Origin of the sequence: Variovorax sp. LjRoot290, from assembly GCF_964253985.1 — a bacterium.
Lineage (GTDB): Bacteria > Pseudomonadota > Gammaproteobacteria > Burkholderiales > Burkholderiaceae_C > Variovorax.
In genome coordinates this window covers 270,723-325,779 of the sequence record NZ_CAXURW020000001.1, presented here as the reverse complement: position 1 = coordinate 325,779, position 55,057 = coordinate 270,723, and the positions used below count along the sequence as shown (strand labels likewise).

Below are 55,057 nucleotides of genomic sequence, written 5' to 3'. Positions count from 1 at the left end.
TGCGCTATCCGCCGCACGGCATCCGCGGCATGGGCGGTGCGCGCGCTTCGCGCTGGGGCCGCTACCCGGCCTATGCCAAGGAAGCCAACGAGCAGGTCTGCCTGCTGGTGCAGGCCGAGACGCGCGAGGCGCTGGCCAACCTGGATGCCATCGCGGCCGTGGACGGCATCGACGGCGTCTTCATCGGCCCAGCGGACCTCTCGGCATCGCTGGGTCACGTCGGCAATCCGAACCACCCCGAGGTGCAGGCGGCGATCGAGGATGCGATCGCGCGCATCAACCGCGCCGGCAAGGCCGCCGGCATCCTGACGCCCGACGAGGCGCAGGCGCGCAAGTACCTCGAACTCGGCGCCCTCTTCGTCGCCGTCGGCCTCGACACCAATCTGCTGGCGCGCAGCACCAGTGCGCTCGCCTCGCGCTTCAAGGACAACGCGCAGGCGCTGCCGGCGAGCAAGACCTACTGATTGGAGGTAAACGCGGAGCTGCGGCGCGGCGGCTTGCTGGAAGAATACGCGCTCACCGTGCGCCCCAACCCCGAGGCGCCACTCACCCTGGAGACATCGCCACCATGAATTTCACCCGCCGCCACCTGCTGCAAACCACCGGCGCCTCGGCACTGCTCGCGGGCATCGGCCAGCAAGCCTTCGCGCAGCAGCAGATCGAGACCACCAAGCTCATCACCGGCTTTGCCGCCGGCGGCACTTCCGACACGCTGTGCCGCCGCGTCGCCACCAAGCTGGCGCCGGGCTACGCCAACGCGGCCGTGGTCGAGAACCGCACCGGCGCCGGCGGCCAGATCGCCGTGACCTACGTCAAGAGCCAGCCGGCCGACGGCGCGACCATCCTGCAGACGCCGACCTCGATCCTCACCATCTACCCGCACATCTACAAGAAGCTGCCATACGAGCCGCTCGTCGACCTGACGCCGGTGACGGTCGCCTGCATCTTCGACTTCGGCTTCGCGGTCGGCCCGGCCGTGCCGGCCAGCGTGAAGACGGTGCCGGAGTTCCTCGCCTGGGCCAAGGCCAATCCGACCGGCGCCAACTACGGCTCGCCGGCCGCCGGTTCGACACCGCACTTCATCGGCGCGCTGCTGGGCAAGAGCGCCGGCGTGGAACTCAAGCATGCGGCCTACCGCGGCACCCAGCCGGCGATGCTCGACCTGCTGGGCGGCAACATCTCCGCCGTGTCGGGACCGATCGGCGACATCTCGCAGCACCTGCCGACGGGCAAGGTGCGCATCCTCGGCGTCTCGGGCAGCAAGCGCAGCCGCTTCGCGCCCGAGGTGCCGACCTTCGGCGAGCAGGGCATCAAGGACATGGCGCACAGCGAGTGGTTCGCGTTCTTTCTGCCCGCCAAGGCATCGCCCGAAGTGGTGGCACGCCTGAACGGCGCGATGAAGACGGCGCTGGCCACCAAGGAAGTGATCGACGGCCTGTCGACCTTCGGCCTCGAAGCCATGTCCTCGACGCCCGCAGAGCTGACCGAGCTGATCAAGAAAGACACCGCCAAGTGGGCGCCGATCGTCAAGCAGGTCGGCTTCACCGCTGAAGGCTAGACATGAAAAGGAACTGCTTATGAACTCCCATCTCGCTGCGCCGGCCACGCCGGCCCGCTCCGCCATCCATCCCGACGAACAGGAGGCGCGCCTGCAGCTCGCCGCCTGCTACCGCGTGTTCGCGATGCTGGGCTGGACCGAGATGATCTACAACCACATCACGGTGCGGCTGCCCGACAGCGTGACGGGTGGCCACAAGCAGTTCCTGATCAATCCCTTCGGCCTGCACTACAGCGAGGTCACGGCCGGCAACCTGGTCAAGATCGATCTGCAGGGCAAGGTGCTCGACGGCTCGCCGCATCCGGTCAACCCGGCCGGCTTCACGGTGCATGCCGCGATCCACGACGGCCTGCCCGATGCCCACTGCGTGATGCACACGCACACCACAGCCGGCGTGGCCGTGGCCTGCCTGCAGGGCGGCCTCGCGCAGACCAACTTCTACACCGCGCAGTTGCACGGCATGGTGGCGTACCACAACTTCGAGGGCATCACGATCCATGCCGACGAAGGGCCGCGGCTCCTGAAGAGCATCGGCAACAAGCCGGCCGTGATCCTGCGCAACCACGGTCTGCTGGCCTGGGGCCAGACGCTGCCGCAGACGTTTGCGATTCTCTGGACCCTGCAGCGCGCCTGCGAGATCCAGATGGCGACCTTCTCCATGGGCGCGGCGATTCCGGTGCCGGAAGACATCGCGCGCAAGTGCACGCGCGACGCGCTGCAGTTCAATCCCAAGCACGGCGGCGGGCAGGACGTGTTCGACGCGCTGGTGCGCCAGGTCGACCGCATCGACGATTCCTACAAGCACTGAACCATGAAAGTCTGCATCTACGGCGCCGGCGCGATCGGCGGATGGATCGGCGCCGGCCTCGCGCAGGCGGGCAACCGGCTCAACGTGGTCGCGCGCGGCGCGACGCTCGAAGCGCTGCAGCGCGACGGGCTCTTCGTGATGCGCGGCGAGCAGCGCACGCGCGTGCCGGTGAATGCGGTGGCCGACCCCGCGACGCTGGGCGAGCAGGACCTGGTGGTGATTGCCGTCAAGGCGCCGGCGCTGCAGGCCGTGGCAGCGCAGATCGCGCCGCTGCTCGGCCCCGACACCATCGTGTTGACCGCGATGAACGGCGTGCCCTGGTGGTTCCTGCAGGGCGGCTTCGGCGGCAGCCTGGCCGGTACGCGATTGCAGGCCGTGGACCCGGGCGGAAAGATCGGCGAGGCGATTCCCGCGCAGCACGTGATCGGCTGCGTGGTACATGCGAGCTGTTCGCTCGATGCGCCCGGCGTGGTGCGGCATCACTTCGGCAACGGGCTGATCATCGGCGAGCCCTCGGGCGAGGCGACGCCGCGCGCGACGCGGCTCGAGGCGCTGCTGAAGCAGGCGGGCTTCGAGGCCCGTCTCTCCGCGCAGATCCAGAAGGACGTCTGGTACAAGCTCTGGGGCAACATGACGGTCAACCCGATCAGCGCGATCACGGGCGCCACCACCGACCTGATCCTCGGCGACGATCTGGTGCGCGGCTTCATCTCGACCATCATGCTCGAGGCCAAGGAGATCGGCGCGCGCATCGGCATCCCGATCGCCGAGAGCCCCGAAGACCGGCACGCGGTCACGCGCAAGCTGGGCGCCTTCAAGACCTCGATGCTGCAGGACGTCGAGGCCGGCCGTGCGGTCGAGCTCGATGCGCTGGTGTCGGTGGTGCGCGAGCTGGGGCAGCTCGCCAAGGTGGAAACGCCCTTCACCGACGCACTGCTGGGCCTGGCGCGCCTGCGCGCGCGGCAGCTCGGCCTCTATTGAGCTGAGGCGCTGCCTCAGCCTTTCTTGAGCAGCGCGCGCACCGCCTCGGGCAGCGAGTTCACCTGCGGCATGAAGCGGTCCAGCACCGCGCCCAGCACCACGGCGCAGAACAAGGCGCCGAGCAGCGGCTTCCAGGTCAGCCGCACCGCCGCCGTGAGCCAGCCCTCGCGGGCCACACGCACCGCGGCACGGGCCGACACATAGGAGAAGGCGACTTCGATCGCCACCGCGAGCAGCGCCTCCGAGCCGAAGTAGAGCAGCGCCAGCGCGCCGGCACCGAACACGATCGCCACCCCGATCAGGAAGATCGCGACCACCGGCACCACGATGACCGCGCCCTCGTCGGCCCCGGCCGCGGCCTCGAGCGCGCCGCCGGCCAAGTCGCCGACGCCGCCCGCATCGAGATCGGCCATCTCGCTCTGCCCCGAAGGCCAGTCGCCGATGCCGGGGTCCGGCACATCGAGGTTGAGCTGCTTGTTCTGCCGCACCAGCATCGCCGCCCACCAGCGCAGCACCAGCAGGTAGCCCAGGTAGCCGACGCCGAGCGTCACGAAATAGCGCAGCGCCAGCGACTCGACACCGGCGCGCATCTGAAGGTACGAGACCAGCCACATCAGGAGCAGCGTGAAGCTGCCGATCAGGAGGCCGTGGGTGCGAAGGTGGTAGTTGCGATGCAGGTCGCGCTCGACCTGCGTTTCCCAGAGGCGTACCGAGCGCCAGTTGGAAAGGATCTTCAATCGACAGCCACTGGCACCCGCGGCGCGACGGCGCACATGAGCTCGTAGCCGACCGTGCCGGCGGCCTGCGCGACCTCGTCGATGGGCAGCAGCGTGCCGTTCGAGGCGCGGCCCCAGAGCGTGACCTCGCTGCCGAGAGCGGCATCCGGCACCGGCGTGAGATCGACGGTGATCATGTCCATGCTGACGCGGCCCACCATGCGCGTGCGCACGCCGTTCACCAGCACCGGCGTGCCGGTGTCGCAGTGGCGCGGATAGCCGTCGGCATAGCCGACCGCGGCCACGCCGACGTTGAGCGGCCCGTCGGCCGTGAAGCGGGAGCCGTAGCCGATGGTGTCGCCGGCCTTCAGGGTCTGCACCGAGATCAGCCGCGTGGAAAGCGTCATCGCCGGCTGCAGCTGCCAGTGCGCCGCGTCGTGTTCGGGAAAATCGGGCGCGCTGCCGTAGAGCAGGATGCCGGGGCGCACCCAGTCGGCGCGCGTGGCGGCCGCGTGGCGCAGCGTGGCGGCGCTGTTGGCGATCGAGCGTTCGCCCGGCAGGTCCTGGGTGGTGCGCTCGAACACCTCGATCTGGTGCTCGATGCCGCGGCTGCCGTCGGCATCGCTGAAGTGCGTCATCAAGGAGATCTCGTCGACCTGCGGCAGCGCGTTCAGGCGCGTCCAGGCCGAGCGGAAGCGCTCCGGCGTGAAGCCCAGCCGGTTCATGCCCGAATTCATCTTCAGGAACACGCGCTGCGGCACCTGCGTCTTGTGGGCGGCCAGCATGTCGATCTGCGCGTCGCAGTGCACCGTGTGCCAGAGATCGAGCCGCGAGCAGAGTTCGAGGTCGCGCGGCTCGAACACGCCTTCGAGCAGCAGCACCGGCCCGCGCCAACCGAGCGCGCGCACGCGTTCGGCCTCGGCCAGGTCGAGCAGCGCGAAGCCGTCGGCGCCGCGAAAGGCGTCGAACACGCGCTCGATGCCGTGCCCGTAGGCATTGGCCTTGACGACGGCCCAGACGCGGGCTTCGAGCGCCGAGCGGCGGGCGCGATCGAGGTTGTGGCGCAAGGCCGCGGTATGGATGGTGGCGAGGATGGGACGAGGCACGATGAACCCGATGGCTGAGCTGAAAACATTCGCACGACCACGCCGCAAAACCCGGCGTGTGGCGTCATTTTGACACTGCACCCCCATGCTATAACCGCGCATTCCGCCAGTACCGCGGCCTTTTTCCACTATCGCCAGCAGCCCCATTCTCTGGCCAGCCAGCCCATCGATGAAGCGCGGTTTCTACACCATCATGTCGGCCCAGTTCTTTTCGTCGCTGGCCGACAACGCGCTTTTCGTTGCAGCGGTGGAACTCATGCGGAGCAACGGCGCGCCCGAGTGGCAGCGCGCGGCGCTGGTGCCGATCTTCACCATCTTCTATGTCGCGCTGGCGCCGCTGGTCGGTGCCTTCGCCGATGCCTTGCCCAAGGGCCGGGTCATGTTCATCAGCAACGCGATCAAGGTGGTGGGCTGCCTGATGATGCTGTTCGGCACGCATCCGCTGCTGGCCTATGCAGTCGTCGGCTTGGGCGCCGCAGCCTATTCGCCGGCCAAGTACGGCATCCTGACCGAGCTGCTGCCGGCCTCCCAACTGGTCAAGGCCAACGGCTGGATCGAGGGCCTGACCATCGCCTCGATCATCCTGGGCATCGTGCTCGGCGGGCAGCTGGTGGGCCATGCGCTGTCGACCCAGCTGCTCGCGATCGACCTGCCCGTGGTGGACACCGGCATCGACACGGCACCCGAGGCCGCGATCGCGGCACTGATCTTCGTCTACATGCTGGCCGCCTGGTTCAACACCCGCATCCCCCACACCGGCGTCGAGATGCGGCCGCTGCGCGCCAATCCGCAGCACGGCTTCGTGCGCAATCTGGCCGCGCTCTTGCCCGATTTCTGGCACTGCAACTCGCGGCTCTGGCGCGACAAGCTCGGCCAGATCTCGCTGTCGACGACAACCTTGTTCTGGGGTGCGGGCGGCAATCTCAAGTACATCGTGCTGGCCTGGGCCTCGCTGGCGCTTGGCTACAACACGGCGCAAGCCTCCGCGTTGACCGGCGTGGTCGCGATCGGCACCGCGATCGGCGCGATCGTCGCTTCTCTTCGCATGCGGCTCGACATGGCGACCCGCGTGATCCCGCTGGGCATCAGCATGGGCCTGTTGCTGATCGGGATGAACGCCATTGGCAACCTCTGGGTGGCAGTGCCGTTCCTGATTCTGCTGGGCGGACTCGGGGGCTTCCTGGTGGTGCCCATGAATGCGCTGCTGCAGCACCGCGGCCATAACCTGATGGGCGCCGGCCGTTCGATCGCGGTGCAGAACTTCAACGAGAACGCCAGCATTCTGATCCTCGGCGCGTTCTATAGCGCCTGCACCGGCTTCGGCCTCTCGGCCTACTGGGCCATCACCGCCTTCGGGCTCGTGGTGGCCGGCTTCATGTGGCTCATCAAGCGCTGGCACAAGAACAACCTGCGTCAATACCCCGAGGAGGTCGAGCACCTCCTCGCCATCGCACGCAGCGACAAACACCATTGACCTGACCGGGCCTGACTGTTTTGCCGGCACTCGCGCTCGTCTTCAACGCCTTCGTGTGGGGCGTTTCCTGGTTCCCCTTCCGCCAGATCGAATCCCACGGCCTGCATCCGGTCTGGGCCACGGCACTGATCTATGCGCTGATCTTCGTGGCGATGGGGTGGCTGCGCCGGCATGCGTGGCAGGCTTTCTACGTGCATCCGGCCCTGGTGCTGCTCGGGCTGGCAGCCGGCCTCACCAACCTGTGCTTTAACTGGGCGGTGACAGCGGGCGATGTGGTGCGCGTGGTGCTGCTTTTCTATCTGATGCCGCTATGGAGCGTGCTGCTGGCCTGGATCTTTCTCGGCGAGCGCCCGACGCCCGCGGTGCTCGCGCGCGTGGCGCTGGCGCTGGTGGGCGTGGCGGTGGTGCTCAAGACGCCCGAGGTCGACTGGCCGGTGCCCGCAAGCCTCGCGGACTGGCTCGGCGTCGCGGCAGGCTTCAGCTTCTCGGTGACCAATATCCTGCTGCGCCGGCTGCGCGCAGCAGGCGCCGAATCGCGCGCGCTTGCCGTGTTCGGCGGCTGTGCGCTGGTGGCCGGCGCGACCGCGCTGGCCGGCACCGCGCTCGGCGCCATCGCGGCGCCGCCGCCGCTCGCGGCCGCGCCCGGCTGGCTGGGCTGGGCCGCTTTGCTGGGTGCGGGCTTCGTCTTCGCCAACTTCTGCCTGCAGTACGGCGCCGCGCGCCTCACGGCCAGCGCCACTGCGGTCATCATGCTGTCGGAAGTGCTGTTCGCGAGCGTCTCGTCGGTGGCGCTCGGCGCGGGCACCATGGACACCCGCATCTGGATCGGCGGTGGGTTGATCGTGCTGGCGGCGCTGTGGTCGTCGTTTGCGCGAACGCCCAACGGCGAGGATGATCGACGCACTTCCCTCCTGAAGGACATGCCATGACCAGCGTTTACGACTTCGAGGCCCGGCAGATCGACGGCAAGGCCGTGCCGCTCTCCAAGTACAAGGGCAAGGTGCTGCTGATCGTCAACACGGCCAGCAAGTGCGGCTTCACCCCGCAGTTCGAGGGGCTCGAAGCGCTGCACGAAAAGTACGCCGACAAGGGCCTCGCGGTGCTCGGTTTCCCCTCCAACCAGTTCGGCAACCAGGACCCGGGCAGCAACGAGGAGATCGGCGCCTTCTGCGTCCAGAACTACGGCGTGAGCTTTCCGATGATGGAGAAGATCGAGGTCAACGGTTCCGGTGCCACGCCACTCTACAAATGGCTCACCAAGGAAGCGCCGGGCCTCTTGGGCAGCACCGCGATCAAATGGAACTTCACCAAGTTCCTGGTCGGCAAGGACGGGCGGGTGATCAAGCGCTACGCGCCGCTCGACACGCCGGCCTCGATGACGCGCGACATCGAGTCGGCACTGACGGCCTGAGCGCCGGGCACCGTCAGAATCGGAAGTCGGCGGTCTTCGAACCGCGGCCGAGCGTTACGGTCTGGCTCTTCGTCATGCCTTCGGTGGCTGCCTCGACGGTGTAGCGGCCGGCGGGAAGGTCGATCAGGCACACCGGCCCCGACGCGCGCATCGCGAGCGCCGTCGCGCCATTGGCATCCTTGATCGTCACCGCGATCTCGGCCAGGTAGGCACCGTCCGCGCGCGCGAACAGCAGCGACAGCGGATGGTCCTTCATCGCCGCGCGCATCGCCGTGGATTCGTCCGAGCCGATGCCGCCGCACGCGAAGCGCGCGCTGCCCTGCACCTTCATGGCCGGCATGGCCGTGGCGTCCACGGACTGGGCTTGCGCCATCCATGGCGCAGCGGCACACGCGCAGACGACGGCGCCGCGCAGAAGAAGGGATTGGAAGGAGGTATGCATCGACAAGCTCCCGAAATGAACGATGGGAGATGGTCGCGCCCAGCGGTGCGCCGGCGGGTCGGACCACAGCCCCTCGGCGTGTGCGATCAAGCCGCCGAAAGCGCCTCGTCGAGCAGTTCCACCCAGTGCCGCACCGGGATCTCGCTGCCGCTTTGCAGATGCGTGATGCAGCCGATGTTGGCCGAGACGATGGTCTCGGGTTTCAACTGGTTCAGGTGGCCAAGCTTGCGGTCGCGCAGCGGGTAGGCCAGTTCGGGCTGCAGTACCGAGTAGGTGCCGGCCGAGCCGCAGCACAGGTGCGATTCGTTCATCGCGATCTGCACGTCGAAGCCCAGTGCGCGCAGGTTCGCTTCGACGCCGCCGCGCAGCTTCTGTCCATGCTGGAGCGTGCATGGCGGGTGGTAGGCGACGACGCCGGACGGCGCGTTGACGCGCTCTTTCAACAGCGGCACGAGTTCGGGCAAGAGCTCGCTCAGGTCGCGCGTGAGCGCGCTGACGCGTTCGGCCTTCGCTGCATAGGCCGGGTCCTCGCGCAGGATGTGGCCGTACTCGCGCACGGTGACGCCGCAGCCCGAGGCGTTCATCACGATCGCCTCCACCACGCCGCCTTCGACGTAGGGCCACCAGGCATCGATATTGGCGCGCATCTGGGCCTTGCCGCCGTCGTGGTCGTTGAGATGGAACTTCACCGCACCGCAGCAGCCCGCGGTGGGCGCGATCACGGCCTCGATGCCGGCCGCGTCGAGCACGCGCGCCGTGGCGCTGTTGATGTTGGGCGCCATCGAGGGCTGCACGCAGCCGGCCAGCATCAGCATCTTGCGCGCATGCGTGCGCATGGGCCAAACGCCCGCCGGTTGAGGCGCCGGCACCTTGGCCCGGAGCTTGGCCGGCAGCAGGCCGCGCACCGACTGGCCCAGCTTCATCGCGGGGCCGAAGAGCGGCGAAGGCAGCGCCTCCTTCAAGGTCCAGCGCAGCGCGCTTTCCATGGCCGGACGCGGCACCTTCTCGTCGACGATCTTGCGGCCGATGTCGACCAGGTGGCCGTATTGCACGCCGCTCGGGCAGGTGCTTTCGCAGTTGCGGCAGGTGAGGCAGCGGTCCAGATGCAGCTGCGTGCTGCGCGTCGGCGCTTTGCCTTCGAGCACCTGCTTGATCAGGTAGATGCGTCCGCGCGGGCCGTCGAGCTCGTCGCCGAGCAGCTGGTAGGTCGGGCAGGTGGCGGTGCAGAAACCGCAGTGCACGCACTTGCGCAGGATCGCCTCGGCTTCGCGGCCGTCGGCGGTGCCCTGGAATTCGGGAGCGAGTTCGGTTTGCATGAGGCTACGCGTCAGTCCGCGGGGTAGAGCCGTGCGCGATCGAAGACGGCGTGGGGGTCGAACTCTCGCATCAGCGCACGGTGAATGCGCGCGAGCGGCGGGCTCAGCGCGTCGAAGCGGCCGAGCACGCGATGGCCACGCTCGGCCGAGGGCATGAACAGCGTCGCATGCCCGCCGACCGCGTGGGCTGCCGCGCGCAGTTTCAGGCCCTCGTCGGGCGACGCCAGATACCAGCGCTGTGCGCCATGCCATTCGATCAGGGGCGAGCCCTCGAGCGCCAGAACCGGTGCGGCCTGCGGCACCGACAGGCGCCACAGATCGCGCGCGGCGCGCGCGCCGAACCATCGCAGGCGTTGATCGCGCGCAGCCTGCCATTCGGCCTGGGCCTGCGCGGGGTCTTGCCGCTCTCCGCCGAGGTGGGCACAGGCGGCCGCCACCGCCGCCACCGCGCCGCGCAATCGCAGCCAGAGCCGGCCTGTATCGCCCTCTTCCAGCCAGCGGCTCGCGTTGAGCGGCAAGGGCTGGCCGCCCCAGCCGTTGAGCAGGCGCAGCGCATCGGCCTGGTTACATTCGAATGCGAGGGTGGCTTCGGCGGGCGGAACGGGCAGCACCTTGAGGCTGACATCGGCGATGACGCCCAGCGTCCCCAGCGAGCCGGCCAGCACGCGCGAGACGTCGTAGCCGGCGACGTTCTTCATGACCTGGCCGCCGAAGCTGAGCAGTTCGGCGCGGCCGTTGATCAAGGTGGCGCCCAGCACATAGTCGCGCACCGCACCGACGCTGGCCCGCGCCGGGCCGCTCAAGCCCGCCGCGACCATGCCACCGACCGTTGCGCCTTCATCGAAATGCGGCGGCTCGAATGGCAGGCATTGGCCCTGCTGCGCAAGCAGGGCTTCGAGTTCGGCCAACGGCGTGCCGGCACGCACGGTGACGACCAGCTCGCTCGGCTCGTAGCTCGTAATGCCCGCCAGCGCGGCGGTGGAAAGCGGCTCGCCCTGCGGCGGCTCGCCATAGAAGTCCTTGGTGCCGCCGCCGCGGATGCGCAAAAGCGCGCCGTCGGCGGCTGCGGCGCGGATGCGCTCGACGATCTGGCGAAGGGCTGGATCCATGCGGCCGATCGTACAGCCCGCAATACCCTTCAATCAGTGAAGAAATGGACGGGCAGTCCTGACACTTCCACGCGCATTGCGAGCACGTGGCCGGACGCAGGACGCTGTTCGAGCTCGTCGGTCGGCCGGCCGCGCCGCGCGCTGGTGACGAAGAGCGTGCGCAGATCGTCGCCGCCGAAGCAAGGCATGGTGGGGCACTGCACGGGTGTGGGAAGCGCATCCACCTGCTCGCCCGAAGGCGCGAAGCGCAGCAGTTGGCCGCCCTCGAACATTGCAACCCAATAGTGGCCCTCGGCGTCGATGGTGGCGCCGTCGGGCCGGCCTTCGTAGCGCAGCGGCGACTCGGGCGTCCAGCCCTCGGGTTTGGCATCGAACTGCCGGAACACGCGCGGGCGCGAGAGTGCATTGGCCTCCGCCGCCCAGTCCCAGGCGCGCACGCGGTGTGCCGCGGTGTCGGCCCAGTAGAGCGTTGTGGCATCGAGCGAGAAGGCCAGGCCGTTGCCGGTGGTGACCTCGTTCGCCATCTGCGTGAGCTGCGGCGCATCGCCGCTCTGCGCGTCGAGACAGTAGAGCGCAGCGTTCGGCCGGTCCTTGGCCTCGTTCAGCGTACCGGCCCAGAAGCGGCCCCATGCGTCGCACTTGCCGTCGTTGAAGCGCATGGTGCGCACGTCATGGTCGACGTTCACGATGACCGAGAGCGGGCCGCCCCATTCGCCCGCCCGGTAGATGCCGTCGCGCAGCGCGATCACCAGGCCGCCGCTCACAGCCGGCGCCATGCAGCCGGGCTCGGCGGGCAGACGCCATCGCTCGACCGTGTGGCCACCGATCTCGCCGCGGGTTCGCAGCACGGCGCGGCCCGGAATGTCGAGCCAGTAGAGCGAGCGTTCGTGCGGATGCCAGAACGGGGATTCACCGAGCTGGCAGAGGCTGTCGTCGAGCGTGGTCCACATGGCGCCAGCTTAGGCGAAAAAAAGCCCGCTCGCGCCGAAGCGCTCGCGGGCCGAACATCCAAGGGAGACCTTGCTTGCTTGAAATGATCCGTTTCGTTTCAGCGGTTGTAGGCGGTTTCGCCGTGGGCCGAGATGTCGAGGCCTTCGCGCTCTTCTTCCTCGCTCACGCGCAGACCGATGGTGAGGTCGACGATCTTGTAGGCGATGAAGGACACCACGCCAGACCACACGATGGTCAGCAGCACGGCCTTGAGCTGGATCCAGACCTGGGCGCCGATGCCGTTAGACACCACGCTGGCCGTGACCCAGTCGCCCACCAGGCCGGGGCCGCCGAGCGCCTGGGTGTTGAACACGCCGGTGAGCAGCGCGCCGACGATGCCGCCCACGCCGTGGACGCCGAACACGTCGAGCGAGTCGTCCGCGCCGAGCATCTTCTTCAAGCCATTGACGCCCCAGAGGCAGGCGAAGCCGGCGACGAAGCCGATCACGATCGCGCCCATCAGGCCGACGTTGCCGGCGGCCGGCGTGATGGCCACCAGGCCGGCGACAGCACCCGAGGCGGCGCCCAGCATCGAGGCCTTGCCCCTCATCAACGCTTCACCGATGCACCATGCGAGCACGGCAGCGGAAGTGGCCGAGAAGGTGTTCATGAAGGCCAGCACGGCGCTGGTGCCCGCTTCGAGCGCGGAGCCGGCGTTGAAGCCGAACCAGCCGACCCACAGCAGCGAGGCGCCGACCATGGTGAGCGTGAGCGAATGCGGCGTGAAGGATTCCTTGCCGTAGCCAATGCGCTTGCCGATCAGGAAGGCGCCGACCAGGCCGGCGACGGCGGCGTTGATGTGCACCACGGTGCCGCCCGCGAAGTCGAGCGCGCCCCACTGCCAGAGGAGGCCGGCCTTGGCGTTCATGGCATCGACCACATCCTTGCTGGCATAGGCGTCCGGGCCCATCCAGAACCAGACCATGTGCGCGATCGGCGCGTAGCTGAAGGTGAACCACAGCGCCATGAAGAGCAGCACGGCCGAGAACTTGATGCGCTCGGCGAAGGCGCCCACGATCAGGCAGCAGGTGATGCCGGCGAAGGTGGCCTGGAAGGCGGCGAACAGCAGCTCGGGGATATAGACGCCCTTGCTGAAGGTCGCGCCCGGCGCGAAGGTGCCGGCGGCCGAATCGAAGACGCCCTTCATGAAGAGCCGGTCGAATCCACCGATGAAGGAGTTGCCCTCGGTGAAGGCGAGGCTGTAGCCGTAGATGAGCCACAGCACCACGATCATCGAGAAGGTGACCATCACCTGCATCAGCACCGACAGCATATTCTTGCTGCGCACCAGGCCGCCGTAGAACAGCGCCAAGCCGGGGATGGTCATCATGATGACGAGCAGCGTGGACAGCAGCATCCAGCTGGTGTCGCCCTTGTTGAACGAGGGTGCCGGCGCGGCGGCCGGCGCAGCTGCGGCTTCGGCGGCGGGTGCGGCCGCGGCCGGTGCGGCGGCGGGGGCTGCAGCAGGCGCGGCGGCCGGCGCCGAGGCTGCGGGCGCTTCAGCCGCGGGCGCCGCCGGCGGCGTCTGGGCAAAGCCGGCGGTGCCGGCAGCGAGCACGCTCAGGCCGAGCGCGAGAGAGACGAGCAATTTTTTCATGTCGATTTTCTTTCGTGCCTTGAAGTCAAAGAGCTTCGCGGCCTGTTTCTCCGGTACGAATGCGAACGACCTGCTCCAGGTTGTAGACAAAAATCTTGCCGTCGCCGATCTTGCCGGTGCGTGCGGCGCTTTCGACGGCTTCGATCACGCGCTCGACGAGCTCGTCGGCCACGGCGGCCTCGATCTTGACCTTCGGCAGGAAATCGACCACGTACTCCGCGCCGCGGTAGAGCTCGGTGTGGCCCTTCTGGCGGCCGAAGCCCTTGACCTCCGTCACGGTGATCCCTTGCACACCGATCGCCGAGAGCGCTTCGCGCACCTCGTCGAGCTTGAACGGTTTGATGATGGCTGTGACCAGCTTCATGATGTTTCTCCTTTGGATGGAACAGGTCTGCGCGGCTGTATGGATCAGAGCGTCTTGGTCAGCGTGACGATGAAGCGCGCCTTGTTGGGCGACCAGGTGGGTGCGCCGAAGCCCAGGTCGGGGCCGGACACCAGCAGGTACGAGCTCTTCTTGTTGGCGCCCTGCACCGAGCCGGCCAGCGACAGGCCGTTGCCGAAGTCATAGGAAGCGCCCACGTTGTAGTCGACGTAGCTCTTGTAGCCCAGGCTGCGGATGTCGCTGCTCATGTGCGTGTAGCCCAGCGCGGCCTTCAGCGTGACCTTGGGCACGATCTCCTTGGTGTAGGCGAGATTGAAGTAGCCGGTGTTACGCCCCTTCAGGCCCGAGCCGTCGCGCTCGCCGGCGTAGTTGAAGTAGTCCTTCGAGACGGTGTGGGAGTACTTGAAGGTGAAGGCGCCGATGGCCTCGTTGGCATAGGTGGCCGCGCCGTAGAGCTCGGTGGTGTTGCCGCGGGCGTTGCCCGGGTAGACGTAGGCGAGCGCGCCGAAGTCGAGGTCGAACACGCCGGCCTTGAACTTGTAGCCGCCATAGATGTCGCTCTCGATGTCGTTGCCGGCGAGCCAGTTGACGCTGGAGTTCCAGTTGCCGACGTAGAAGCCGCTCTCGCCGAAGGCGTAGTCGAAGCCGCCCTGGATGGCGGGCTTGAAGCCCTTGGTCTTGGCGAAGCCGTTGCTACCGAGCACGTCCTGATCCTGACCGCGGAACTTGTAGTTGCTGGTGAGCGCAACGTTGCCTGTGAGCTGGGCGCTCGCGATCAGGGGCATGGCAGCCAGCGAGACAACGGCCAGGGCAGAGGCGGTTTTACGGTGCATCATCGAGAGACTCCTCGGAGGTTTTGGAATGGAATGGAAGCCATCTCAAAGCAGGGAGCGTGCCAAACCGACCGTTCCGCACTGAGAAGGGCCTGGGACAGGTGCACATTGCAACAATGAGCAAAAGATGGGCGCACCATCTTGGGGAAATGGAGAAGAATGAGCTTGTCTTTGGTGCAAGGTCATGCCTTGCTGGGCCTGGAAGCCGCCAGTGTCACGGTCGAGGTGCATCTGGCCAACGGGCTGCCCAGCTTTACGCTGGTCGGCCTGGCCGATGTGGAAGTGAAGGAAGCGCGCCGATCGGAGGCAATAAAGTCTGTCGGGTGCTTCGTTTCGCCGCCCCCTAGAAGGTCCGGCGTGACGGGGCACCGAAAGCGTCTTGAATCAAAGGCGACGATGCAGGACTGACCGGAGCCGGCGGAGCCCCGGCTCAATCTTCAGCGCCAGTACGTGACGCCGTCGTTGCACTTCCACGTGCGCCTGCGACAGGTACATCGATGGCCACCGCAAGTAGCGAAGTAGTCCCGAGGACAGGAAGCGCTCTGCGAAAGCCGCCTGTTCTTTCGGTAGTGCTCCCGTGATTCACGTTGTGCAGCATCGGGCCATTTTCTACGCGATTGAGGCTTCCGGGTGCCGGCGATGCTCAACACAATTTGGGAAAAAACTGGCTGGGCGCGCTCACCAGGAGCGACGGGAGCCATCGGCCCGGAGGCAGGGCTTCTTGCGCGCGAGAAACGTGAGGAGTAAAATCGACTCACGAATCTCACGGAACTGTCATGAACCAAACCTCCGCCAAAGAACCGCATGATGCCGTCCAGGCGCTCGTGGCGCGCATCGACAGCATGCGTGAAGCAAGCCGCCTCATCATCAGCGAGCTTTCCCGGACCCTCACCGGGCCCGGGGACAAGAAGCTGACCCTCCATGTGCGCGAGGCGATCAACGAGCTGGAGCGTCAATCGATCCAGGATTTGGTGGATGAGGTTGAGCCCAGGCGCCCGGCGGCCACCCGCATCGATCTCGAGAAGCGCGCCATCGACGCCGTCCTGCAGGGCACCGAGTGGAGCTCGGCCGCCGAAATTGGACAGCGGCTTGACGCGAAGGCAGCAAACCCGCACGCGGCCGTGAGCCGCTGGCAGCAGAGCGGGCGCATTTTCGGCATCGAGCACCGCGGCAAGAAAATCTACCCAGCCTACATTTTCGATGCGACCTGGCAGCCCTTGCCGGCGGTCAAGAAGATCCTGGCGGTCCTGGACGACTATTCGCCCTTCCGGGTTGCGGCATGGTTCGAGTCCACCAATTCGTCCCTGGGCGGAAAGCGTCCGCGCGAGGTGATTGCGAGCGCCCCGGATGCCGTCGTGGCCGCCGCGGAAGACCACAAGGTGGGTGCGGTGCATGGCTAGCCCAGCACCTCTCCTGCCTCCTCCGCCAAATTCGTTCCGCACCCTGCCGCATAAGGCTGGAGTCTGGTATCGCGTGCATCCGTACGACGCAACCACGGGGAAGTACGCGCCGGCCGCCTTCAACGCATCGGGGCCCGGCAACGCTCGATTCAGCCCCCTTTTCAATCCGGTCTCGAAAAAGCCGATTCCGACGATCTATGCGGCCAAGAGTGAGCGCGGAGCCATTGCGGAGATCGTCCTGCACGACGTCCCCTCCCCGTCGGCTGGCTACCTGCATGACCTTGAGCGCGACTACCGCGCCAACCTTCACCTGAGCCGCATTCGTGCGCCGGCGGTCCGGCTGGTCAACATGACGACCATGGGTCTCCAGGCCGCCGGCCTGAAGCCGATCGACCTCTTCGAGGGCGAGAAGGACGACTACCCCAGGACCCAGGAATGGGCGCTATGGATTTGGCAGAACATGCCGGACGCCCAAGGATTGCGGTGGATGTCCAAGCGGGACAACCAGTGCGAGGTGATCATGCTCTTCGGCGATCGGATGAACCCGTCGGACGTCGTCGACGATGGCAGTTCACAGCCGCTGCAGGCGCACGAGGACCTTGTCATCGAACTGCTGGATGAGATGGGTGCCGGGGCCTACCCCTCCATCTGACGAGGCCTGCCAGGCGCGCCAGGCACGTCGGAACACCCATCACCGCGTTCGAACCCATCGACGGAAACAATCCACGCCGCGGCCGGCCGCCCTGCCCGATTGGCCAGCCACACGCCTGAGGCGCGCCTTCAGCCAAATGCCCCAGGGGCTCGCGTACGCGAGCCCACTCGATTCAATGCAGCTTCTTCATTTGGGCTGGCCCTACAACGCTTGCACCATTGAAATTCACCTTCTTTAGCTGGTACGTCACGGCGTACACCCTCGTTTCGGTGCCCGTTGCAGACTGGCAGGTGGCCCCGATCACTGCAGCACTGTTCAGAGCAGCCCGCGCCCCGCCAGGTTGCGCATCAGCGCACCGATGCCGAAGGACCAGCGCGCGGCCTGGTCCGAATGCACGACGCGGTTCTCCAGCGCGCCGAGTTCGGGCGCCGAGATGGTCACGCGATCGCCGACCACATGGGTGAAGCCCTGGCCCGGACCGTGGCGGTCCTGCGTGGGTGCGAACATGGTTCCGAGGAAGAGCACCAGACCGTCGGGGTAGGCATGGTGCGGGCCGATCGCCTGCGACACGATGTCCAGCGGATCGCGGCTGATCAGCGAGAGCGAGCTTTCGCCTTCGAGCACGAAGCCTTCAGGGCCCGCGACGCGCAGCGCCACCGTGATGCGGCGCACCTCGTCGATGCCGAAGTGGGCATCGAAGAGGCGGATGAAGGGGCCGATCGCGCACGAAGCGTTGTTGTCCTTGGCCTTGCCGAGCAGCAGCGCGCTGCGGCCTTCGAAGTCGCGCAGGTTGACGTCGTTGCCCAAGGCGGCGCCCAGCGTCTGGCCGCGGCTGTTGATCGCAAGCACCACCTCGGGCTCGGGGTTGTTCCAGACCGAACCCGAATGGATGCCGATGTCGGCGCCGGTGCCCACCGAGGCCAGCACCGGCGCCTTGGTGAAGATCTCGGCATCGGGGCCGATGCCGACCTCGAGGTACTGCGACCAAGCGCCCTGCGCGATCAGCACCTCCTTGACCTGCGCCGCCTGCGGCGAGCCGGGCACGATGCCCGCGAGGTTGTCGCCGAGCACGCCGCCGAGCGCGGCGCGGATGGCTTCGGCCTTGGACGCATCGCCGCGCGACTGCTCCTCGATCACGCGCTCCAGCAGGCTGGCGACGAAGGTCACGCCGCTGGCCTTGACGGCCTGCAGATCGCAGGGCGCGAGCAGCCAGGGCTGGCCGGGATCGCGCCCGGCCTCGTCGCTGTTGGCCAGCACCGCGTCGAGCGCGGCGATGCGGGGCGTGATGTTGTCGCGCAGGCCCTGCTGCACGGCACCCACGGCATCGTCGAGCTCGAGCAAGTGGCTCGCGGTGGGCGCGATGCGCGTGAGGTCGTGCAGGCCGCCTTCGTGCACGGCCACCAGCGTCGGCCCGAGCCCGGGCTGCCAGAGGCGTCCGATCAGGGTGGCGCGCTCGGCATCGCGAGGCAGGCTGGTGGCGGGCGAGAGGATCGGGGGCATGCAAGGTCTCCAGAATGAACGGGCCGATGAGCCGGCCTCTGCATGGGCGATCGTACGGGACTGTCAGCGTGCCGTGTGGGCCTGCCCCGCCGCGCGCACGCGCGCGACGCTCTGCGGCAGGTCTTTCCAGGCTGTAGCCTGCGGCGCGAAGCGCGCGCGCATGTAGCCGGCCAGCTCGGCGATCTGCGCATCGTCGAGCGCTTCGCCGAAGGCCGGCATGAAACCGATCTCACGCGAGGCCGGCTCGCGCACGCCGTCGAGGATGGTGCGCAGCAGGTTGTCCGGCCGCTCGCTCGTGAGATTGCTGTTGAGCGCGAGCGGCGTGTTCACGCCCAGCAGGGTCGGCCCGTTGCCGTCGTGGTGGCAGGCGGCGCAGGCGCCGTCGAACATGCGCTGGGCGGAGCCTAGCAACTGGCCCTGGCCGGCGGCCGCGGCGGCGACCGCGCGCTGCGCCTGCGCGCTCGCTTCGGCATCGCTGGCGGCCGGATTGAAAGAAGCGAGGTAAGTGGCCATCGCGCGGATGTCGTCATCAGGCACTGCCGCCAACTCGCGCACCACCTCGGCCATCGGGCCACCGGCCATGCCGTGCCGCGGGCTGTGGCCGTTGCGCAGGTAGCGATAGAGCGCCTCGGCGTTCCAGGGCACAGCCGCCTTCGAGAGGCTGGTGAGCGCCGGCGCTTCCCAGCCCTCGACCATCGCGCCCGAAAGAAAAGCGCTGCCGCCCTGCTCCGCGCCGAGCGCATTGCGCGGCGTGTGGCAGGCGCCGCAGTGGCCCAGGCCGTTGACGAGGTAGGCGCCGCGGTTCCATTCGGCGCTTTGCTGCGACGCCGGCTGCATTGGCGCCGGATCGTGGAAGAGCGCGTTCCAGCCTGCCATCAGCGGCCGCAGGCCGAAGGGGAACTTGAGCCCCGCCTCCGGCGTGGGCGCGCGCACCGCGGGCAGCGACATGAAGTAGGCATAGAGCGCCTGCAGGTCGTCGTCGCTGGTCTTCGCGAAGGCGGTGTAGGGGAAGGCCGGGTAGAGATGGTGGCCGTCGCGCGAGATGCCCTCGCGCATCGCGCGCTGGAAGGCGCTGAAGGACCAGCGGCCCAGGCCGGTCTCGGCATCAGGCGTGAGGTTGGTGGTGTAGATGGTGCCGAAGGGCGTCTCCATCGCACGGCCGCCGGCGTTGGGCGTTCCGCCCGGCGCGGTGTGGCAGACGGCGCAGTCGCCGATGGCGGCGAGCGTGCGGCCGCGTTCGATGGTGGATTGGCTGTAGACGGGGGCGCTGAGGGTGACGGGGGCGATCGTCGAGCGCCAGCCCATGAGGCCGGCGATGACGCCGAGGCCGCCGATGACGAGGGCGATCGCACTGGCTGCCTTGCTCCTTCCCCCTCTGGGGGAAGGCTGGGATGGGGGCACGACGACGCCACCATCGAACGCTGGGTTGCCCCCACCCCCACCCTCCCCAAAAGGGGGAGGGAGTGAAGACGGGTTCAGCGCAGCACGCACCACTTCCGGCGTGAACGGCGGCGCCCTGAACCGCACCCCCGTCGCATCGAAGATCGCATTTGCGATCGCCGCCGTGCCAGGCACCGAGGACGACTCGCCCGCTCCGAGCGGCGGCTCGCCGGGCCGCTGCATGTGCATGACCTCGATCACCGGCACGTCGCGGAAATTGACGATCGGGTAGCTGCCCCATTCGCGGCTCGCGACCACGCCCGGGTTGGGCGCGCTCTGCGGCACGAACTGCACGCGCTCCTTCAACGCGCGGCTCGTGGTCTGGATCACGTTGCCGTGGATCTGGTGTTCGACCCCGGCCGGATTGACCATCAGCCCCGCGTCGTGCCCCACCACCACGCGGCGCACGTGCACCTCGCCGGTCTTGCGGTTGACTTCGACATCGGCCACCCAGGCCGACCATGCCGCGCCGAAGCCCGGCCACTTGCTGTGCACGTAGCGCGCGTAGGCGAAGCCTTGCCCGAAGAGCACGTCGCCACCGGGTCCGAGGCCGCCGTCGGCATCCTCCTGCGGCCCGGTGCGCATGCGCCAGCCGGCCTTCTGCGCGGTCTCGCGCACCAGTTCGGCCGCGCGCGGATCGTTCAGGTGGCGCAGGCGGAACGCGACCGGGTCGACGCCGGCCGCGGTGGCCAGTTCGTCGACGTAGGACTCGTGCGCGAAGGAGCTCGGCAGCGCCGACACGCCGCGCAGCCACGAGGCGCGCACGATCGGCGCCATGTCGTTGACCTTGACGCGCAGGTTGCCGTACGCATAGGGCGGGCGCGCGGTGCGGTCGCCCATCTCGAAGGCCTGGGCCGCAGGCTCGATGGTGCGGGTGAGCAAGAGCGCCAGCGTGGGCGCGCCGTTCGACGGGTACGAGGTCTCGAAGTCGTAAGCCGCAACGCCGCCTTCGGCATCGATCCCGCCCTTCACCTGCATCAGCTGCGCGGCACCCTTGGGCTCCCACGCATGCTCCTGCTCGCGCGTGAGCTGCACCCGCACCGGCACGCCGGCCGCGCGCGCGAGCAGCGCGGCATCGGCCGCGACGTCGTCGGCGCCGTTGCGCCCATAGCAGCCGGCCGCCTCCATGCGCACCACATCGACCGCGACATCGTCCACGCCCATGAGCTTGGCCAGATCCGCGCGCAGCACATGCGGGTTCTGCGAGCCGGCCCACACGCGCAGTTGCACATCGCCGCCTTCGCCTTCGGGTTGCCAATGCGCGAGCGCGCACGAGGGGCCGATCGATGCGTGCATCTGGTAGGGCCAGACGTAGGTGCGCGGCATCGACTCGGCTGCACGGGCGAGCGCGCCCTCGACATCACCTTCGTCGACCAGCAGGCGCTGCGTGGCGGGGTTGGCGCGGATCGCGCCTTCGAGATCGTCGAGCGAAGGCAGGCCGGGCCAGCGCTTCCAGATCACGCGCAGTTCGCGCAGCGCCTGCTCGGCATGCTCCTCGCGCTCGGCGACGATGCCGACGAAGTCGCGGATCACCACCACGGCGCGGATGCCGGGGATGTGGGCGATCGAGGATTGGTCCACCGATTCGAGCGTGTTGCCGATGTAGTCGCCGTGGTCCGCGCCCGCATAGGGCGGGCGCACGACGCGGCCGTGCAGCATGCCGGGCGCGCGCATGTCGTGCACGAACACCAACTCGCCCGCGAGCTTGGCCGGGATGTCGACGCGCGCCACCGGGCTGCCGACGATGCGGTAGTCCTTCGGATCCTTGAGGCGGGCGCCGCCGTCGAGCTGGAGCACGGTGCGCACGCCCGCCACCAGCTCGCCGAAGCCGACGCTGAACGCGGGGTCGTCGCCCGCATGGATGCGGCCCTCGCGCACCGCGAGCAGTGAGGGCTGCACGCCGAAGCGCTCCGAAGCCTGCGCGAGAAGCCAGGCGCGTGCCTGCGCCGCCGCGAGCCGCAAGGGCGCGGCATGGATCTGCAGCGAGGCGCTGGCGATGGTCGCGCCCTGGTTCGGCGCGCGGGCGGTGTCGCCGAGCACCATGCGGATCTGCGCCAGCGGCACATCGAGCTCTTCGGCGACGATCTGCGACAGCGCGGTCTGGATGCCGGTGCCGAGATCGACATGGCCGTTGAGCGCGGTCACGCTGCCGTCGTCCCACAACGCAAGCAGGATCTCGGGCCCTTCCGCGGGATTGCCCGACACCGTGGCCGGCTGGCCGTTGGCGACCGGCGGCGCGGGTGGCGTCTCGCGCACCACGACGAGCACGCCCTCGGCATGGAGGAAGTCGCTGCGGTTGCGCGCCAGCTCGGCGCGAAATGGTGCCCCCAGGCTCGGCACTCTCGTGTCCTCGCCGCCCCCCGAGGGGGCTACCGCGCCTTGGGGCGGCCCGGCGGCGCGGTTGCTCACGAGTCGGCGTCCTTTGCCACCATCAGCTGCGCCGCACGCTGCACCGCCGCCATGATCTCGACATGCGTGCCGCAACGGCACAGGTTGCCCGAGAGCTCGTTCCTGATCTGCGCATCGCTCGGATGCGGCTCGCGCGCGAGCAGCGCCGCCGCCTGCATCACCATGCCGTTCAAGCAGTAGCCGCATTGCGCGGCCTGCGCGTCCTCGAAACCTTGCTGGACCGGATGCCATTGCTCCCGCGAGCCCAGCCCTTCAAGCGTGGTGATGGCCCGTCCCGCAACCCCATGCGCCGGAATCACGCAGGCCCGCGCCGCCACGCCATCGACCCACACGGTGCAGGCGCCGCACTGGCCCAGGCCGCAGCCGTACTTGGGACCGTTCAGGCCCAGGTCGTTGCGCAGCACATGCAGGAGCGATGCCTCGCGCGGCACCGCGAGCGCGTGCGCGCGCCCGTTGACCTGCAGGGCGAAAGTCTCAGCGCTGGAGGCGTCCGTCACGTGTGTACATCTCCAGATCGACGAAGGTCGAGCCGTTGTGGTTCTTCGGCCCGTAGGCCACCGGGAACTCGCCGATGCGCGTGTCGCCCAGACTCTCGAGGGCCGTGACGAAGCTCTCGCGCGTGAGGTGGCGGCCGGCGCGCTTGAGCCCTTCGACGAACACGCGCGCGGCGATATAGCCCTCGAGCGAGGTGTAGCTGTCGATCTTCTCGCCGAACTCCGCGCGGTCGCGCCGGTAGTCGGCCACGATCGGCACGCGCACCAACTGCGGCGGCGGCACGATGCTGGCGGTGACCAGGCCTTCGAGCTTGCCGCCCAGGCGCTGTGCCGAACCGGCCGCGTCGGTGATGCCGACCGAGAGCGTGTAGAGCGGCGCAGCCGCACCACCGGCGCGGTAGTCGCGGATGAAGACCTCGCTCATGCGCCCGGCCATGATCATCACCACCGCGCCGGGCTTCGCCTTGGCCAGGCTCTCGCCGATGTCCTTGGCGTCGGTCGCCGCAATGGCCATCGGCAGCGCCTGCACCACCTTGACCTTGTACTCGGCCGCGAGCTGCTCGCAGGTCGCGAGGTTCGACTTGCCGAAGGCGCTGTCCTGGAACACCACGGCGATGTTGTGGATGCCGATGGTCGACAGGTGGCTGATGATCTTGCGCAGCTCCAGGTCGTAGCCCGCGCGCACATGGAACAGGTTGCGATTGAGCTTGGTGCGGAACGAGGTGGTGCCCACCAGCGGCGCGAACATCGGCACGCCGGCCTTGTCGGCCAGCGGCATGGCCGCCACCAGGTTGCCGGTGGCGACGAAGCCCATCAGCGCGAACACCTTGTCCTCGTCGATCAGCTTGGCCGTGTTGACTGCCGTGCGCTGGGGCTCGTAGGCATCGTCGTAAGAGAGCAGCGCGATCTTGCGGCCGTTGACGCCACCGCCCTTGTTCACGCGGTCGAAGTAGAGCTTGATGCCGGCACGGTAGTCGTTGCCGAAATCCTGCGCCACGCCGCTGAAGACGGCCGATTGGCCGATGCGGATGCTGGTGTCGGTGACACCGTTTTCGGCGGCGTGCGCGAAGGTCGAGAAGAAGGCGAGCGCGGCAGCGCAGCACGCCGCCGCGGCGCGTCGGGAGATGCGGGCCATCGCTCAGGCCACTTCGATGTCGGTGGACTGGATGCGCTTGACGCCCTTGGCCGCCATCTGCTTCCAGGCCGCGGCCAGCGAGCCGTTGAGGTCGATGGCGCGGGTCGCGTCCTCGATCACGTAGGCCTCGAAGCCGTGCTTGCGCGCATCGAGCGCGGTCCAGGCGACGCAGAAGTCGGTGGCCAGGCCGCTCACGAACACCGTCTTGATGCCGCGCTGCTTGAGGTAGCCGGCCAGGCCGGTCGCGGTCTTGCGGTCGGCCTCCTCGAAGGCCGAGTAGCTGTCGACGCCCTTGTGGAAGCCCTTGCGGATGATCACCTGCGCGGTCGGCAGCTTGAGGTCCTTGTGCAGCGCCGCGTCGTCCGTGCCCTGCACGCAGTGGTCGGGCCACAGCACCTGGTTGCCGTAGGCCAACTTGATGCTGCTGAAGGGTTTCTGGCCCGGATGCGCGCTCGCGAAGGAGGCGTGGCCCTGCGTGTGCCAGTCCTGCGTGACGACGATGTTCTCGAAGGCCGTGGAGAGCTTGTTGATCACCGGCACCACCTCGGCCCCGCCCTTGACCGGCAGCGTCCCGCCGTCGACGAAGCAGTTCTGCACATCGACCACGATCAGGGCCGCGTTGGCCGCCGGCTTGATCTTCGCCGCAGCGATGAGCGGCGCCGAAAGTCCCGCGAGCCCCAGGGCTGCGGCGGACTGAAGAAAGGTTCTGCGGTGCGTGTTGTGCATGGTGTGCGCTCCTCGGGTTGAAATAATCCTGTGATCAGACGCTCAGGTACGCCCTGCGCACCTCGTCGTTGGCGGCCAGTTCGGCCATCGACGCCTGGTAGCGGATTTGTCCCTTCTCGAGCACGTAGGCGCGGTCGGACACGAGTTCGGCGAAGTGCATGTTCTGCTCCGACAGCAGGATGCTCACGCCCTGCGCCTTGAGCTCGAGGATCATGTTGGCCATCTGTTCCACGATCACGGGCGCCACGCCTTCGGAGGGCTCATCGAGCAGCACCAGGTAGGGGTTGCCCATCAGCGTGCGCGCCACGGTCAGCATCTGCTGCTCGCCGCCGCTCATGCGGCCGCCCGGGCGGTTCGGCATCTCGCCGAGGTTGGGGAAGAGCTTGAACAGGCGTTCGGGCGTCCACAGCGGCGCGTCGCTGCCGTCGGCCCAGCGGCGCGCGGCCTGCTTGCCGACTTCGAGGTTCTCCATCACCGTGAGGTCGGTGAACACGCGCCGGTCCTCGGGCACGAAGCCCAGGCCCAGCTTGGCCGCGTGGTGCGGCTCGCTCTTCGAGATGTCATGGCCCAGGAAGCGCACAGCGCCGCGGCGCTTGCTCAGCATGCCGATCAGCGCCTTGAGCGTGGTCGACTTGCCGGCGCCGTTGCGGCCCATGAGCGCGACCACTTCGCCGCGTCGCACTTCGAGGTCGACGTCATAGAGGATCTGCGCGGCGCCGTACCAGGCACACAGGGCGTTGGCTTCCAACAACTGCTCATGCGAACTCATGCCGCCTCTCCTATCGCCGCGTTCACCGCGGCCGCCTTTTCGGCGATCTTCTCGAAGGTCTTGCCGCTGCCGAAGTACACCTCCTGCACCTTCGGATGGTCGCGGATCTCGAGCGGCTTGCCCTGCGCGATGAGGCGCCCGCGCGCCAGCACGATCATGCGGTCGGCGTACGCGAACACCACGTCCATGCTGTGTTCGGTGAAGAGCACCGCCATGCCGCGGTCGATCACCAGTTGCTTGGTCAATGCCATCAGCGAGTTGCGCTCCTTGGGGGCCATGCCGGCGGTGGGCTCGTCCATCAGCAGCAGCTTGGGACTGTTGGCCATCGCGATCGCGAGCTCGACGCGCTTGACATCGCCGTAGGCGAGCACGCTGCAGGGCCGGTCGGCCTGCGCCTTCATGCCGACCTGGTCGAGCAACGCCAGCGCCTCGTCGCGCTTGTGATCGGCGGCGCGGCGCCAGGTGGAGAAAAGTTTGTGGTCGTGCGAGAGCAGCGCCATCTGCACGTTCTCGACCACCGTGAGCGAGGCGAAGGTCTCGGCGATCTGGAAGGTGCGGCCCACGCCCATGCGCCAGATCTCGCGCGGCTTGCGGCCCACGAGTTCCTGGCCGTCGAGCAGGATCGATCCGCGATCGGCCTTCAACTGGCCGTTGACCATGTTGAAGGTGGTGGACTTGCCGGCGCCGTTGGGGCCGATCAGCGCGAGCAGCTCGCCCGGCGCCAGGTCGAAGCTGATGCCGTCGACGGCCTTGACACCGCCGAAGGATTTGCCGAGTTCCGAAACTTTGAGGAGGCTCATGCTTCGGCCTCCTTCAGCTTGCCGGCCGCGCCGCCGCGCCGCCGATCGAACAGCTGCTTGGTGAAGCCCGCGATCCCCTGCGGGAACAGCAGCACGAGCAGCAGGATGATCCCGCCCAGCATCGCGCGCCAGTAGTCGGTGTTGCGCGCCACCGTGTCGTGCAGCCAGGTGAAGGTGACGGCGCCCACCACCGGACCTGCCAGCGTCTGGATGCCGCCCAAAAGCACCATCACCAGCCCGTCGACCGACTTGCCCACGCTCAGCGATTCGGGCGAGATGCTGCCCTTGGAGAACGCATACAACGCACCGGCCAGGCCCGCGGCGGTACCCGCGACCACGAAGGCCACCCACTGCATGCGCTTGACGTCGATGCCGATCGCATCGGCCCGCAGCGTCGAGTCGCGCCCGGCGCGCAGTGCATAGCCGAAGGGCGAGAACAGCACGCGGCGCAGCCACAGCACGCCGATCGCCACCAGTGCGAGCGTGAGCCAGTAGTACACGCGCTTGTCCGAGAGCCACGCCGCCGGCCAGACACCGGTGAGGCCGTTGCTGCCGCCGGTGAAAGTGTCCCACTGGTAGGTGATGGCCCAGGTGATCTGCGCAAACGCGAGCGTGAGCATCGCGAGGTAGACGCCCGACAGGCGCACCGCGAACCAGCCATAGACGAAGGCGCCGGCCGCCGCCACCAGCGGCGCGACGACGAGCGCGAGCTCCATCGGCATGCCGCTCGCGCGCACCAGCAGCGCGGCGCCATAGGCCCCGAGCCCGAAGTAGGCCGCATGGCCGAAGGAATGCATGCCGGCCGGGCCCATGATGAAGTGCAGGCTGGTCGCGAACAGCGCAGCGATCATGAGGTCGATCATCAACACCGTCGTGTAGGGCGAGTCGGCCGTGATGAAGGGCATGGCTGCGAGCACGAGGCCGAACACGGCGGCCGCAATCAGGTAAGCCCTGCTCGGGCGACGCAGCGGCTCCTCCTGCATGCCCACATAGCGGCTCGGCGCCTGCGGCCGGCCGAACAGGCCCCAGGGGCGCCACACCAGCACCACCGCCATCACGAGAAAGTCGACCACCAGCGTGAGCTTGGAGAACGAGACGCTGATGCCGAAGACATCGACCACGCCGAGCCAGATGCAGATCGCCTTGATCTCGGCGATCAGCAGCGCGGCCGCGTAAGCGCCGGGAATCGAGCCCATGCCGCCCACGACGACGACGACAAAGGCCGCGCCGATGGTGTTGAGGTCCATTTCGAGCGTGGCCGGTTCGCGCGGCAGCTGCAGCGCGCCGCCCAGGCCCGCGAGCAGCGCGCCGAGCGCGAACACGGCGGTGAACAGCCATGCCTGGTTGACGCCGAGCGCGCTGACCATCTCGCGGTCCTGCGTGGCGGCGCGCACCAGCGTGCCGAAGCGCGTGCGTGTGAGCAGCATCCAGACCAGGCCGAGCACCAGGGGGCCGACGACGATCAGGAACAGGTCATAGGAAGGAAACTGGCGTCCGAGGATCATCACCGAGCCCGAGAGGCCGGGCGCGCGCGGGCCCAGCAATTCGTCGGGCCCCCAGAACCACAGCACCGCGTCCTTGATCACCAGCACCAGCGCGAAGGTCGCGAGCAGCTGGAACAGCTCGGGTGCCTTGTAGATGCGGCGCAGCAGCACCACCTCGATCAGCGCACCGAGCACGCCGACGGCGAGCGCGGCGATCACGAGCGCCGGCCAGAAGCCGACTCCCGTGCCCAGCCGTTCGACCAGCGTATACGCCACGTAGATGCCCACCATGAAGAACGAGCCATGCGCGAAGTTCACGATCCGCGTGACGCCGAAGATCAGCGACAGGCCGGCCGCCACCAGAAACAGCGACGACGCACCGGCCAGGCCGTTGAGCAATTGAACAATGAACCCCGAGAAACTCATGGTGGACGTGCTCGATCAATCCGCGGTGCGCGATTTCTTCACGTCGGCGGCGGAGGGCTGGAACTTGGCGCCGTCGAAGTACTGGTAGTCGACCATCACGCCCTTGCCGTTGTCGTTCTTCGTCTTGCCGACGAAGGCGCCCATGGTCGATTGGTGGTCTTCGGGGCGGTAGAGGATCTTGCCGAAGGGCGTGTCCACCTGCAGGCCCTCGAAGGCGGCGACCAGCTTCGGCGTTTCGGTGCTCTTGGCCTTGGCGGCGCCGGCGGCGACCGACTTGATCATGGTGTAGCCCACCACCGAACCGAGGCGCGGATAGTCCTTGTACTTGTTGTGGTACGCGAGGAAGAAGGCCTTGTGCTCGGGCGTCTGGATGCCGTACCAGGGATAGCCGGTGACGATCCAGCCGTTCGGCGCCTCGTCCTTCAGCGGATCGAGGTACTCGGGTTCACCGGTCAGCACGCTCACCACTTCGCGGCCCTTGAACAGGCCGCGCGTGTTGCCTTCGCGCACGAACTTCGACAGGTCGGCGCCGAACAACACGTTGAAGATCGCATCGGGCTTGGCATCGGCCAGCGCCTGCACCACGCTGCCGGCATCGACCTTGCCCAGCGGCGGCGCCTGCTCGGCGACGAACTCCACATCGGGTTGCGCCGCCTTCAGCAGCTGCTTGAACGCGGCCACCGCCGACTGGCCGTACTCGTAGTTGGGGTAGACGATCGCCCAGCGCTTCTTCTTGAGCTTGACCGCTTCCGGCACCAGCATCGCGGCCTGCATGTAGGTGCCAGGGCGCAGGCGGAAGGTGTACTGGTTGCCGCCCTGCCAGGTCATCTTGTCGGTGAGCGGCTCGCCAGCCAGGAAGAAGAATTTTTTCTGCTTCGCGAAGTCGGCGACGGCCAGCCCGGTGTTGGACAGGAAGGTGCCGGTCAGCACGTCGATCTTCTCGCGCGAGATCAGCTCTTCGGCCACGCGCACCGCGTCGCCGGGGTTGGCGTTGTCGTCGCGCGTGATGAGCTCGATCTTCTTGCCGTTGACGCCGCCCTTGGCATTGATCTCCTCGACCGCGAGCTCCATGCCCTTCTTGTAGGGCTCGAGGAAGGCGGGCTGGGCCTTGTAGCTGTTGATCTCGCCGATCTTGATCACGCCCTGCGCATGCGCGGGGATGAGTGCAGTGGCGAGCGTGGCGACGGCGGCCGCACTGAAGACATGACGCAGGGGGTTCATTGAAAGCTCCTTGGGATCGAACGGAAGAGGAAATGCATGAAGTGGCAAGAGCGGCTCAGCGGAGGCCGTCTTCGCCCTTGATCTCGGAAACCTGCAGGCCGCCGATGCGCGGCAGCGGACGGCCGCTGTCGGTGACCGCCACCGCGACGACGATCTCGTTGGCGCGCGGCGCATCCGACACGCGGGCCTCGACGGCATCGAAGTGGCTGCGCACGAAGGCCGCGTCCTTGTGGCCCAGCGGCACGTCGATGGCGGTGCCGAGCGTGCCGCGCTTCTTGGCCGAGGGCACCAGCGCCGCGCCCTTCTCGACCGCCACGCGCAGCGGCGCGCCGAGCTTGGGATGCAGGATGGCCGCGGCATGCTCGAGTTCGCCGGACTCGCCGACGATCGCAGCCTTGCCGTAGCTCTGCACCCGGCCGGGCTCGATGCCCAGCGCGGCGACGGCCTTCTGGCCGAGCAGCGCACCCAGCTCTTCGCCGATGGCGATCAGTTCGTCCAGCGATTCGCTGTAGCGGCCTGCATAGGGGTTCTCGATCACCGCGATGGCGACGGCGCGGCGCGTGGGCGGCTCGATGCTTTGGCCCATTTCCTTGCGGGTTTCGTCGACCTGCACGACGAGCTTGCGGATGTTGGCGCTCATGGTTCTCTTTCCTTGTCTTGTCTCTGGATCAGGGATGGTGCGCTCAGCGCAGCCCGTCCCACTTGGCGATGTTTTCTGCGCGCAGGCCGCCGACGCGCTCATGCACGCGGTAGCCGGTGCTCATCGCGAGGATGAAGACGATCTCGTCGGACAGCGGCGCACCGGGCACGCGCACTTCGATCGCGTCGAACTGCCCGCGCACGTAGCTGGCATTGATGTTGGTGAGCGGCACATCGAGCGCCGCGCCGGGCGGCCCCACCTTCTTGGTGGAGGGCACGATCGAGAGCGCATTGCCGGGCTGCCCGGTCTTCTCCTCGGCCTTGCCCTGGCGATAGGCGTCGCGGTCGCCCTTCCAGCCGAGCAGCTCGCGCATCGCATAGCCGCCTGGCACATGCCACAGCGCGCCGTGCTCCAGCTCGCCGGCGGCGCCGACGATCGCGCCCTTTCCGTAGGTGGCGATCTGCTCGAGCGGCACGTCCATCGCGGCATGCAGGCGGTGCGCCATGTCGACGCCGACCGGATCCAGCAGGCTCATCATCGGCAGGATGTCGGGCTCGTAGCGGCCCGCGAAGGGATTGGTCAGCACCGCGCCGATGGCGCCGCGCACCAGCGGCGTTGCGGCGCGTGGACCGAACTCGTGGTGGATGTGCTCGACATGGGTGAAAACGCGACGTATATCGATCATGAAAAGAAGCCCTGCTTTTCGTTAAGCAAATACTGAACCAACTGCAGCGGCACGGGGCTGCCCCGCAATGGCCGAGACACCGGACGCATGCGAGCTTAAGGGCTCGACCATCGCCCATTGCCCCTGACAAACCAGCACGGCCGACCACACCAGCCCCGCGCGCTGCAAGGCCGCGGCGCGGGCCGCGCCCGCGTCCAGTGCGCGGCGCACCTGCGCGGGCGCCAGCGGCTCCACGTCGGTCGTCACCGGGATGTCGCCCAGATCGCTGTCGTCCTTGCAGGCGCTGGCCGGCAGGCGATGGATGCCGGGGTCAACGACATCGACCGCGTTGGCGATCACGGTGGCCGCGGCATCGGCTTCTGCCGCCGTGGCTGCGAGCACGGTCACGCTGTCGGCGATGCCGAGCGAGAAGCTGCGGCCGCGCCAGCCGCTGGTGGCGACGCCGCGCACCGGCATCTCGGCGCCGATCTCGAACTGGCCGTCGGTCGCGAGCGGGCCGCTGTCATGCAGATCGAAGCGCGCGAGATCGGCGAACAGGCCGACGCGCGCCGAATGGCCCGGCGCGAGGTGCAGCGCGATATCGCCGCCGTTGTTGATCCACGCGCGCTCGATGCCGGGGCGCTGGTAGCAGGCGATGAGTTCCTGCGCCACGGCACCGGCCACGGCGGCCATCGGCGTGATGAAGCCGGCACTGAACGGGGCGCAGGCCTTCCACATGCGTTGCGCGATGGGGCCTTGCAGCGCGCATTCGGTGCCCACGGGCTGGCGCAGCAGCGGCAGTTCGGCCACCAGCTCTTCGAGCACGGCGCCGAAGCGCCGCCACGCGAGTTCGTGCGCGACGGCGACCTCGACCGCGTCACCGTGCGCCTCGGCCACGATGTCGATCGGGCCGTGGTTGAGATGCCAGCGGCCGCCGTCGAGCGCGGTGCGTTGGGCGGTCATGGGAATGAAGCCCGTTCAGCCCAGCATGGGCGGTTGACCGAGCGGCCAGGGATTCGCATCGTCCATGCGAAGCCATTGGCGCGCCAGCGGCGCACCGTCGTTCTGCCAGGCGCCGCGCGCCAGCGCTTGTTCGAGCGAGAACACATGCTCCATATGCCCACCCAGCGCCGCATAGTCCTCGCGCCGCATGCTGAACTCGATGGGCGCCACGATCGCGGGCGTGGGCACGGTGCCGAAGCTGTTGTCGGGCATGCGCAGCACGTCCACCATCACCGTGATGCCGCCGCCGGGCCACACATAGGCCGGCGCGCCGCCGCAGGTCACGTTGACCAGCGCGCGCTTGATGGCGCGCGTGAGCAGCACCGGGTTTTCGGTGACGCCGGCGCGCAAGGACCCGCCGGCGCCGCCGAGGAAGAGCACGCTGCACAGCGAGGGCTCGCAGTTCTCGCCGATGCGCTCGACGATGCGGCGCACTTCGGCGGGCATCTCCTGCTCGACCGGCTGCAGTTGATCGTCGAGCACGTACCACTGCGCATGTTCGCCGGTGGTGGAGGTCATCAGGAGACGCAGGCCCGGCTTGGCCACGCCCTCTTCCCAGCCCTCGATGATCGACAGCGGATCGTCGATGTCGGTGCCGCCCCAGCCGTTGCCGGGGTTCGCCACCTGGAAGTAGCGCCCGGGCGTGGACTTGCGCCCGCGCATCTGGATGCCCGAGGGCGGCATGTCGAGGCAGCGCCCGGCCTGGTGCTCGGTGAGCACGCCGGTGATGTGGTCGTCAACCACCACCACCTCGTCGGCCTGGCTGAAGAGCTGGCGCGCGAAGATGCCGACGGCCGCCGAGCCGCAGCCCACGCGCATGCGCTTTTCCTCCACGCCGTTGACGATGGGGGCCTTGCCGGCCTGGATCACCATGCTGGCGCCGCCGTCGATCACGCATTCGACCGCCTTCTTGTTGCCCAGCAGCTGCATCAGCTCGGCCGTCATGCGGCCCTCCTTCTTGCTGCCGCCGGTGAGATGGTGCACGCCGCCGAGCGAGAGCATCTGCGAGCCGTACTCGGCCGTGGTGACGTGGCCGACCACCTCGCCGCGGTAGCGCACGTTGGCCTGCTCGGCGCCGAGGAAGCGGTCGGTGTCGATCTTCACCTTGAAGCTGCAGTAGCTGAAGATGCCCTCGGTCACGACCGTGACCATGTCGACGCCCTGGGCTTTGGAAGCCACGATGAAGGGTGCGGGCTTGTAGTCGGGGTAGGTGGTGGAGGAGCCCACGCCGGTGACAAAGACCTCGTCGGCGTGGAGGAGATCGCCCTTCCAGTCCGGGTCCGCTTCCGCGGGCGCCTGTTCGGCCGCCGGCCGCGCGAAGGGCACCAGCGCGGGCGATTCGCTCGCGAGTTCGCGCCGCAGCAGCAGCACCGGATCGACGCGCACCAGCACGCCCTCGCGGTTGGCATAGCGGTCACAGGCGCCGGTGCGCCCCTCGGAGATCTGGCACAGCACCGGACAGGCGTTGCACTCGACCTTGCTGGTGCTCATGCGCTCGTTGCGCAGGGGCGAGCGGCCGCCGGCCTCGGGCAATACCGGCATGTCCATGCCGGGCAATCCGTCTGTCTTGGTGTGTTCGGTCATCGGGGGCTACTCTTGAAATCGGGGCCGATCGGATCTGCAACAACCGTGCCGGAAACCGGCTTGTATTGGACTCACGGTTTGTGTAGTATTCCCTACACTTTCATGTTGCAATCACTACATTGAAGGCCAATGTAGCAAACAGAATCGATGCTTGCAATGGTGTTTTCGCGGCGTCGCCGACAATCGGCAGGTTCCCTTTTCATTCATAACCATCCCTGATTCCTATGAGTGCATTCAGCGAAGAACGCGTGTTGAGCGTCCACCACTGGACCGACCGCCTGTTCACCTTCACCACCACGCGCGACCCGGCGCTGCGCTTTTCCAACGGCCACTTCACGATGATCGGCCTCAAGGTCAACAACAAGCCCTTGTTGCGCGCCTACAGCATCGTGAGCCCCAACTACGAGGAGCACCTGGAGTTCCTCAGCATCAAGGTCGAGGAAGGCCCACTCACCTCCAGGCTGCAGCACGTCCAGGTGGGCGACACCATCATCGTGGGCCGCAAGCCCACCGGCACGCTCTTGATCGACTACACGCTGCCGGGCAAGCGCCTCTATCTGTTCGGCACCGGCACGGGTCTTGCACCGTTCATGAGCATCATCCGCGACCCGGACACCTACGAGAAGTTCGAGCAGATCATCCTGGTGCACGGCGTGCGCCAGATCGACGAGCTGGCCTACCACGACCTCGTGACCGACCACCTGCCCAAGCACGAGTTTTTGGGCGAGATGATCGAGAAGCAACTGCTCTACTACCCGACCGTGACGCGCGAGGAGTTCCGCAACATGGGCCGCATCACCGAGCTGATCGAGACCAACAAGCTGACCGACGACCTCGGTCTGCCGCCGCTCAATGCCGCGGAAGATCGCGTGATGCTCTGCGGCAGCCCGGGCCTCCTGGTGGACTTGAAGCACATCCTGGAAGCGCGCGGGTTCAAGGAAGGCAACACGTCGACCCCCGGCGATTTCGTCGTAGAACGCGCCTTCGCCGAGAAGTAAATGGCCAACGGCCGCAGCCTGCCCAAGCCGGCCACGCGCCGCACCGGCGTGCGCGAGGCCGCCGCGCAGGCCACGCGCGAGAGCATCCTGCGCGCGGCCACCAAGGTGTTCGCGAAGTACGGCTACGACGGCGGCAGCGTCGAGAAGATCTCGAAGGCCGCGAAGTCGTACGACCGCATGATCTACTACTACTTCGGCAGCAAGGAAGGCCTCTTCATCGCGGTGCTCGAGGGCATCTACCGGCGCATGGACGAGGCCGAGGCCGCGATCGACCTCGACGCATCGCGGCCGGTCGAGGCGCTGACGGCGGTGATCCGCTTCGTGCTCGGCTACTACCGCAAGAACCCCGAGTTCGTCACGCTGCTCAACACCGAGAACCTGCACAAGGGCCGGCACGTCGCGAAGTCGCTGCGCGCGCGCGAATACTCGTCGCGGGCGATCGCGATCATCCAGAAGCTGCTCGAAAGCGGCGTCGCGCAGGGGCTGTTCCGCGACGACGTGGCGGCGCGCGATCTCTACCTGCTGATCGCCTCCACCGGCTACTTCTACACATCGAACCGCCACACGCTGACCGCCTTCCTCGGCGAGCCGCTGGAGACGCCGGAAGCCGTGGCGCACTGGGAAGACTTCGTGATCGAAACCGTGCTGCGCACGGTCGACGCGGGCGCTTCCGACGAAGAAACCACCTCAACCTCACCCCACGAAGAGGCAAAGAAATGGCAGAAGTCGCAACCGGCGCAAAGTCGGGCAAGGTCGTCATCCGGAACATAGGTCTGTTGCTCTCGGGCGACATCGACAAGCCCATCCTGGACGCCGACACCCTGGTCGTGAACGACGGGCTGATCGTCGCGGTCGGCAAGGAAAAGGACTGCGATCTTGAAGGCGCGCAGACTGTGATCGACGCCAAGAAGACCTGCGTCGCCCCCGGCCTGATCGACAGCCACGTGCACCCGGTGTTCGGCGACTGGACGCCGCGCCAGAGCCAGCTTGGCTGGATCGATTCGACGATGAACGGCGGCGTGACCACGATGATCTCGGCCGGCGAAGTGCACCTGCCGGGCCGGCCCAAGGACATCGTGGGCGTGAAGGCCCTGGCCATCACCGCGCAGCGCGCCTTCGACAACTTCCGCCCCGGCGGCGTCAAGGTGCTGGCGGGCGCGCCGGTGCTCGAGAAGGGCATGGTCGAGAGCGACTTCAAGGAAATGGCCGAGGCCGGCGTGGGCCTGCTCGGCGAAGTGGGCCTGGGCTCGGTGAAGGCCGGCTACGAGGCCAAGGAGATGGTGGCCTGGGCGCGCAAGTACGGCATCCAGAGCACCATCCACACCGGCGGCCCCTCGATCCCCGGCTCGGGCCTGATCGACAAGGACGTGGTGCTCGAAGCCGATGCCGACATCATCGGCCACATCAACGGCGGCCACACCTCGCTGCCCGAGGCGCATGTGTGCGAGCTGTGCGAGAAGTCTTCGCGCGCGATCGAGATCGTGCACAACGGCAACGAGCGCGTGGCCATCGCGGCTGCCAAGGCGGCGTTGGACCTGAAGTGCCCGCACCGCGTGATCCTCGGCACCGACGGGCCGGCCGGCTCGGGCGTGCAGCCGCTGGGCATCCTGCGCATGGTGGCGATGCTGTCCTCGATCGCGAACATCCCGGCCGAGCTGGTGTTCTGCTTCGCGACCGGCAACACGGCACGCATCCGCAAGCTCAATTGCGGGCTGATCGAGGTCGGCCGCGCGGCCGACTTCGTCTTCATGGACCGCGCGCAGCACACGGCCGGCAGGACGCTGCTCGAAAGCGTGCAGCTCGGCGACATCCCGGGCGTCGGCATGGTGATGATCGACGGCATCGTGCGCTGCGGCCGCAGCCGCAACACGCCGCCGGCGACCGAGATTCCGGTGGTGGTGTCGGGGGTGTACTGACTGAACGAAGCGCGCGCGGCGATCAAATGGATCTGGATCCGTTCGTATGCGTCGATGAAACACCGTTCTCGGCCTCAAGACAAGAGGTCGTGAAGATGCGAGGCAAGCCCGCGAGAACGTGCCGAAACGGCGTCGGGCTCAATGAGCTCGACTACGACTCGGTGGTCTACCGTTTCCAGGACTGCGGTAGGTTGGAAGAGATCACCGCGCAAGCACCGGTCGTGAACATCGGCAATCTGTCAGTGCCGTTCACCGCACTTGCATCTTTCGTTCGAGCTACAGATCCGTCTGCGTTTGAGAAGGCAGGCCTTCTCATCACTCCCAAGTTCGGGCTTGCCTTCGATCCGGATGATCCGTTCTGGGTCACCGCTCTTGCCGCTCACTGCCTCGATTCACGGCGCGACTTATGAAGCCGAGAACGGTCTGCTTGCGATTTGCCAGCAAGGCCGCCTCATCGGCCATGACCGGCGCTTGCGCTGCGGGCGCCTCCGATGGCGCGCCTCCTGCCTGCGCCGAGGCGCAGAGTGGCGAAACGAAGAGCGCGGCCGCCACGAGACTGCGCCGACCCACCACGGCCACTATGGCTTTACCTCCACCGCAAACCCGGTCTTGGCCAGTGTCGACAATCGCGCCGCATCCCAGTTGGTCAAGTGAATGCAGCCATTGGTTTCCTGGTGACCGACGCGCGCGGGAGACGGCGTTCCGTGAATGCCCCAGTGCGGTTTCGAAAGTCCAATCCAGGTGCTGCCCACCGGATTGTTGGGGCCGGGCGGCACTTCGACCTTCTTCGCCTTCGCTGGCGCATTCTTGAGGAGCCCGGGATCGTAGGTGAAGGTCGGATTCTTCACTTCGTTGGTGATCTTCATCCTGCCGAGCTCCAAGGGATCAAGCCGCCCGCCGATACTGATCGGGAAGCCGGCCAGCGGCTTGCCGTCGCGGTCGAGCACGAAGAGCATGTGCTCGGACTTGTCGATCTCGATCGACGCCGCGGCTTTCACAACCGCTGGATCCGCAGCGCCGGCCACGTTGACAATCACGATCTCATCGCCGGCCCTGAAGCGCGCGCCCTTGTTCAGATCCGCCAGCAGCTTCGGCGCCATGTGATGCTTCTCCGACAACGCTTCCTCGACGGATTCGTAGTCGAGCGATTTCAGCTTTGCCCTATCGGCCATGTCCTTTGGCGTCGCCGTGAAGGGCCCGGCAGCATCCCTCTCGGTGACGACGTATGCGGCGAACAAAGGCGCGGTGTCGTTTCTGAGGGCCGTCCAGGTGGCGGCGTCCACCTTGCCGGTGGGGGCGATGCCGCTCGCCGTCTGGTACGCGGCCACCACACGCCGCATGCTTGCACCAAAGCCGCCGTCGATCTCGCCGGGCGAGAACCATGCGCGGTCAAGCAGGATCTGGGCACGAACCACCGCAGCGCCTCTGGCGCCCTGGGAAAGCATCGGCGTCTCAGTCGCCGCATTGAGCCGGTCCAATGACCTGGGTTTCTGCGCATCGGAGGGGGCGGTCTTGGCTACGGCCGATGTCTTGGCAGCGCAGGCCGCCCACGATGCACCGGATGCAGCGAGCGCCCCAGCAATCAGCAGGAACTTGCGGCGGGAAAAGGTCATCGAGCGATGCCTGCGCGAGCGGATGGAAGTAGCAGCGTATCCGCATCGCAGGCAGTCACTGTCGGCGTGCACCCCGTAAGGGCGCAGTCCACAATCCAGGACGAAATATGGGAGGACGGCGTCTCCTGAAAACTCAGAGGCGATCCGGCCCAGCCCGGCAAGTCACGCGTGGCGCTACTCGGCCGCGCGATGCCGTGCTACTCGTTGTGACCGTGATCAGGCGACAGCAGCCCTCACCGCTCGCGCCTCGACTTGAATATCAGGTGCCGCGCGGAAAGAAAGTTGAGCACCATCCCCGTCAGGCTGCCAAGCGCCACGCCGGCCGCCGGCGCCCATGGGCCGCTCAGCGTGTGCAGCACCAGCACATAGACGCCGTAGTTGACGAAGGCGCCGCCCAGCATGGTCAGCAGGTAGCCGAGGTATTCGCGCGCCAGCGATACCTCCGAATGCCGCGCGCTGAAGGCGTAGCGCCGGTTCAGCGCCCAGGTCGCCGTCGCGGCTGCGACGAAGGACAGCACCCGTGCCAGATACCAGCCGAGCACGGGGGCCGCGAGATACAGCACGCCGACATCGACGCCCAGGCCCGCCACGCCGGCGGCCGCGAAGAACAGGAACTCGCGGCCCGCCCTCATGGCCGGCCGCGATGGCGCACACCCGGGATCGAGAGATAGCGCAGCCGCTTGGCCTCCTGCCGCCCGATGGTCACGGTGTGCAGCACGATGCCGCAGACGAAGGCCAGCATCGCGGCCAGCATGGTGCCGGTCAGCAGCACGGCCGTCGGCAGGCGCGGTACCAGGCCCGTGTCGATGTAGGTAAGGGCCAGCGGCACGGCCGCCGCGAGCGAGGCCAGCGCCAGCACGGTCGCGATGCCCGAGAAGAAGAGCAGCGGCCGCTCGCTCACGAACAGCTTGCAGATGGTCTTGAGGATGCGCCAGCCGTCGCGGTAGGTCGAGAGCTTGCTGTGCGAGCCCTCCGGGCGCGAGCGGTAGCGCACCGGCAGTTCGGCGAAGGGCATGCGCAATTCCAGCGCATGGACCGTGAGCTCGGTCTCGATCTCGAAGCCCTCCGAGACGGCCGGGAAGGACTTGGCGTAGCGCCGCGAGAACACGCGCAGGCCCGAGAGCATGTCGGTGAGATGGCCGCCGAAGAGCCCCGCCACCGCGCCGGTCAAAAGGCGGTTGCCGAAGCGGTGCCCCGTTCGGTAGGTGTGGGCGTCGTGGCCGTCGTCGACGCGCGAGCCGACCACCATGTCGAGGTTGCCTTCGACCAGCGTGTCGACCAGGCGGCGCAGCTCGCCGAGGTCGTAGGTGGCATCGCCGTCGACCATCACGTAGATGTCGGCCTCGACGTCGGCGAACATGCGCCGCGCCACATTGCCCTTGCCGCGCAGCGCCACGTGCGTCACGCGCGCACCGGCGGCGCGGGCGACGGCCGCGGTGTCGTCGGTCGAGGCGTTGTCGAACACATGGACTTCGGCCTCGGGCAGGGCCGCGCGGAACTCGTCCACCACCTGCGCGATGGCCAGTGCCTCGTTGAAGCACGGGATCACGGCGGCTATACGCAGTGCGGGCAGTGCGGGCAGTGCGGGCAGCGGGGCTGGGCGCGGATCAGGGTGCTCGGTCATTCTTGTATTGCAGGATGCGATAGGCCTTGGCGCCGTCTTTCTCGTACATCAAGGCGAAATGATCGTCGAATCCAGGCTTGGTCGTGATCTGCGGCACCATCGAGTAGGGCATCACGATGGCCTCGAAGCCCAGTGCCGCGAGCTTGCGCGCCATCTCGGCCGGGGGAAGAGGAAGAAAGTCCGTGTAGCGCCACGGTCCCAGCGCGTCGCCCCAGATCGGGTTGGGCCCGTAGTAGATCGCCTCGCTCAGCGCGATCTGGTAGACGCGGCCAGTGGCGTGCTCGCGCAGGTAGTTCATGACGGCATAGCCGGGCACGTTGGCCCGCAGGAAGGCCTCCCGCGTCTCTGGCGTCGGCGACACCTTGGTGAGCGCGCGCGCGGTATGCCGGACCGACACCGCCGCGAGCGCTGCCAGAAAGACAACGACGAAGAGACTGCCCGCGCGCGCCGGCCAACCCACGCGGCCGGCTACCGGCAGCAGCCAGCGCAGCCCCGCCACGATCCAGCCGAGCAGCACCTGCCAGCCCAGCACCGCGATCAGCGCGATCAGCGGGAACGAAGCCGTCAAGTAGCGCGGGTAGCGCGAGGTCAGCGCCCACACGAGCACCGAGTAGGCGCAGAAGATGATCGCGGCGTGCACGGCCGGCGAGCGCCGCCAGGCCTTGCTGAGAGGCGCGAGCACCACGGGCCAGATCAGGAGGCTGGGAAAGGCGGCATGGATGCGCACGTCGTCGAGCTGGTTCTTGTAGTCGGCCAGGTTCCAGTTGCTGAAGCCGAACAGCTTCGCGCCGATGGGATTGAAGGGATCGCCCGTCATCACGGCATTGCGCGCGTACCAGTAGATGCAGGGAACGAGAAAGCACAGCAGCGCGACGGCCCAGACGCCCGGGCGCCGCTCGCGGCGGATCACGAACCAGGCCACCAGCGGCAGGAAGGTCAGCGCCTGGTACTTGGAGCCCGCCGCGAGGCCGAGGAAGAAAGCCGCCAGCGCCAGCCAGCGCGGGCCCTGGGCCGGTGGCGATTCGCGCCACCACCACAGGGCCGTGCAGGCCGCCAGCACGAACAGCGCGACGCCCGTGTCGATCAAGGCGTTCGAATAGTCGCCCATGCCGAGCCAGATGGCGGCGCCCGCGCAGCCCAGCACGCGGTTCAGGTGCAGCACGCCCAGGCGGTAGACCATCCACACCGACAGCCAGCCGGCCAGCGCGTTCAGGAAATGCGCCAACACGTCGTCGCCGACCAAGAGCGCGGCGGCATAGAGCAGGTTGTAGTTGTACGGAAACCAGGGATAGCGCAGCCACTCATGGATGCCGAGAGAGCCGCTTTGCGCCACCTCGCGCGCATACGGCAGGTGGTACATCAACTCGTCGAAGGCGGCCGGCGGCGCCAGCGGCGCCAGCAGCGTCGGCAGCGCGACCAGCGCCAGCGCGACCAGGCCCGCCTTGTCGACCCATGACAGGGGCAGCCCCGGGTCGAAGGCGCGCACCTCCCGCCTCCATGCCGGAAACTGCACGCACGCCGCCGCAAAGCCGATCGCGGCCAGCAGCAGCACGCCGGCGGTGTCGAACGCGCCCGCGATGCCGAGCAACTGGAACGCGCAGATGAAGACCCCGACGCCGAGCGCGGTGGCCATCGCGGTCTCGAGCCAGACGTCGTGGCGCACCGGCGAACCCATGCGCGACTGCACCACCCGCCCGAAGCCCCAGCAGCCGGCAACGAAGATCGCCAGCGCCGCATAGTGCGCGGCAGCAAACATCAGTTTCTGAAGCATCAGAGATTGGGGGCCAGCAGCCGCTCGAGATCCGCTTCGCTCTGCTTGCGTCGCGCTGCCTGATCCTGCAACTGGTCGTGCCCGATCTTGCCGACGTTGAAGTAGGTCGCCTCAGGATGGCTCAGGTAGAAGCCGCTGACACTGGCGGCGGGCATCATGGCGAGGCTCTCCGTCAGGGTCATCCCAATGTCCGCGCAGTTCAGGAGGTCGAACATCGGCCGCTTCACGCTGTGGTCGGGGCATGCCGGATAGCCCGGCGCGGGGCGGATGCCGCGGTACTTCTCGCCGATCATGTCCTCGTTGCTCAAGCCCTCGTCGGGCGTATAGCCCCAGAGATCGGTGCGCACGCGGTGATGCAGCGCCTCGGCGAAGGCCTCGGCCAGCCGGTCGGCCAGCGCCTTGAGCATGATGGCCGAGTAGTCGTCGAGGTCGTCGACGAAGTACTTCTCCTTCTTCTCGACACCGAGCCCGGCGGTGACGGCGAACATGCCGACATAGTCCTTCAGGCCGCTCTCGCGCGGCGCGACGAAGTCGGCCAGGCAGCGGCTCGGGCGCATGACGCCTTCGATGGCCTGCTTCTCGGTCTGCTGGCGCAACCCGTACCAGGTGAGCGCGGCTTCGGTGCGCGATTCGTCGGTGTAGAGCACGATGTCGTCGTCGTTCTCGGTGTTGGCGGGCCAGAAGCCGATCACGCCGCTGGCGCTGAGCCAGCGCCCTTCGATCAGCCGCTTGAGCATGCGCTGGCCGTCGGCATACACGCGCACGGCCTCGGTGCCGACCACCTCGTCCTTGAGGATCGCCGGGAACGGGCCCGCGAGGTCCCAGGTCTGGAAGAACGGCCCCCAGTCGATGTACTTCGCGAGCTCGGTCAGGTCGAAGTTCTTGAACACGCGCCGGCCGATGAACTTCGGCACCGGCGGCAGGTAATTCGACCAGGCTATCGGCGTCTTGTTGGCGCGCGCTTTCGCCAGCGGCCACAGCGGCGTCTGCTTCTTGTTGGCGTGCTGGTGGCGGACCTTGTCGTAGTCGGCGTTGATCTCGTCGATGTAGGCCGCCGCCTGGTCGGACAGCAGCGACTGCGCCACGCTCACGCTGCGCGAGGCGTCGGGCACGTAGACCACCGGCCCTTCGTAGTGCGGCGCGATCTTCACCGCCGTGTGCACGCGGCTGGTGGTGGCGCCGCCGATCAGCAGCGGGATCTTCTTGATGCGGAAATGCTCGTCCTTCTGCATCTCGCCGGCGACGTACTGCATCTCCTCGAGGCTGGGCGTGATCAGGCCCGACAGGCCCACGATGTCCGCGCCCTCGACCTTGGCGCGCGCCAGGATCTCGTGGCACGGGACCATCACGCCCATGTTCACCACCTCGAAGTTGTTGCACTGGAGCACGACGGTCACGATGTTCTTGCCGATGTCGTGCACGTCGCCCTTGACGGTGGCGATGATGATCTTGCCCTTGGTGCGCACGTCGCGGCCCGCGGCTTCGTCCTGGCGCTTCTCTTCCTCGATGTAGGGAATGAGGTGGGCCACGGCCGACTTCATCACGCGCGCCGACTTCACCACCTGCGGCAGGAACATCTTGCCCTGGCCGAACAGGTCGCCGACGATGTTCATGCCGTCCATCAGCGGGCCTTCGATCACGTGCAGCGGCCGGCCGCCCTTGGCCAGGATCTGCTGGTAGGCCTCTTCGGTGTCCTCGACGATGAAGTCGGTGATGCCGTGCACCATCGCATGCGAGAGCCGCTGGTTCACGTGCACCGGGTGCTCGGGCGTGCCGCGCCACTCGAGCTTCTTGCTCTCGTCCTTGGCGCCGCTCTTGGCGGTTTCGGCCACTTCGACCAGGCGCTCGCCGGCGTCGGGGCGGCGGTTCAGCACCACGTCTTCCACGCGCTCGCGCAGCTCGGGTTCGAGGTCGTCGTAGACGCCCACCATGCCGGCGTTGACGATGCCCATGTCCATGCCCGCCTTGATCGCGTGGTAGAGGAACACGGTGTGGATCGCTTCGCGCACCGGGTCGTTGCCGCGGAAGCTGAAGCTCACGTTCGAGACGCCGCCCGACACCTTGGCGCCCGGCAGGTTTTCCTTGATCCAGCGCGTGGCGTTGATGAAGTCGACCGCGTAGTTGTTGTGCTCCTCGATGCCGGTGGCGATCGCGAAGATGTTGGGGTCGAAGATGATGTCCTCGGGCGGGAAGCCGATCTCGTCGACCAGGATGCGGTAGGCGCGCTCGCAGATCTCGATCTTACGTTCGTAGGTGTCGGCCTGGCCCTGCTCGTCGAAGGCCATCACGACCGCGGCCGCGCCGTAGCGGCGCAGCAGCGTCGCGTGGTGCTTGAACTGGGCCTCGCCCTCCTTCATGCTGATCGAGTTGACGATACCCTTGCCCTGGATGCAGCGCAGGCCGGCTTCGATCACTTCCCACTTGGAGCTGTCGATCATGATCGGCACGCGCGCGATGTCGGGCTCGCTGGCGATCAGGTTCAGGAAACGCACCATCGCGGCCTTGCTGTCGAGCATGGCCTCGTCCATGTTGATGTCGATCACCTGCGCGCCGTTCTCGACCTGCTGGCGCGCGACCGCCAGCGCTTCCTCGAACTGGCCGTTCAGGATCATGCGGGCGAAAGCCTTGGAGCCGGTGACGTTGGTGCGCTCGCCGATGTTGACGAAGAGCGTGCCTTGGCCGATCTGCACCGGCTCGAGGCCGGACAGCTTCATCGGAGGAACCGGGAGAACAGGGACGGAAGACGGATCGGAGGACATGGGCTCACCTGCGGAACGTGGGTCAGGCGAGCGTCGTTGCAAGCCCAAGCCTGACGCGGACGCTTCGGATGGAAGGTACCGCGCTGCAACGCTCCTTGGGAGCCGCGGATTTTACGCCGGCTGGGCCACGCCGGCGGCCGATGCGGGCAGGCCGAACAGCAGGTCGAAGGCCCAGTTGAAGACGAAGGTGTAGACCAGGAAGAACACCACCAGGCCCAGGTCCATCACCAGCGCCTGCCACAGGCTCACCTCCATCCACCAGGCGAAGACCGGCACCAGGAAGGCGACCAGGCCGCCCTCGAAGCCGATCGCGTGGGCGACGCGGCGGCGCAAGCTGCGGCCGCGCACGGCCTGGCGCGACTCCCAGCGCTCGAACAGGGTGTTGAAGGCGAGGTTCCAGAGGATCGCGATGACCGAGGCGATGACGGCCAGCACGCCCGAGTGGCCCATGCCCTGCCCCGACATCAGCGCCAGTCCGGCGCTGGCCGCGACGATGGCGAGACCTTCGTAGAGCGTGATGTAGACGACGCGACGCTTGAGCCCTTGCATGAAATCTTCCTGTTTGGATTGGCGGTTTGGCCCCTACTTTATGTGCGCTCATCTGATATAAAAAGTCATCTTCTTTCAGAATTATTGAAAGGCCGTTGCCATGAGTTTTTCCAGCGACAACGTGCACGTGTTTCTGGCCGTGCTCGACCACGGCTCCTTCTCGGCCGCCGCGCGGGCGCTCGGCCGCGTGCCCTCGGCGGTGAGCATGGCGATCGCGAACCTCGAGGCCGAGCTGGACCTGCCGCTCTTCGACCGCGGCGGCCGCGAGCCCCAGCCGACGGCCGCGGCGCGTTCGCTGGAGCCGCAGGCGCGGCTGCTCGCCGCGCAGCTCAAGCAGCTGCAGGTGCAGGCGCTGGCGCTGACGCAGGGCCTGGAGAACCGGCTCACGCTCGCGATCGCGCCCGAGCTGCTGGCCGCGCCGTGGAGCGCGCCGCTGGCCGCGCTGGCGCGGGAATACCCGCTGCTGGAAGTCGAGGTGCTGGCGGCGCCGCAAGCCGATGCGCTGGCGCTGCTGCACAGCGGCCGCGCGCAGCTGGCGCTGGTCTTCGAGCGGCCCAGCCTCGACGGCCGCGAGGGCTTTCAGGAAGTGGCCAGCGACACCATGGTGGCCGTGATGGCGCCCGACCATCCGGTGCTGGCCGCGGCCGGCGGCCGGCTGCGCGAGGAGCACCTGACGACCACGCGCCAGATCGTGGTGGCCGGGCGCGATCTCGCGACCAGCGACCCGCGCTTCGTCTTTGCGCGCCATGTCTGGCGCACCGACAACGCCTTGGCCGCGCTGAGCCTGATCACGGCCGGCCTGGGCTGGGGCTGGCTGCCGCGCAATTTCGCGCGGCCGCACGTGGCGGCCGGCGCGCTGGTGGAGATTCCGTTCGAGAACCTGTCGAACGGGCTCGACCTGTGGGTCGACGTGGTGTGGTCGCGCGAGCGCCCGCTGGGCCTGGGCGCGCAGCGCTTCGTCGCGCTGATCGCGCGCAAGAAGAAGCCCTAGAGCGCTACAGGCCGCCGCCTGGCCTGCTGTCCCCTGGCGTCGTGCCAGGCGGCGCGCGGTTGATCCGGTCCAGTTGCCTTTGCCGCGCCTCGGCGCCGGGCAGGGCAGCCGGCGGACGAACGCCCGGCTGGCCCGGATTCATGGCCGGCGGACGTCCCGGATGCACGTCCGGTGGACGACCCGGATGGACGTCCGGCGGTCGGCCCGGATGCACGTTCGGCGGGCCGGCGTGCTCCGGCGGTCGGAAACCGCGGTCGGGACGCGGCGGCCGGACACCGTGATCCGGCGGTGGATGCTGCCCTGGCGAAGGCCGCCAGCCCGGCTGCGGCTGCGGACGGAAGCCCGGTCCCGGATGCGCGTAGCCGGGGTCGCGCCACGGATTGGGCCGCCAGTCCGGCCGCGGCGCCGGCACCGGGCGCCAGCCGGCGACGGGCGGCGGCGGATGGTGGTCGCCCCACCAGCGCCGCTCGCCGTACCAGGGGCGGTCGCGGTAGTGGTTGCTCCAGTAGTTGCCGATCGTGAAGCCGATGATCGGCACGCCGATGATGGCGCCGTAGGTGGCCAAGGGCACGCGCCGGTCATCATCGTAGGCGTAGTCGATGTTGGCGGCATAGACCCAGCCGCGCAGCCCGTCGGGCAGCACCACGTCGCACCATGCATAGCCGCTGGTGCAGCCGAGCACCTCGAAGGGCTGGCCATGGCCGAGTCGCGCCACCAGCGGGTAGTCGCCCGAGGGGCCGGCACGCAGATTGACCGTGCCGCGGGCGAAGGCCTCCTGCGCCGCCGCGGCGACCGGCAGAACCAGGGCGATGGTGCCGATGCCTATCCATCGCTGGACGAGCTTGTTCATGGAATGTTCCTTTGCGCTCAGGCTACGCGCGCTCGACATGTTGTCAATCAGCCACGGCCTACCCTCAGCAACGGCCAGCCGCGCAAAGACGTGCACCGCCAGGGCGCTTCTTTACCTCAGGCCGCTTCGGGATACGCGGCCGCGCGATGCAGCGTGCGCCCCGCGAGCGGCGCCACCGAGCGCCCGATGGCGGCGATGTGGTCGGGCGTGGTGCCGCAGCAGCCGCCGACGATGTTGACCAGCCCCTCGGCCGCAAACTCGTGCAGCAGGCGCGAGGTGACCTCGGGCGTTTCGTCGAAGCCGGTTTCGCTCATCGGATTGGGCAGGCCGGCGTTGGGGTAGCAGCTGATGAAGGTGTCGTCGGCCACGCGCGCCAGTTCCTGGATGTAGGGCCGCATCAGCGCCGCGCCCAGCGCGCAGTTGAGGCCGATGGCCATCGGCCGCGCATGGCGCACGCTGTGCCAGAAGGCGGTCACGGTCTGGCCGCTGAGGATGCGGCCGGAGGCATCGGTCACGGTGCCGCTGATGACGAGCGGCAGGCGCTCACCGCTGGCCTCGAAGTACTCGTCGATCGCGAACAGCGCGGCCTTGGCGTTGAGGGTGTCGAAGATGGTCTCGACCAGCAGCACGTCGGCGCCGCCTTCGACCAGCGCCTCGACCTGCTCGTAATAGGACGCGCGCAGCTCCTCGAAGCTCACGTTGCGCGCGCCGGGATCGTTCACGTCGGGGCTGATGCTGGCGGTCTTGGGCGTCGGGCCGAGGGCGCCCGCCACGAAGCGCGGTTTGTCGGGCGTGCTGAACTTGTCGCAGGCGGCGCGCGCGATGCGGGCCGATTCGAGATTCATCTCGCGCGCCAGCTCGGCCATCTTGTAGTCCTCCTGCGCGATGCGGGTCGCGCCGAAGGTGTTGGTCTCGATCAGGTCGGCGCCGGCGGCCAGATAGCCTTCGTGGATGTCGCGGATCACGTCGGGGCGGGTCAGCGAGAGCAGCTCGTTGTTGCCCTTGACGTCGCGCGGAAAGTCCTTGAAGCGCTCGCCGCGGTACTGGGCCTCGCTGAGCTTGAAGCGCTGGATCATCGTGCCCATCGCACCGTCGAGGATCGCGATGCGTTCGGCCAGGATGCCGGGCAGTTGCTGGGCGCGGGTGTAGACGAGGGGCTTCATGCCCCGGATTGTAGAAAGCGCGCCATGGCCCGGCCCGCGGGCGGTTATCGGTTCTATTGCTCGACGAAATCGAGCACCGCCTCGATCATGCGCCGCACCTGCGGCTGCACGCCGGCCGCGACTTCGGGCAGGTAGTCGAAGGGCAGCTTCTCCTGCATGTAGCTGGCCTGCGTCATTTCGAGCTGTACCGCGTGCACGCCGGCGGCCGGGTTGCCGTACTGGCGCGTGATGTGGCCGCCCTTGAAGCGGCCGTTGAGCGCCGCGGTGTAGGCCGGGTTCGAGGTCGCGATGCCGAGCAGCGCGGCGGCCAGCGCCGGATCGCAGCTCGCGCCGTCAGCGCTGCCGAGATTCAGGTCGGTCAGCCGGCCCTCGAAGAAGCGCGGCAGCACCGAGCGGATCGAGTGCGCATCCCACAGCGCGATGGTGCCGTGGGCGGCTTTCAGGCGGTCGAGCTCGGCCTGCAGCTGCCGGTGGTAGGGGCGCCAGATCGCGTCGACGCGCGCTGCGATCTCGGCCTCGCCGGGCAGGTCGCCGGCGGCGTAGAGCGGGGTCTTGTCGAAGGTATCGACCGGGCACAGGCCGGTGGTGTCTTGACCGGGGTAGAGGTTCTGGTTGTCCGGCGGGCGGTTCAGGTCGACCACATAGCGCGAATGGGTGGCGACCAGCACCGAGGCGCCGAGCTCGACGGCGAAGTCGTAGAGGCGCTCCAGATGCCAGTCGGTGTCCGGCACATGGCGCGCCTCCTCGGTGAAGCGCGCCGCCAGCGCCGGCGGCACATGCGTGCCGACATGCGGCATCGAAATCAGCAGCGGGCGTGTGCCCAGCCGGAATCGGAAAGCGGGTTCGGTGGTTTCGAAGCTCATGGTGTTGTGAGAAGTTGCGTGCGCGCGGCGATGAACGCAGCCGCCGCTTGGGAATGAAGAGGATGGCGCCCGGCCGACACGCGCGGCCGGCCCGCGACCCAAACCGTGTCGACGGCACTGCTGCGATGGCTCGCGAACACATGGGCCGAGAGCATGTCGGCGGCGGACAGGCCGGCCAGCGACGGATGCGCAGCATCCAGCACCACGAAGTCGGCCTGCTGGCCGGGCGCGAGCCCGGCGACTGCGCGGCCCGATGCCTGCGCCCCGCCCTGCACGGCCGCCAGCGTCATCGCGCTCGCCACCGAAGGCTCGCCCGCATCGGCCCCGACATTGCGCTGGCGGGTCGCCAGCCGCTGGCTGTATTCGAGCATCATCAATTCCTCGGCCGCGTTGACGCAGGCGTGGCTGTCCGAGCCCACGCCCCAGCGGCCGCCGGCCCCGCGCCAGGCGCCGAAATCGAAGATGCCGTCGCCGAGGTTGGCCTCGGTGGTCGGGCACAGGCCCGCGACTGCGCCGCTCGCGGCGGCGCGCCGGTACTCGGCCGCATCCATGTGCGTGGCATGCACCAGGCACCAGCGCGCATCGACCTCGGCGTGGTCCAGCAGCCAGGCGACCGGGCGCTGGCCGCTCCAGGCCAGGCAGGCATCGACTTCGGCGGTCTGCTCGGCGATGTGGATGTGGACGGGCGCCGTGGCATCGATCGCATTCAGGCCCGCCAGCGCCTCGCGCAGGCCCTCGGGCGGCACGGCGCGCAGCGAGTGCGGCGCCAGGCCCAGCCGCGCGCCCTGCGCTTCGCACAGCGGGCGCAGGCGCTCGAGCAGGCGCAGCATCGAATCGGTAGCGCGGATGAAGCGGCGCTGGCCCTCGTTCGGCGGCAGCCCGCCGAAGCCGCTGGTCTGGTAGAGCACGGGCAGCAGCGTGAGGCCGATGCCGGTGCGCTCGGCCGCGCGCAGCAAAGCGAGCGCGAGTTCGGCGTCGTCGGCATAGGGCGTGCCGTCGGGCGCGTGGTGCAGGTAGTGGAACTCGCAGACCGCGCTGTAGCCGGCTTCGAGCATCTCGATGTAGAGCCAGGTCGCGATCGCCTCGACCTGCGCGGGCGAGATCTGCGCGGCGAAGCGATACATCAGCGTGCGCCAGCTCCAGAAGCTGTCCTGCGCCGCGCCGCGGAATTCGGTGAGCCCCCCGAAGGCGCGCTGGAAGGCATGCGAGTGCAGGTTGGGCATGCCGGGGATCAGGGGGCCTGCGGACACGGGCACGTCCCGGGGCGCCACGGCATCGGGCTGCACCTGCGTGAGCCGGCCCGCATCGTCCCAACTCAGCAGCACGTTGCGGCGCCAGCCGGTGGGCAGCAGCGCATCTTTGGCGAAGAGGGTCTTGTTCATCGGGATTTACTTCTATGCAATGCGTCCTTGCCGCACGATGCGCCTCGCCGCACGCCGGCCGAACCAGTAGGCCAGTTCCGCCACGTCGCGGGCGTCCCACAGCACGAAGTTGGCCGGCGCGCCGACGGCGATCACGCCGTGCGTTTCCTGCAGGCCCAGCGCGCGCGCCGCATGCACGGTCACGCCAGCCAGCGCCTCGGGCACGGTGAGGCGGAACAGCGTGCAGGCCATGTTCATCATCAAGAGCAGGCTCAGCGCCGGCGAGGTGCCGGGGTTGTGGTCGGTGGAAACGGCCATCGGCACGCCGGCCGCGCGCAGCGCCTCGATCGGCGGCAGGTGGGTGTCGCGCAGCGTGTAGTAGGCGCCGGGCAGCAGCACGGCCACCGTGCCGGCCTCGCGCATCGCGGCGATGCCCTCGGCCGAGAGGTGCTCAATGTGGTCGCAGGACAGCGCACCGTAGCGCGCCGCGAGCGCCGCGCCCCCCATGTCGGAGAGCTGCTCGGCATGCAGCTTGACCGGCAGACCGAGCGCCTGCGCGGCCTGGAACACGCGCTCGGTCTCGGCGAGCGAGAAGGCGATGCGCTCGCAGAACACGTCGACCGCATCGACCAGCCCTTCGGCCGCCAGCGCCGGCATCATCTGGTTGCAGACGAGCTCGATGTAGTCGCCGCTGCGCCCCGCGTATTCGGGCGGCAGCGCATGGGCGCCGAGGAAGGTGGTGCGCACCGTGACGCCGTAGGCCTCGCCCAGCCGCCGCGCCACGCGCAGCTGCTTGCGTTCGTGTTCGAGCGAGAGGCCATAGCCGGACTTGATCTCGATCGCGCACACGCCGTCGGCCAGCAATTGTTCGAGCCGCGGCGCGGCCAGTGCATAGAGCGTGTCTTCGTCGGCTTCGCGCGTGGCGCGCACCGACGAGACGATGCCGCCGCCGGCCTTGGCCACTTCTTCGTAGCTGGCACCCGCGAGCCGCATCGCGAACTCGTTGGCGCGCTGGCCGCCATAGACCAGGTGCGTGTGGCAGTCGACCAGGCCGGGCGTGACGAGTGCGCCGCCGCCCTCGTGCCGCGGCAATCCCGCGCACTCGGCCGGCAACGAGGCCGCGGCGCCGATCCATCGGATCACACCCTGCTCGACCACGATGGCAGCCTCAGTGTCCTCGGGCAGGTCTGCATAGCGCAAGGCGCCGGGCGCGAGAAGCAGGCCGGTCCACAGGCCGTCGGCGGAGGCAAGAGAAGATGGCATGGGTCAGGTCTCCGGGTTGTCCGCCTGTTCGTGGCATGGATCGAATCGAACGGCCAACAGCCGCGCATCGGCACCGTCGGGCCTCGCGTGCCAGGCATGCGGCGCATCGGCCCACCACAGGCCCTCGCCTTCGGCGCAGTCGATGATCGACATGCCATCGAGCTCCCACTGTCCGCGCAGCGCCAGCAGCATGCCGTGGGTCGCGCTGCCCAGCAGCGCCGCGCTTTCCAGCACCTGGAGCTTCGCATGCCAGCGCCCGCGGCGCGCCATCACGTTGAAGTCGCTCGACGCGCCGCCCAGCAGCGTGCAGGCCAGCGGCAAGTCGCCGCTGAAGGCAAAGGGGTGGTGCAGGGTCGCGAGGCGGTGGTCGAGCGCGTGGCCGGCCGGGTCGGCCGAACGCAGCTGCACGCCATCGCCGGCCAGCAGCATGATCGTGCGGTCGATGCCCGGGAACACCGAGAACGGGCCGCTCGCGGCGATGGTGGCGATGGACAGGCGCCATTCGAAATCACCGAGCCCCGCGCCGGGCGGCCAGCAGGCGATCTCGCGCGTGCTGCCGCCGCCGTTCTTCCACGGCGTGACGGGCAAGGTGGCGGTATCGAAGCCGTGCAGGCTCATCGCACCAGCCCTCCCTGCCGCAGCCGCTGCTCGAAATGCCGCAGCACCAGCGTGACCGCGCCGGTCAGTGCGAAGTAGACGGCCGCGATGGCCAGGTAGAGCTCGAGCGAGCGGTACGACACGCTGATGATCTTCTGGCCTTCGTGCATCAGATCGTGGATCGTCAGCAGCGACACCAGCGCCGAGTTCTTGATGAGCGCAATGAACTCGTTGCCCAGCGGCGGGATCATGCGCACCACCGCCTGCGGCAGGATGATGTGGCGCATCGCTGCCGAGGGCCGCATGCCGAGCGACTGCGCCGCCATCGTCTGGCCGCGGTCGATCGACTGGATCGCGCCGCGCACGATCTCCGACACGTAGGCGCCCGAGTACACGCCGAGCCCGAGCACGCCGCACACGAAGGCCGGCAGCAAGAGCCCGAAATGCGGCAGCCCGAAGAACAGGATGAAGAGCTGCACCAAAAGCGGCGTGCCGCGGATCGCCGCCACGTAGGCGGTGCAGAGCGCGTAGAGCGTCTTGCGGCGCGGATCGAGCCGGCCGATGCCCACCAGAAGCCCCAGCACGCAGCCCAGCAGCAAGGCGCAGGCCGTGATCTCCACGGTGACCAGCGCGCCGCGCAGCAGCGCGGGCCAGCCCTCGAAAACCGGCGCAAAGTCCAGATCCATGGCGGTGCCGGTCTACTTCGCGGTGTTGCTGAACCACTTCTTGACGATCTGCGCGTAGGTTCCATCGGCCTTGAGCTTCTCGATGGCGCCGTTCACGGCCTTGGTGAGTTCGGGCGCGTCCTTGCGAATCGCCATGCCGTACTCCTCGGTCGTGAGCTGCTCGTCGAGCACGCGCAGGCCGGGGCGCGTGCGCACGTACTGGTAGGCGGCGGGCTTGCCGGTCACGGCCGCGTCGCTGCGGCCGATGTCGACGAGGTTGAACATCTCCTGGTTCTTCTCGACCTCGACCAGCTGCACCTGCGGATACTTCTCCTTCACGTAGCCGACCGACTTGGTGCCGACCTGCACGCTGACCTTCTTGCCGTTGAGATCGGCGGGCGTCTTGATGGCGGCATTGCCCTCCTTCACCATCGCGACCAGGCCGCCGGCGTAGTAGGGAATGGTGAAGTCGACCACCTTCTTGCGCTCGTCGGTGATGTAGATCGCCGACACGGCCATGTCGAAGCGCTTCGACACCAGGCCCGGCACCAGGCCCTTGAAGTCGATGTCGACCCACTCGATCTTGCGGCCCAGCGTCTTGCCGATGGCCTCGACCAGCTCGACGTCGAAGCCGGTGCGCTTGCCGTTTTCGACGAATTCCATCGGCGGGAAGGTGGCGTCGGTGGCGACCGTGAGCACGTTGTTCTGCGCCAGCGCAGAAGCCGTGGGGCCGAACGCGGCGAAGCCGGCAAGGCCTGCGATCAGGAGGTGGCGGCGAAATGGCATGAGAAATTCTTTCTTGGTGACGAGAGGGTGGATCGAAGGCTTGTTGCGTGCTCACTCGGGCTTGATGTTCTTCTTCTTGATCACATCGGCCCAGCGCGCGGTTTCCGTCTGGATCGTCGCAACGATCTGCTGCGGCGTGCCGCTGCCGGGCTCGAGGCCGAGCACGGCGAACTTCTCTTTCATCTCGGGCTTGGCCAGCACGCGCGCGCTTTCGGCGTTGAGGCGATCGACGACGGCCTTGGGCGTCGCAGCAGGTGCCATCAGCGCGTACCACGACACGGCCTCGAAGCCGGGCAAGCCCTGCTCGGCGATGGTCGGCAGCTCGGGCATCGTGGCGGAGCGCTTGAGGCTGGCGACGCCGAGCGCGCGCAGCTTGCCGGACTTGACGTGCGGCAGCACCGCGGACATCGAACCGAACATCATCGTCACCTGCCCGCCCACCACGTCGTTCAGCGCCGGCCCGATGCCTTTGTAGGGAACGTGGATCAGCTGCAGATCGGCATCGAGCGCCATCAGCTCGCCGGCCAGATGGGCCTGGCTGCCCGCGCCGGGCGATGCGAAGCTCAAGCTGCCGGGCTTCTGCCTGGCGAGCGCCAGCAGCTCCTTCACCGACTTCGCCGGCACGGCGGCGTTCACCACCAGCACGTTCTCGACCGTCGCGAGCATCGCGACCGGCTGCAGCTCCGAGGCCTTGTACGGCAGCGCAGGAAAGAGGCTCGGGTTCACCGCGATGTTGCCGACCGGCACGATGCCGAGCGTGTAGCCGTCGGGCGCGGCCTTGGCAATCAGGTCGACGCCGATGTTGCCGGCGGCGCCGACCTTGTTCTCGACCACGAAGGGCTGGCCCAGGATCTCGGTGAACTCCTGCCCCAGCACGCGGGCCACCACATCGGCCGGACCGCCCGGCGCGAAGGGCACGATCACGTGGACCGGCTTGGCGGGATAGGCCTGCGCGTGCGCCGCCAACGGCAGGGCGAGCAGCAGGGGCAACAGAAAGGCGAGGCGGCGCTTGATCATCATCAGAGTTCCTCGAACGGTGGAATGGCACGCTGGGCGATCGCCGCGAGGACCTCGTAGTCCGCGGGATCGGGGATGGCGAAGCCTGCAAGCAACAAGCGTTCCGTCACGGCTTCGAGTTCCGGTGCATCCGCCGCCGCGCGCAAGGCATCGCGCAGGCGCGCGAGTTCGTCGGACGCGAGCGCCGCCGTCGCAACCAGCGACGGGATCGGCATCGCCTCGGTGCTGGCGATGATGCGCACCTGTTGCGCCGACGCGGGCTCGTTGTGACGCAGCAAGTCATGGTAGTAGCTGTCGAGCGGGCCGACGTCGATGCGGCCTGCGGCCAGGGCTTCGATGACGCCGCGTGCGTGGATGAGATTGCCCACCGCTCGGGCATAGAGCCGCGGCCCGTGCGTGGCGCGGTACGGCGCGAGATGGTTGCGGAAGGCGACGCCGCCAGACATCGAGTCGGCCAGCGTGTAGCCCACCACGCCGCCGAAGGTATCTTCGAGGCGTTCGTACTTCGAATCGGCGCGCACCACGATGTCGGTGAAGTAGACCGGCCGGCCCTCGTAGCGCGCCGGCGACGGGATCGGCGCGGCGACCAGCGCGGGCCGCGGCGCGCGCTGCGAGAACGGCAGGCCGCACATCATCGCGAGGCCCAGGTCATCGCGCGCCCACAGCGCCGAGAGCGGAGCCGGGGCGTCGTAGTCGATCACGTCCCAATCAAGCCCGGCGCGCGCGAGCGCCCACGCGAACAGCGCTTTCCAGTCGGCGCGCGCCGAGGCGGTGGCCGAGTACATGCGCGCGTTGGCGACCGGCATCATCGATCTCAGCGGAAGCGCAGCTGCTGTCCGAGGCCCATGGTCTTCGCCTTCGCGAGCATGGCGGAGCCGAGTGCGATGTCCGACAGCGAGAGGCCGCGGTGCCAGAAGAGATTGGTTTCTTCTTCGCTTTCGCGTCCGGGTTTGAGGCCGGCCACGATCTGGCCGAGCTCGGCATGCAGCGTCTTCTCGGACAACTTGCCGCTGTCCACGTGCGCGCGCAGCGCACCGAAGGGGCCGGCCTTGGCCTGGCCCCAGTCGTCCATCACCATCTTGTCCATGATGTCGGTCAGCGAGAGCTCGACCGCGCTCATGGTGCCGTAGGGAATCACGCAGGCGCCCTTCTTGATCCACTCGGTCTTGAGCATCGGCGCGGGCTTCTCGAGGCGCGAGGCC

At 68.0% G+C, this 55,057-nt stretch carries 53 protein-coding genes, 1 pseudogene and 1 riboswitch (2 of these 55 only partly in view); of the genes and pseudogenes, 15 read left to right on the top strand and 39 right to left on the bottom strand.

The genetic code is table 11. The features are described 5' to 3' along the window. The 4 genes from ACSQ9A_RS01685 to ACSQ9A_RS01670 all read left to right on the top strand — a co-directional run. On the top strand, positions 1–464 hold the 3' portion of the coding sequence (locus tag ACSQ9A_RS01685; protein WP_436302463.1) for an aldolase/citrate lyase family protein. Its footprint begins 346 nt before the window's first position; the window shows 464 of its 810 coding nt (coding positions 347–810); the start codon falls outside the window, past its left edge; its stop codon occupies positions 462–464. Between the two features lie 104 nt (positions 465–568). Then, a complete protein-coding gene (locus ACSQ9A_RS01680) occupies positions 569–1,558 on the top strand; it encodes a Bug family tripartite tricarboxylate transporter substrate binding protein (protein WP_436302462.1) in 990 nt (329 codons plus the stop codon). Positions 1,559–1,577: 19 nt separating this feature from the next. Next, positions 1,578–2,366, top strand: a complete 789-nt coding sequence (locus ACSQ9A_RS01675; protein ID WP_436302461.1) for a class II aldolase/adducin family protein — start codon at positions 1,578–1,580, stop codon at positions 2,364–2,366. Positions 2,367–2,369: 3 nt separating this feature from the next. Further along, complete coding sequence (locus tag ACSQ9A_RS01670) at positions 2,370–3,347, top strand: 2-dehydropantoate 2-reductase (protein ID WP_093104312.1); 978 nt, start codon at positions 2,370–2,372, stop codon at positions 3,345–3,347. Positions 3,348–3,361: 14 nt separating this feature from the next. On the opposite strand, the gene ACSQ9A_RS01665 is transcribed toward ACSQ9A_RS01670, so the two are convergent. Together ACSQ9A_RS01665 and alr are read right to left on the bottom strand one after the other, a co-directional pair. Then, positions 3,362–4,084: a hypothetical protein gene (locus tag ACSQ9A_RS01665; RefSeq protein ID WP_436302460.1), complete on the bottom strand. Its 723-nt coding sequence runs from the start codon at positions 4,082–4,084 to the stop codon at positions 3,362–3,364. Further along, positions 4,081–5,169 (bottom strand): alanine racemase, encoded by a 1,089-nt coding sequence (alr, locus tag ACSQ9A_RS01660; RefSeq protein WP_436302459.1) that lies wholly within the window; start codon positions 5,167–5,169, stop codon positions 4,081–4,083. Before alr ends, ACSQ9A_RS01665 begins: the two co-directional genes overlap by 4 nt. Positions 5,170–5,338: 169 nt before the next feature. Here alr and lplT point away from each other — a divergent pair, with 169 nt between their 5' ends. The 3 genes from lplT to ACSQ9A_RS01645 are packed head-to-tail and all read left to right on the top strand — an operon-like array spanning position 5,339 to position 8,054. Then, on the top strand, positions 5,339–6,643 hold the full coding sequence (gene lplT / locus ACSQ9A_RS01655; protein WP_093104315.1) for a lysophospholipid transporter LplT: 1,305 nt from the start codon (positions 5,339–5,341) through the stop codon (positions 6,641–6,643). A gap of 20 nt (positions 6,644–6,663) precedes the next feature. Next, a complete protein-coding gene (locus ACSQ9A_RS01650; RefSeq protein WP_436302458.1) occupies positions 6,664–7,572 on the top strand; it encodes a DMT family transporter in 909 nt (302 codons plus the stop codon). Then, entirely contained in the window at positions 7,569–8,054 is a 486-nt protein-coding gene (locus ACSQ9A_RS01645; RefSeq protein ID WP_093104318.1) for a glutathione peroxidase, read from the top strand. The genes ACSQ9A_RS01650 and ACSQ9A_RS01645 overlap by 4 nt, the downstream gene beginning before the upstream one ends. A 13-nt stretch (positions 8,055–8,067) precedes the next feature. Here ACSQ9A_RS01645 and ACSQ9A_RS01640 read toward each other — a convergent pair whose 3' ends face one another. The 7 genes from ACSQ9A_RS01640 to ACSQ9A_RS01610 form a co-directional block, all read right to left on the bottom strand. Next, positions 8,068–8,496: a carboxypeptidase regulatory-like domain-containing protein gene (locus tag ACSQ9A_RS01640; protein WP_436292351.1), complete on the bottom strand. Its 429-nt coding sequence runs from the start codon at positions 8,494–8,496 to the stop codon at positions 8,068–8,070. An 86-nt stretch (positions 8,497–8,582) separates the two neighbouring features. Then, positions 8,583–9,812: a glycolate oxidase subunit GlcF gene (glcF, locus tag ACSQ9A_RS01635; RefSeq protein ID WP_436302457.1), complete on the bottom strand. Its 1,230-nt coding sequence runs from the start codon at positions 9,810–9,812 to the stop codon at positions 8,583–8,585. 11 nt (positions 9,813–9,823) lie between these two features. Further along, positions 9,824–10,921, bottom strand: a complete 1,098-nt coding sequence (gene glcE / locus ACSQ9A_RS01630; protein ID WP_436302456.1) for a glycolate oxidase subunit GlcE — start codon at positions 10,919–10,921, stop codon at positions 9,824–9,826. Positions 10,922–10,950: 29 nt separating this feature from the next. Further along, on the bottom strand, positions 10,951–11,871 hold the full coding sequence (locus ACSQ9A_RS01625) for an SMP-30/gluconolactonase/LRE family protein (RefSeq protein WP_436302455.1): 921 nt from the start codon (positions 11,869–11,871) through the stop codon (positions 10,951–10,953). 98 nt (positions 11,872–11,969) lie between these two features. Then, positions 11,970–13,508 (bottom strand): ammonium transporter, encoded by a 1,539-nt coding sequence (locus ACSQ9A_RS01620; RefSeq protein ID WP_170855537.1) that lies wholly within the window; start codon positions 13,506–13,508, stop codon positions 11,970–11,972. Positions 13,509–13,533: 25 nt separating this feature from the next. Beyond that, complete coding sequence (glnK, locus tag ACSQ9A_RS01615) at positions 13,534–13,872, bottom strand: P-II family nitrogen regulator (RefSeq protein ID WP_093104326.1); 339 nt, start codon at positions 13,870–13,872, stop codon at positions 13,534–13,536. A 44-nt stretch (positions 13,873–13,916) separates the two neighbouring features. After that, entirely contained in the window at positions 13,917–14,723 is an 807-nt protein-coding gene (locus ACSQ9A_RS01610; RefSeq protein WP_093104668.1) for a TorF family putative porin, read from the bottom strand. 159 nt (positions 14,724–14,882) lie between these two features. Between ACSQ9A_RS01610 and ACSQ9A_RS01605 the strand changes: the two are divergent. The 3 genes and pseudogenes from ACSQ9A_RS01605 to ACSQ9A_RS01595 form a co-directional block, all read left to right on the top strand. Beyond that, positions 14,883–15,020, top strand: a pseudogene (locus tag ACSQ9A_RS01605) (YifB family Mg chelatase-like AAA ATPase); the annotation flags it as partial. 479 nt (positions 15,021–15,499) lie between these two features. Next, the gene (locus ACSQ9A_RS01600) at positions 15,500–16,123 is read left to right on the top strand and encodes a hypothetical protein (RefSeq protein ID WP_436302454.1); all 624 of its coding nucleotides are present in this window, start codon (positions 15,500–15,502) and stop codon (positions 16,121–16,123) included. 73 nt (positions 16,124–16,196) lie between these two features. Further along, a complete protein-coding gene (locus ACSQ9A_RS01595) occupies positions 16,197–16,775 on the top strand; it encodes an RES family NAD+ phosphorylase (RefSeq protein WP_436302453.1) in 579 nt (192 codons plus the stop codon). 315 nt (positions 16,776–17,090) lie between these two features. Here the strand turns inward: ACSQ9A_RS01595 and ACSQ9A_RS01590 are convergent, their stop codons facing one another. The 13 genes from ACSQ9A_RS01590 to ACSQ9A_RS01530 all read right to left on the bottom strand — a co-directional run bounded on the left by ACSQ9A_RS01590 (position 17,091) and on the right by ACSQ9A_RS01530 (position 33,069). Further along, positions 17,091–18,275 carry a fumarylacetoacetate hydrolase family protein gene (locus tag ACSQ9A_RS01590; RefSeq protein ID WP_436292347.1) on the bottom strand — a complete coding sequence of 395 codons (1,185 nt, stop codon included), beginning with the start codon at positions 18,273–18,275 and terminating at the stop codon, positions 17,091–17,093. A gap of 63 nt (positions 18,276–18,338) precedes the next feature. Continuing rightward, a complete protein-coding gene (locus ACSQ9A_RS01585; RefSeq protein ID WP_436306235.1) occupies positions 18,339–22,055 on the bottom strand; it encodes a molybdopterin cofactor-binding domain-containing protein in 3,717 nt (1,238 codons plus the stop codon). A 65-nt stretch (positions 22,056–22,120) separates the two neighbouring features. Then, positions 22,121–22,621, bottom strand: a complete 501-nt coding sequence (locus ACSQ9A_RS01580; RefSeq protein WP_093104332.1) for a (2Fe-2S)-binding protein — start codon at positions 22,619–22,621, stop codon at positions 22,121–22,123. Then, entirely contained in the window at positions 22,599–23,753 is a 1,155-nt protein-coding gene (locus tag ACSQ9A_RS01575; protein WP_436302452.1) for an ABC transporter substrate-binding protein, read from the bottom strand. Before ACSQ9A_RS01575 ends, ACSQ9A_RS01580 begins: the two co-directional genes overlap by 23 nt. Before the next feature lie 3 nt (positions 23,754–23,756). Further along, entirely contained in the window at positions 23,757–24,479 is a 723-nt protein-coding gene (gene pncA, locus ACSQ9A_RS01570; protein WP_436302451.1) for a bifunctional nicotinamidase/pyrazinamidase, read from the bottom strand. A gap of 34 nt (positions 24,480–24,513) precedes the next feature. Further along, positions 24,514–25,248, bottom strand: coding sequence for an ABC transporter ATP-binding protein (locus tag ACSQ9A_RS01565; RefSeq protein ID WP_093104338.1), 735 nt, complete (start codon positions 25,246–25,248; stop codon positions 24,514–24,516). Beyond that, entirely contained in the window at positions 25,245–26,048 is an 804-nt protein-coding gene (locus ACSQ9A_RS01560) for an ABC transporter ATP-binding protein (RefSeq protein ID WP_093104340.1), read from the bottom strand. Before ACSQ9A_RS01560 ends, ACSQ9A_RS01565 begins: the two co-directional genes overlap by 4 nt. After that, entirely contained in the window at positions 26,045–27,958 is a 1,914-nt protein-coding gene (locus tag ACSQ9A_RS01555) for an ABC transporter permease (protein ID WP_436302450.1), read from the bottom strand. The genes ACSQ9A_RS01560 and ACSQ9A_RS01555 overlap by 4 nt, the downstream gene beginning before the upstream one ends. A 15-nt stretch (positions 27,959–27,973) precedes the next feature. Beyond that, the gene (locus ACSQ9A_RS01550; RefSeq protein ID WP_436302449.1) at positions 27,974–29,179 is read right to left on the bottom strand and encodes an ABC transporter substrate-binding protein; all 1,206 of its coding nucleotides are present in this window, start codon (positions 29,177–29,179) and stop codon (positions 27,974–27,976) included. Between the two features lie 55 nt (positions 29,180–29,234). Next, the gene (locus tag ACSQ9A_RS01545; protein ID WP_093104344.1) at positions 29,235–29,819 is read right to left on the bottom strand and encodes an amino acid synthesis family protein; all 585 of its coding nucleotides are present in this window, start codon (positions 29,817–29,819) and stop codon (positions 29,235–29,237) included. Positions 29,820–29,862: 43 nt separating this feature from the next. Further along, positions 29,863–30,504: an amino acid synthesis family protein gene (locus tag ACSQ9A_RS01540; RefSeq protein ID WP_436292342.1), complete on the bottom strand. Its 642-nt coding sequence runs from the start codon at positions 30,502–30,504 to the stop codon at positions 29,863–29,865. A 21-nt stretch (positions 30,505–30,525) separates the two neighbouring features. Further along, complete coding sequence (locus ACSQ9A_RS01535; RefSeq protein ID WP_436302448.1) at positions 30,526–31,446, bottom strand: UPF0280 family protein; 921 nt, start codon at positions 31,444–31,446, stop codon at positions 30,526–30,528. Positions 31,447–31,461: 15 nt separating this feature from the next. Beyond that, a complete protein-coding gene (locus ACSQ9A_RS01530; protein WP_436302447.1) occupies positions 31,462–33,069 on the bottom strand; it encodes a 6-hydroxynicotinate reductase in 1,608 nt (535 codons plus the stop codon). 224 nt (positions 33,070–33,293) lie between these two features. On the opposite strand from ACSQ9A_RS01530, the gene ACSQ9A_RS01525 reads away from it, so the two are divergent. The 4 genes from ACSQ9A_RS01525 to ACSQ9A_RS01510 are packed head-to-tail and all read left to right on the top strand — an operon-like array spanning position 33,294 to position 36,393. Beyond that, complete coding sequence (locus ACSQ9A_RS01525; RefSeq protein ID WP_093104350.1) at positions 33,294–34,067, top strand: ferredoxin--NADP reductase; 774 nt, start codon at positions 33,294–33,296, stop codon at positions 34,065–34,067. Further along, positions 34,068–34,838, top strand: a complete 771-nt coding sequence (locus tag ACSQ9A_RS01520; protein ID WP_436302446.1) for a TetR family transcriptional regulator — start codon at positions 34,068–34,070, stop codon at positions 34,836–34,838. Next, positions 34,784–35,983 (top strand): amidohydrolase family protein, encoded by a 1,200-nt coding sequence (locus ACSQ9A_RS01515; protein ID WP_436302445.1) that lies wholly within the window; start codon positions 34,784–34,786, stop codon positions 35,981–35,983. The genes ACSQ9A_RS01520 and ACSQ9A_RS01515 overlap by 55 nt, the downstream gene beginning before the upstream one ends. 26 nt (positions 35,984–36,009) lie before the next feature. Further along, positions 36,010–36,393, top strand: a complete 384-nt coding sequence (locus ACSQ9A_RS01510; protein WP_436302444.1) for a hypothetical protein — start codon at positions 36,010–36,012, stop codon at positions 36,391–36,393. 168 nt (positions 36,394–36,561) lie between these two features. Here the strand turns inward: ACSQ9A_RS01510 and ACSQ9A_RS01505 are convergent, their stop codons facing one another. The 6 genes from ACSQ9A_RS01505 to ACSQ9A_RS01480 form a co-directional block, all read right to left on the bottom strand. Then, positions 36,562–37,596: a L,D-transpeptidase family protein gene (locus tag ACSQ9A_RS01505; RefSeq protein WP_436302443.1), complete on the bottom strand. Its 1,035-nt coding sequence runs from the start codon at positions 37,594–37,596 to the stop codon at positions 36,562–36,564. 233 nt (positions 37,597–37,829) lie between these two features. Next, positions 37,830–38,228, bottom strand: a complete 399-nt coding sequence (locus tag ACSQ9A_RS01500) for a GtrA family protein (protein ID WP_436302442.1) — start codon at positions 38,226–38,228, stop codon at positions 37,830–37,832. Next, the gene (locus tag ACSQ9A_RS01495; RefSeq protein ID WP_436302441.1) at positions 38,225–39,220 is read right to left on the bottom strand and encodes a glycosyltransferase family 2 protein; all 996 of its coding nucleotides are present in this window, start codon (positions 39,218–39,220) and stop codon (positions 38,225–38,227) included. Before ACSQ9A_RS01495 ends, ACSQ9A_RS01500 begins: the two co-directional genes overlap by 4 nt. Next, entirely contained in the window at positions 39,204–40,991 is a 1,788-nt protein-coding gene (locus tag ACSQ9A_RS01490) for an ArnT family glycosyltransferase (RefSeq protein WP_436302440.1), read from the bottom strand. The genes ACSQ9A_RS01495 and ACSQ9A_RS01490 overlap by 17 nt, the downstream gene beginning before the upstream one ends. Next, on the bottom strand, positions 40,991–43,750 hold the full coding sequence (gene metH / locus ACSQ9A_RS01485) for a methionine synthase (protein ID WP_436302439.1): 2,760 nt from the start codon (positions 43,748–43,750) through the stop codon (positions 40,991–40,993). The genes ACSQ9A_RS01490 and metH overlap by 1 nt, the downstream gene beginning before the upstream one ends. Positions 43,751–43,771: 21 nt before the next feature. Next, positions 43,772–43,851: riboswitch (S-adenosyl-L-homocysteine riboswitch) on the bottom strand. A 10-nt stretch (positions 43,852–43,861) separates the two neighbouring features. Continuing rightward, positions 43,862–44,299, bottom strand: a complete 438-nt coding sequence (locus ACSQ9A_RS01480; RefSeq protein WP_093104361.1) for a PACE efflux transporter — start codon at positions 44,297–44,299, stop codon at positions 43,862–43,864. A gap of 100 nt (positions 44,300–44,399) precedes the next feature. Here ACSQ9A_RS01480 and ACSQ9A_RS01475 point away from each other — a divergent pair, with 100 nt between their 5' ends. Beyond that, complete coding sequence (locus ACSQ9A_RS01475) at positions 44,400–45,290, top strand: LysR family transcriptional regulator (RefSeq protein ID WP_093104362.1); 891 nt, start codon at positions 44,400–44,402, stop codon at positions 45,288–45,290. Positions 45,291–45,294: 4 nt separating this feature from the next. Here the strand turns inward: ACSQ9A_RS01475 and ACSQ9A_RS01470 are convergent, their stop codons facing one another. The 11 genes from ACSQ9A_RS01470 to ACSQ9A_RS01420 form a co-directional block, all read right to left on the bottom strand. Further along, positions 45,295–46,140 (bottom strand): SH3 domain-containing protein, encoded by an 846-nt coding sequence (locus tag ACSQ9A_RS01470; protein WP_436302438.1) that lies wholly within the window; start codon positions 46,138–46,140, stop codon positions 45,295–45,297. Positions 46,141–46,256: 116 nt separating this feature from the next. Then, positions 46,257–47,303, bottom strand: coding sequence for a homocysteine S-methyltransferase family protein (locus ACSQ9A_RS01465; protein WP_436302437.1), 1,047 nt, complete (start codon positions 47,301–47,303; stop codon positions 46,257–46,259). A gap of 53 nt (positions 47,304–47,356) precedes the next feature. After that, positions 47,357–48,166: an N-formylglutamate deformylase gene (gene hutG, locus ACSQ9A_RS01460; RefSeq protein ID WP_436302436.1), complete on the bottom strand. Its 810-nt coding sequence runs from the start codon at positions 48,164–48,166 to the stop codon at positions 47,357–47,359. After that, positions 48,163–49,548, bottom strand: coding sequence for a formimidoylglutamate deiminase (locus ACSQ9A_RS01455; RefSeq protein ID WP_436302435.1), 1,386 nt, complete (start codon positions 49,546–49,548; stop codon positions 48,163–48,165). Before ACSQ9A_RS01455 ends, hutG begins: the two co-directional genes overlap by 4 nt. Positions 49,549–49,560: 12 nt before the next feature. Then, positions 49,561–50,790 carry an imidazolonepropionase gene (gene hutI, locus ACSQ9A_RS01450; RefSeq protein WP_436302434.1) on the bottom strand — a complete coding sequence of 410 codons (1,230 nt, stop codon included), beginning with the start codon at positions 50,788–50,790 and terminating at the stop codon, positions 49,561–49,563. Between the two features lie 3 nt (positions 50,791–50,793). Then, positions 50,794–51,408 carry a HutD/Ves family protein gene (locus ACSQ9A_RS01445; protein WP_436302433.1) on the bottom strand — a complete coding sequence of 205 codons (615 nt, stop codon included), beginning with the start codon at positions 51,406–51,408 and terminating at the stop codon, positions 50,794–50,796. Further along, the gene (locus ACSQ9A_RS01440) at positions 51,405–52,073 is read right to left on the bottom strand and encodes an amino acid ABC transporter permease (RefSeq protein WP_093104373.1); all 669 of its coding nucleotides are present in this window, start codon (positions 52,071–52,073) and stop codon (positions 51,405–51,407) included. Before ACSQ9A_RS01440 ends, ACSQ9A_RS01445 begins: the two co-directional genes overlap by 4 nt. Before the next feature lie 12 nt (positions 52,074–52,085). Beyond that, a complete protein-coding gene (locus tag ACSQ9A_RS01435) occupies positions 52,086–52,838 on the bottom strand; it encodes a transporter substrate-binding domain-containing protein (RefSeq protein ID WP_436302432.1) in 753 nt (250 codons plus the stop codon). Positions 52,839–52,889: 51 nt separating this feature from the next. Next, entirely contained in the window at positions 52,890–53,858 is a 969-nt protein-coding gene (locus tag ACSQ9A_RS01430) for a tripartite tricarboxylate transporter substrate binding protein (protein ID WP_436302431.1), read from the bottom strand. Next, complete coding sequence (locus ACSQ9A_RS01425; protein ID WP_436302430.1) at positions 53,858–54,661, bottom strand: phosphate/phosphite/phosphonate ABC transporter substrate-binding protein; 804 nt, start codon at positions 54,659–54,661, stop codon at positions 53,858–53,860. Before ACSQ9A_RS01425 ends, ACSQ9A_RS01430 begins: the two co-directional genes overlap by 1 nt. 8 nt (positions 54,662–54,669) lie before the next feature. Further along, positions 54,670–55,057, bottom strand: the end of a protein-coding gene (locus tag ACSQ9A_RS01420) for an ornithine cyclodeaminase family protein (protein ID WP_436302429.1). It continues 617 nt past the right edge of the window; the window shows 388 of its 1,005 coding nt (coding positions 618–1,005); its start codon lies beyond the right edge, outside the window — the gene reads right to left on this strand; the stop codon is at positions 54,670–54,672.

What these genes read in the sequence shown, in the direction of transcription:
- ACSQ9A_RS01510 (WP_436302444.1), top strand. Translation starts at nt 36,010, where the DNA reads ATGGATCTGGATCCGTTCGTATGCGTCGATGAAACACCGTTCTCGGCC.
- ACSQ9A_RS01535 (WP_436302448.1), bottom strand. Translation starts at nt 31,446, where the DNA reads ATGACCGCCCAACGCACCGCGCTCGACGGCGGCCGCTGGCATCTCAAC.
- glcE (WP_436302456.1), bottom strand. Translation starts at nt 10,921, where the DNA reads ATGGATCCAGCCCTTCGCCAGATCGTCGAGCGCATCCGCGCCGCAGCC.
- ACSQ9A_RS01425 (WP_436302430.1), bottom strand. Translation starts at nt 54,661, where the DNA reads ATGCCGGTCGCCAACGCGCGCATGTACTCGGCCACCGCCTCGGCGCGC.
- ACSQ9A_RS01440 (WP_093104373.1), bottom strand. Translation starts at nt 52,073, where the DNA reads ATGGATCTGGACTTTGCGCCGGTTTTCGAGGGCTGGCCCGCGCTGCTG.
- ACSQ9A_RS01520 (WP_436302446.1), top strand. Translation starts at nt 34,068, where the DNA reads ATGGCCAACGGCCGCAGCCTGCCCAAGCCGGCCACGCGCCGCACCGGC.
- ACSQ9A_RS01515 (WP_436302445.1), top strand. Translation starts at nt 34,784, where the DNA reads ATGGCAGAAGTCGCAACCGGCGCAAAGTCGGGCAAGGTCGTCATCCGG.
- ACSQ9A_RS01675 (WP_436302461.1), top strand. Translation starts at nt 1,578, where the DNA reads ATGAACTCCCATCTCGCTGCGCCGGCCACGCCGGCCCGCTCCGCCATC.
- ACSQ9A_RS01525 (WP_093104350.1), top strand. Translation starts at nt 33,294, where the DNA reads ATGAGTGCATTCAGCGAAGAACGCGTGTTGAGCGTCCACCACTGGACC.
- ACSQ9A_RS01480 (WP_093104361.1), bottom strand. Translation starts at nt 44,299, where the DNA reads ATGCAAGGGCTCAAGCGTCGCGTCGTCTACATCACGCTCTACGAAGGT.
- ACSQ9A_RS01455 (WP_436302435.1), bottom strand. Translation starts at nt 49,548, where the DNA reads ATGAACAAGACCCTCTTCGCCAAAGATGCGCTGCTGCCCACCGGCTGG.
- ACSQ9A_RS01435 (WP_436302432.1), bottom strand. Translation starts at nt 52,838, where the DNA reads ATGCCATTTCGCCGCCACCTCCTGATCGCAGGCCTTGCCGGCTTCGCC.
- ACSQ9A_RS01670 (WP_093104312.1), top strand. Translation starts at nt 2,370, where the DNA reads ATGAAAGTCTGCATCTACGGCGCCGGCGCGATCGGCGGATGGATCGGC.
- ACSQ9A_RS01625 (WP_436302455.1), bottom strand. Translation starts at nt 11,871, where the DNA reads ATGTGGACCACGCTCGACGACAGCCTCTGCCAGCTCGGTGAATCCCCG.
- hutG (WP_436302436.1), bottom strand. Translation starts at nt 48,166, where the DNA reads ATGAGCTTCGAAACCACCGAACCCGCTTTCCGATTCCGGCTGGGCACA.
- ACSQ9A_RS01640 (WP_436292351.1), bottom strand. Translation starts at nt 8,496, where the DNA reads ATGCATACCTCCTTCCAATCCCTTCTTCTGCGCGGCGCCGTCGTCTGC.
- ACSQ9A_RS01620 (WP_170855537.1), bottom strand. Translation starts at nt 13,508, where the DNA reads ATGAAAAAATTGCTCGTCTCTCTCGCGCTCGGCCTGAGCGTGCTCGCT.
- hutI (WP_436302434.1), bottom strand. Translation starts at nt 50,790, where the DNA reads ATGCCATCTTCTCTTGCCTCCGCCGACGGCCTGTGGACCGGCCTGCTT.
- ACSQ9A_RS01550 (WP_436302449.1), bottom strand. Translation starts at nt 29,179, where the DNA reads ATGAACCCCCTGCGTCATGTCTTCAGTGCGGCCGCCGTCGCCACGCTC.
- ACSQ9A_RS01545 (WP_093104344.1), bottom strand. Translation starts at nt 29,819, where the DNA reads ATGAGCGCCAACATCCGCAAGCTCGTCGTGCAGGTCGACGAAACCCGC.
- metH (WP_436302439.1), bottom strand. Translation starts at nt 43,750, where the DNA reads ATGTCCTCCGATCCGTCTTCCGTCCCTGTTCTCCCGGTTCCTCCGATG.
- ACSQ9A_RS01530 (WP_436302447.1), bottom strand. Translation starts at nt 33,069, where the DNA reads ATGACCGAACACACCAAGACAGACGGATTGCCCGGCATGGACATGCCG.
- ACSQ9A_RS01590 (WP_436292347.1), bottom strand. Translation starts at nt 18,275, where the DNA reads ATGCCCCCGATCCTCTCGCCCGCCACCAGCCTGCCTCGCGATGCCGAG.
- glnK (WP_093104326.1), bottom strand. Translation starts at nt 13,872, where the DNA reads ATGAAGCTGGTCACAGCCATCATCAAACCGTTCAAGCTCGACGAGGTG.
- ACSQ9A_RS01610 (WP_093104668.1), bottom strand. Translation starts at nt 14,723, where the DNA reads ATGCACCGTAAAACCGCCTCTGCCCTGGCCGTTGTCTCGCTGGCTGCC.
- glcF (WP_436302457.1), bottom strand. Translation starts at nt 9,812, where the DNA reads ATGCAAACCGAACTCGCTCCCGAATTCCAGGGCACCGCCGACGGCCGC.
- ACSQ9A_RS01490 (WP_436302440.1), bottom strand. Translation starts at nt 40,991, where the DNA reads ATGCTTCAGAAACTGATGTTTGCTGCCGCGCACTATGCGGCGCTGGCG.
- ACSQ9A_RS01430 (WP_436302431.1), bottom strand. Translation starts at nt 53,858, where the DNA reads ATGATGATCAAGCGCCGCCTCGCCTTTCTGTTGCCCCTGCTGCTCGCC.
- ACSQ9A_RS01600 (WP_436302454.1), top strand. Translation starts at nt 15,500, where the DNA reads ATGAACCAAACCTCCGCCAAAGAACCGCATGATGCCGTCCAGGCGCTC.
- ACSQ9A_RS01445 (WP_436302433.1), bottom strand. Translation starts at nt 51,408, where the DNA reads ATGAGCCTGCACGGCTTCGATACCGCCACCTTGCCCGTCACGCCGTGG.
- ACSQ9A_RS01555 (WP_436302450.1), bottom strand. Translation starts at nt 27,958, where the DNA reads ATGAGTTTCTCGGGGTTCATTGTTCAATTGCTCAACGGCCTGGCCGGT.
- ACSQ9A_RS01680 (WP_436302462.1), top strand. Translation starts at nt 569, where the DNA reads ATGAATTTCACCCGCCGCCACCTGCTGCAAACCACCGGCGCCTCGGCA.
- ACSQ9A_RS01575 (WP_436302452.1), bottom strand. Translation starts at nt 23,753, where the DNA reads ATGGCCCGCATCTCCCGACGCGCCGCGGCGGCGTGCTGCGCTGCCGCG.
- lplT (WP_093104315.1), top strand. Translation starts at nt 5,339, where the DNA reads ATGAAGCGCGGTTTCTACACCATCATGTCGGCCCAGTTCTTTTCGTCG.
- ACSQ9A_RS01505 (WP_436302443.1), bottom strand. Translation starts at nt 37,596, where the DNA reads ATGACCTTTTCCCGCCGCAAGTTCCTGCTGATTGCTGGGGCGCTCGCT.
- ACSQ9A_RS01470 (WP_436302438.1), bottom strand. Translation starts at nt 46,140, where the DNA reads ATGAACAAGCTCGTCCAGCGATGGATAGGCATCGGCACCATCGCCCTG.
- ACSQ9A_RS01560 (WP_093104340.1), bottom strand. Translation starts at nt 26,048, where the DNA reads ATGAGCCTCCTCAAAGTTTCGGAACTCGGCAAATCCTTCGGCGGTGTC.
- ACSQ9A_RS01475 (WP_093104362.1), top strand. Translation starts at nt 44,400, where the DNA reads ATGAGTTTTTCCAGCGACAACGTGCACGTGTTTCTGGCCGTGCTCGAC.
- ACSQ9A_RS01540 (WP_436292342.1), bottom strand. Translation starts at nt 30,504, where the DNA reads ATGATCGATATACGTCGCGTTTTCACCCATGTCGAGCACATCCACCAC.
- ACSQ9A_RS01500 (WP_436302442.1), bottom strand. Translation starts at nt 38,228, where the DNA reads ATGAGGGCGGGCCGCGAGTTCCTGTTCTTCGCGGCCGCCGGCGTGGCG.
- ACSQ9A_RS01645 (WP_093104318.1), top strand. Translation starts at nt 7,569, where the DNA reads ATGACCAGCGTTTACGACTTCGAGGCCCGGCAGATCGACGGCAAGGCC.
- ACSQ9A_RS01495 (WP_436302441.1), bottom strand. Translation starts at nt 39,220, where the DNA reads ATGACCGAGCACCCTGATCCGCGCCCAGCCCCGCTGCCCGCACTGCCC.
- ACSQ9A_RS01465 (WP_436302437.1), bottom strand. Translation starts at nt 47,303, where the DNA reads ATGAAGCCCCTCGTCTACACCCGCGCCCAGCAACTGCCCGGCATCCTG.
- ACSQ9A_RS01565 (WP_093104338.1), bottom strand. Translation starts at nt 25,248, where the DNA reads ATGAGTTCGCATGAGCAGTTGTTGGAAGCCAACGCCCTGTGTGCCTGG.
- pncA (WP_436302451.1), bottom strand. Translation starts at nt 24,479, where the DNA reads ATGCACAACACGCACCGCAGAACCTTTCTTCAGTCCGCCGCAGCCCTG.